Source organism: Pseudomonas fluorescens (genome assembly GCF_000968015.1).
Lineage (GTDB): Bacteria > Pseudomonadota > Gammaproteobacteria > Pseudomonadales > Pseudomonadaceae > Aquipseudomonas > Aquipseudomonas fluorescens_W.
In genome coordinates this window covers 1-57,671 of the sequence record NZ_LACH01000031.1, presented here as the reverse complement: position 1 = coordinate 57,671, position 57,671 = coordinate 1, and the positions used below count along the sequence as shown (strand labels likewise).

Annotated in this window: 44 protein-coding genes (1 of these 44 running past the window's edge); 26 read left to right on the top strand and 18 right to left on the bottom strand. The window is 59.7% G+C overall.

The window, feature by feature from the left end; genetic code table 11:
* Together VD17_RS14745 and VD17_RS14740 are read right to left on the bottom strand one after the other, a co-directional pair.
* A protein-coding gene (locus VD17_RS14745) for an alpha/beta fold hydrolase (protein WP_046054434.1) crosses the window boundary here: on the bottom strand, positions 1–314 show its 5' end (the start). It extends 499 nt beyond the left edge of the window; the window shows 314 of its 813 coding nt (coding positions 1–314); the start codon lies at positions 312–314; its stop codon lies off the left edge, out of view.
* 172 nt (positions 315–486) lie between these two features.
* A complete protein-coding gene (locus VD17_RS14740; protein WP_046054433.1) occupies positions 487–13,470 on the bottom strand; it encodes a non-ribosomal peptide synthetase in 12,984 nt (4,327 codons plus the stop codon).
* 384 nt (positions 13,471–13,854) lie between these two features.
* Between VD17_RS14740 and VD17_RS14735 the strand changes: the two genes are divergently transcribed.
* Complete coding sequence (locus VD17_RS14735; protein ID WP_008145913.1) at positions 13,855–14,403, top strand: RNA polymerase factor sigma-70; 549 nt, start codon at positions 13,855–13,857, stop codon at positions 14,401–14,403.
* Positions 14,404–14,514: 111 nt separating this feature from the next.
* Here VD17_RS14735 and VD17_RS14730 read toward each other — a convergent pair whose 3' ends face one another.
* The 3 genes from VD17_RS14730 to VD17_RS14720 all read right to left on the bottom strand — a co-directional run bounded on the left by VD17_RS14730 (position 14,515) and on the right by VD17_RS14720 (position 17,156).
* Positions 14,515–15,528 (bottom strand): GNAT family N-acetyltransferase, encoded by a 1,014-nt coding sequence (locus VD17_RS14730; RefSeq protein ID WP_046054432.1) that lies wholly within the window; start codon positions 15,526–15,528, stop codon positions 14,515–14,517.
* A gap of 100 nt (positions 15,529–15,628) precedes the next feature.
* On the bottom strand, positions 15,629–16,435 hold the full coding sequence (locus VD17_RS14725; protein WP_080932004.1) for a substrate-binding periplasmic protein: 807 nt from the start codon (positions 16,433–16,435) through the stop codon (positions 15,629–15,631).
* Between the two features lie 94 nt (positions 16,436–16,529).
* Positions 16,530–17,156 carry a TetR/AcrR family transcriptional regulator gene (locus VD17_RS14720; protein ID WP_046054430.1) on the bottom strand — a complete coding sequence of 209 codons (627 nt, stop codon included), beginning with the start codon at positions 17,154–17,156 and terminating at the stop codon, positions 16,530–16,532.
* 190 nt (positions 17,157–17,346) lie between these two features.
* Here VD17_RS14720 and VD17_RS14715 point away from each other — a divergent pair, with 190 nt between their 5' ends.
* From VD17_RS14715 to VD17_RS14680, 8 genes are all read left to right on the top strand, one after another.
* Positions 17,347–19,137, top strand: coding sequence for an acyclic terpene utilization AtuA family protein (locus VD17_RS14715; RefSeq protein ID WP_185753152.1), 1,791 nt, complete (start codon positions 17,347–17,349; stop codon positions 19,135–19,137).
* 12 nt (positions 19,138–19,149) lie between these two features.
* Positions 19,150–20,019, top strand: coding sequence for an SDR family oxidoreductase (locus tag VD17_RS14710; protein ID WP_046054428.1), 870 nt, complete (start codon positions 19,150–19,152; stop codon positions 20,017–20,019).
* A gap of 3 nt (positions 20,020–20,022) precedes the next feature.
* Positions 20,023–21,639, top strand: a complete 1,617-nt coding sequence (gene atuC, locus VD17_RS14705; protein WP_046054427.1) for a geranyl-CoA carboxylase subunit beta — start codon at positions 20,023–20,025, stop codon at positions 21,637–21,639.
* 23 nt (positions 21,640–21,662) lie between these two features.
* Positions 21,663–22,820, top strand: a complete 1,158-nt coding sequence (gene atuD, locus VD17_RS14700) for a citronellyl-CoA dehydrogenase (RefSeq protein ID WP_046054426.1) — start codon at positions 21,663–21,665, stop codon at positions 22,818–22,820.
* Positions 22,817–23,614 carry an enoyl-CoA hydratase/isomerase family protein gene (locus tag VD17_RS14695; protein ID WP_046054425.1) on the top strand — a complete coding sequence of 266 codons (798 nt, stop codon included), beginning with the start codon at positions 22,817–22,819 and terminating at the stop codon, positions 23,612–23,614. Before atuD ends, VD17_RS14695 begins: the two co-directional genes overlap by 4 nt.
* 132 nt (positions 23,615–23,746) lie before the next feature.
* A complete protein-coding gene (locus tag VD17_RS14690) occupies positions 23,747–25,708 on the top strand; it encodes an acetyl/propionyl/methylcrotonyl-CoA carboxylase subunit alpha (RefSeq protein WP_046054424.1) in 1,962 nt (653 codons plus the stop codon).
* Positions 25,709–25,779: 71 nt separating this feature from the next.
* Complete coding sequence (locus VD17_RS14685; RefSeq protein ID WP_046054423.1) at positions 25,780–26,322, top strand: exonuclease domain-containing protein; 543 nt, start codon at positions 25,780–25,782, stop codon at positions 26,320–26,322.
* Positions 26,323–26,391: 69 nt separating this feature from the next.
* Positions 26,392–26,676, top strand: coding sequence for a pyrimidine/purine nucleoside phosphorylase (locus tag VD17_RS14680; RefSeq protein WP_007940055.1), 285 nt, complete (start codon positions 26,392–26,394; stop codon positions 26,674–26,676).
* A gap of 85 nt (positions 26,677–26,761) precedes the next feature.
* On the opposite strand, the gene VD17_RS14675 is transcribed toward VD17_RS14680, so the two are convergent.
* Both VD17_RS14675 and VD17_RS14670 read right to left on the bottom strand, forming a co-directional pair.
* Positions 26,762–27,568 (bottom strand): MOSC domain-containing protein, encoded by an 807-nt coding sequence (locus VD17_RS14675; protein ID WP_046054422.1) that lies wholly within the window; start codon positions 27,566–27,568, stop codon positions 26,762–26,764.
* Positions 27,569–27,745: 177 nt separating this feature from the next.
* The gene (locus VD17_RS14670; RefSeq protein ID WP_046054421.1) at positions 27,746–28,681 is read right to left on the bottom strand and encodes a chemotaxis protein CheV; all 936 of its coding nucleotides are present in this window, start codon (positions 28,679–28,681) and stop codon (positions 27,746–27,748) included.
* A gap of 462 nt (positions 28,682–29,143) precedes the next feature.
* Between VD17_RS14670 and VD17_RS14665 the strand changes: the two genes are divergently transcribed.
* The 3 genes from VD17_RS14665 to VD17_RS14655 all read left to right on the top strand — a co-directional run bounded on the left by VD17_RS14665 (position 29,144) and on the right by VD17_RS14655 (position 31,506).
* Complete coding sequence (locus VD17_RS14665) at positions 29,144–29,614, top strand: hypothetical protein (RefSeq protein ID WP_046054420.1); 471 nt, start codon at positions 29,144–29,146, stop codon at positions 29,612–29,614.
* A gap of 342 nt (positions 29,615–29,956) precedes the next feature.
* The gene (locus tag VD17_RS14660; protein WP_046054419.1) at positions 29,957–30,850 is read left to right on the top strand and encodes a sensor histidine kinase; all 894 of its coding nucleotides are present in this window, start codon (positions 29,957–29,959) and stop codon (positions 30,848–30,850) included.
* Complete coding sequence (locus tag VD17_RS14655) at positions 30,847–31,506, top strand: response regulator (protein WP_033059158.1); 660 nt, start codon at positions 30,847–30,849, stop codon at positions 31,504–31,506. Before VD17_RS14660 ends, VD17_RS14655 begins: the two co-directional genes overlap by 4 nt.
* Here VD17_RS14655 and yegS read toward each other — a convergent pair.
* Positions 31,490–32,407: a lipid kinase YegS gene (gene yegS / locus VD17_RS14650; RefSeq protein WP_046054418.1), complete on the bottom strand. Its 918-nt coding sequence runs from the start codon at positions 32,405–32,407 to the stop codon at positions 31,490–31,492. The two genes, VD17_RS14655 and yegS, sit on opposite strands and share 17 nt — an antisense overlap.
* Before the next feature lie 228 nt (positions 32,408–32,635).
* On the opposite strand from yegS, the gene VD17_RS14645 reads away from it, so the two are divergent.
* Positions 32,636–32,950, top strand: a complete 315-nt coding sequence (locus VD17_RS14645; protein ID WP_046054417.1) for a hypothetical protein — start codon at positions 32,636–32,638, stop codon at positions 32,948–32,950.
* A gap of 60 nt (positions 32,951–33,010) precedes the next feature.
* On the opposite strand, the gene VD17_RS14640 is transcribed toward VD17_RS14645, so the two are convergent.
* Together VD17_RS14640 and moaB are read right to left on the bottom strand one after the other, a co-directional pair.
* Positions 33,011–34,237, bottom strand: coding sequence for a molybdopterin molybdotransferase MoeA (locus tag VD17_RS14640; RefSeq protein WP_046054416.1), 1,227 nt, complete (start codon positions 34,235–34,237; stop codon positions 33,011–33,013).
* Entirely contained in the window at positions 34,221–34,760 is a 540-nt protein-coding gene (gene moaB, locus VD17_RS14635) for a molybdenum cofactor biosynthesis protein B (protein WP_046049182.1), read from the bottom strand. Before moaB ends, VD17_RS14640 begins: the two co-directional genes overlap by 17 nt.
* A gap of 81 nt (positions 34,761–34,841) precedes the next feature.
* Between moaB and mobA the strand changes: the two genes are divergently transcribed.
* Both mobA and VD17_RS14625 read left to right on the top strand, forming a co-directional pair.
* On the top strand, positions 34,842–35,444 hold the full coding sequence (mobA, locus tag VD17_RS14630) for a molybdenum cofactor guanylyltransferase MobA (RefSeq protein WP_046054415.1): 603 nt from the start codon (positions 34,842–34,844) through the stop codon (positions 35,442–35,444).
* A gap of 75 nt (positions 35,445–35,519) precedes the next feature.
* A complete protein-coding gene (locus VD17_RS14625; RefSeq protein ID WP_033059146.1) occupies positions 35,520–35,741 on the top strand; it encodes a YgdI/YgdR family lipoprotein in 222 nt (73 codons plus the stop codon).
* An 88-nt stretch (positions 35,742–35,829) separates the two neighbouring features.
* Here VD17_RS14625 and VD17_RS14620 read toward each other — a convergent pair whose 3' ends face one another.
* The 3 genes from VD17_RS14620 to VD17_RS14610 all read right to left on the bottom strand — a co-directional run bounded on the left by VD17_RS14620 (position 35,830) and on the right by VD17_RS14610 (position 37,516).
* Positions 35,830–36,720, bottom strand: a complete 891-nt coding sequence (locus VD17_RS14620; RefSeq protein ID WP_046054414.1) for a pseudouridine synthase — start codon at positions 36,718–36,720, stop codon at positions 35,830–35,832.
* A 71-nt stretch (positions 36,721–36,791) separates the two neighbouring features.
* Positions 36,792–37,109, bottom strand: coding sequence for a hypothetical protein (locus tag VD17_RS14615; protein ID WP_008145883.1), 318 nt, complete (start codon positions 37,107–37,109; stop codon positions 36,792–36,794).
* 170 nt (positions 37,110–37,279) lie between these two features.
* Positions 37,280–37,516: a glutaredoxin family protein gene (locus VD17_RS14610; RefSeq protein WP_046054413.1), complete on the bottom strand. Its 237-nt coding sequence runs from the start codon at positions 37,514–37,516 to the stop codon at positions 37,280–37,282.
* Between the two features lie 207 nt (positions 37,517–37,723).
* Between VD17_RS14610 and VD17_RS14605 the strand changes: the two genes are divergently transcribed.
* Positions 37,724–39,436 (top strand): cation:proton antiporter, encoded by a 1,713-nt coding sequence (locus tag VD17_RS14605; protein WP_046054412.1) that lies wholly within the window; start codon positions 37,724–37,726, stop codon positions 39,434–39,436.
* Here the strand turns inward: VD17_RS14605 and VD17_RS14600 are convergent.
* Positions 39,433–40,641: an ammonium transporter gene (locus VD17_RS14600; protein WP_046054411.1), complete on the bottom strand. Its 1,209-nt coding sequence runs from the start codon at positions 40,639–40,641 to the stop codon at positions 39,433–39,435. The two genes, VD17_RS14605 and VD17_RS14600, sit on opposite strands and share 4 nt — an antisense overlap.
* A 306-nt stretch (positions 40,642–40,947) precedes the next feature.
* Between VD17_RS14600 and VD17_RS14595 the strand changes: the two genes are divergently transcribed.
* The 9 genes from VD17_RS14595 (at position 40,948) to VD17_RS14555 (ending at position 52,784) form a co-directional block, all read left to right on the top strand.
* A complete protein-coding gene (locus tag VD17_RS14595; protein WP_046049174.1) occupies positions 40,948–41,262 on the top strand; it encodes a DUF883 family protein in 315 nt (104 codons plus the stop codon).
* 1 nt (position 41,263) lies between these two features.
* The gene (locus VD17_RS14590) at positions 41,264–41,653 is read left to right on the top strand and encodes a phage holin family protein (RefSeq protein WP_046054410.1); all 390 of its coding nucleotides are present in this window, start codon (positions 41,264–41,266) and stop codon (positions 41,651–41,653) included.
* Positions 41,650–41,991, top strand: coding sequence for a hypothetical protein (locus VD17_RS14585; RefSeq protein ID WP_046054409.1), 342 nt, complete (start codon positions 41,650–41,652; stop codon positions 41,989–41,991). The genes VD17_RS14590 and VD17_RS14585 overlap by 4 nt, the downstream gene beginning before the upstream one ends.
* A gap of 123 nt (positions 41,992–42,114) precedes the next feature.
* Positions 42,115–43,278, top strand: coding sequence for an EAL domain-containing protein (locus VD17_RS14580; protein WP_046054408.1), 1,164 nt, complete (start codon positions 42,115–42,117; stop codon positions 43,276–43,278).
* A gap of 68 nt (positions 43,279–43,346) precedes the next feature.
* Positions 43,347–44,675: a deoxyguanosinetriphosphate triphosphohydrolase gene (locus VD17_RS14575; protein WP_046054407.1), complete on the top strand. Its 1,329-nt coding sequence runs from the start codon at positions 43,347–43,349 to the stop codon at positions 44,673–44,675.
* Between the two features lie 183 nt (positions 44,676–44,858).
* Positions 44,859–45,251 (top strand): response regulator, encoded by a 393-nt coding sequence (locus tag VD17_RS14570; protein ID WP_046054406.1) that lies wholly within the window; start codon positions 44,859–44,861, stop codon positions 45,249–45,251.
* Positions 45,252–45,506: 255 nt separating this feature from the next.
* Positions 45,507–46,133, top strand: coding sequence for a response regulator transcription factor (locus tag VD17_RS14565; protein ID WP_046049241.1), 627 nt, complete (start codon positions 45,507–45,509; stop codon positions 46,131–46,133).
* Positions 46,134–46,141: 8 nt separating this feature from the next.
* Positions 46,142–49,786, top strand: coding sequence for a transporter substrate-binding domain-containing protein (locus VD17_RS14560; RefSeq protein ID WP_046054405.1), 3,645 nt, complete (start codon positions 46,142–46,144; stop codon positions 49,784–49,786).
* 49 nt (positions 49,787–49,835) lie between these two features.
* The gene (locus VD17_RS14555) at positions 49,836–52,784 is read left to right on the top strand and encodes an HD domain-containing phosphohydrolase (protein WP_046054404.1); all 2,949 of its coding nucleotides are present in this window, start codon (positions 49,836–49,838) and stop codon (positions 52,782–52,784) included.
* Here the strand turns inward: VD17_RS14555 and VD17_RS14550 are convergent, their stop codons facing one another.
* Both VD17_RS14550 and VD17_RS14545 read right to left on the bottom strand, forming a co-directional pair.
* Entirely contained in the window at positions 52,785–53,267 is a 483-nt protein-coding gene (locus VD17_RS14550; RefSeq protein WP_046054403.1) for a GAF domain-containing protein, read from the bottom strand.
* Positions 53,264–54,154: an ATP-binding protein gene (locus VD17_RS14545; RefSeq protein WP_046054402.1), complete on the bottom strand. Its 891-nt coding sequence runs from the start codon at positions 54,152–54,154 to the stop codon at positions 53,264–53,266. Before VD17_RS14545 ends, VD17_RS14550 begins: the two co-directional genes overlap by 4 nt.
* 166 nt (positions 54,155–54,320) lie before the next feature.
* Here VD17_RS14545 and VD17_RS14540 point away from each other — a divergent pair, with 166 nt between their 5' ends.
* Entirely contained in the window at positions 54,321–56,642 is a 2,322-nt protein-coding gene (locus VD17_RS14540; protein WP_046054401.1) for a hybrid sensor histidine kinase/response regulator, read from the top strand.
* On the opposite strand, the gene VD17_RS14535 is transcribed toward VD17_RS14540, so the two are convergent.
* On the bottom strand, positions 56,626–57,087 hold the full coding sequence (locus tag VD17_RS14535; protein ID WP_046054400.1) for a MarR family winged helix-turn-helix transcriptional regulator: 462 nt from the start codon (positions 57,085–57,087) through the stop codon (positions 56,626–56,628). The two genes, VD17_RS14540 and VD17_RS14535, sit on opposite strands and share 17 nt — an antisense overlap.
* Positions 57,084–57,569, bottom strand: a complete 486-nt coding sequence (locus VD17_RS14530; RefSeq protein ID WP_046054399.1) for a glutathione peroxidase — start codon at positions 57,567–57,569, stop codon at positions 57,084–57,086. Before VD17_RS14530 ends, VD17_RS14535 begins: the two co-directional genes overlap by 4 nt.
* Positions 57,570–57,671 lie beyond the last annotated feature (102 nt).

Genomic DNA, 57,671 nt, shown 5'->3' with positions numbered 1-57,671 from the left:
AGCGCCAGACGCACGCCCCACATACCACCGACCGAAAGACCGACCAGCGTGACACGGTCGATGTCCAGATGATCGAGCAGCGCCAATGCCTGGCGCGCTACGTCATCCAGCGACTGTGTACTCTCCGGCATCCGCCCGGACTCACCGTGGCCCCAGAGGTCCAGAGCAATCACCCGGTATTGCTGCGACAGGGCGGCGATCTGCGGCGCCCACATGGCCTGGTCCCACAGATAACTGCCGGCCAGCAAAACGGCTGGGCCGGTGCCTTGATCAATGTAGTGAAGGGGTTGTCCGTCTATTGTTGCGAAGGGCATCGGTTGTCTCCTCTCCAAAAGGGCACAGGCAGACTGTGCCGCTGAAGATCCATAGTCAACTTTGTAGTTGTCTGAACTGGCCTCATCGCGAGCAAGCTCGCTCCCACAGGTGATCGCATATCCCTGTGGGAGCGAGCTTGCTCGCGATGAGGCCTTTAGCGGCGCTAGAGAATCAAAGCCCCTCCAGTTCCGCCATCAAATCATTAAGACGATCCACCTTCTCCTCGGTGATGTCGCTCGCCGCCAATCCGTCGATGTATTCGGCCAACTCCGCCACCGTGCTGCATTCGAACATTGCCCGCAGCGGTACATCACGTTGCAGGGCTTTCTGCACCCGCGAAGCGATCTGCGTCGCCAGCAATGAATGCCCGCCCAGCTCGAAGAAGTTGTCGCGAACACCGACCTTCTCGACCTTCAGCACCTCGGCCCAGATATCCGCCAGCGTCTGCTCCAGCTCATTGCGCGGCGCCTGGTAGTCCTGGCTCTGCAACTGGCCGATCTCCAGCGCCGGCAAAGCCTTGCGATCAAGCTTGCCGTTGGCGTTCAGCGGCATCCGATCCAGCCATAGCCAGTGCAGCGGCACCATGTATTCCGGCAGTTCAGCACGCAGGCGTTGCTTAATGCGTTCCAGTCGCTCGGTTGGATTGATCAAAGCATCAGCCGCGACCAAATAGCCGACCAGATGTTTGCCGTTCACGCCTTCCTGCACGCCGACTGCCGCTTCGCGCACTTGCGGTTGCTCATGCAAACGCGCTTCGATTTCACCCAGTTCGATGCGGTAACCGCGGATCTTCACTTGATGGTCGATCCGTCCGACGTATTCCAGCACACCGTCACTGCGCCGACGGGCCAGGTCGCCAGTGCGATACAGACGATCCCCCGGTTCACCAAACGGATTCGGCACAAACACTTGAGCCGTGCGCAACGGATCGCTCACATAACCGCGCCCTACCCCGGTGCCGGCGACACACAACTCGCCCACCGCACCCAACGGCACCAGTTCCAAGGCACCATCAAGCAGGTATAAGCGGTTGTTGTCGGTCGGCGTGCCGATCGGCAAGTAACTGCCACGAGTCGACGCCATGTCGACGCGGAAGAACGCCACGTCGTCCGAGCATTCCGCCGGACCATAAGCATTCACCAGCCCGATCTCCGGGTAGCGCAGCAGCCATTGGTGCGCCAGCTCCGGAGGCATTGCCTCACCGGTTGGCAGCATCCAGCGCAGACCGTCGAGGCTCATGCGTTCCTGGGCGAGCATGCCCTGAATCAACGACGGCACGCTTTCCAGCACGGTAATGCCCTGGGCCGACACATGCGCCAGCAACCCTTGCGGATCATGGGCGATGGTGTTCGGCACGATGTCCACCCGAGCGCCGAACAGCGGTGCGGCGAGGAACTGCCAGACCGAAATGTCGAAACTTTGCGAGGCGGTCTGGGCGATCACATCGGCATCGCTCAAGTTCAGGTAGGGAACCTTGCTCAACTGGTTGTTGAGCATGCCGCGCTGTTCGACCATCACGCCTTTCGGCAAACCGGTGGAGCCCGAGGTGTAGATCACGTAGGCAAGGTTGTCCGGGCCGCTGTAGATGCCCGGGTTGGCAACCGAAACATCACTCGCCTGCACCTCTTCCCAGACCAACAACGTGGGCCGGTTGGCGCAACCAAACTCATCCAGCAGCGCCACCGCTTGTTCGCGGCAGGCCTGAGTGCAGACCAGCACCGGCGTGCGGCTCAGATCGATGATCCGGCTCAGACGCTGACTCGGCAGCCCCGGGTCCAGCGGCAAATAACCCGCGCCCGCCTTGAAGCTGCCGATGATCATGCCCGGCAGATCGAGGTTACGTTCAGCCAGCAACGCCACCGGTTGATCCAGCCTTACGCCAGCGGCGATCAAGGCGTGACCGAGACGGTTACTGCGCTCATTCAGCTCAAGGTAGCTGTGCTGTTGATCCAGGCAACTGGCGGCAATGCGCTGTGGATGCTCGGCAACCTGCGCTTCAAACAATGAGACGTAACTCTGCTCCAGCGGGTAATCGTGCTCGCTCTGGTTGCAGCCGCGGATCAGGAAGTCTTGCTCATCAAAGCCCAGCAACGGTAGATCGGCCATGTCTCCGTGGAAACCTTCAACCAGTGCCAGCAGCAACCGCTTGAACTCGCCGAGCATGCACTCGACGGTCGACTCATCAAAATAACGCTGGTCGTAAGACAGGTGCAGGCCCAGGTCATCGCCCGGATAGCAGACCGCCGTCAGCGGGAAGTTGGTGTGGGTTCGGCCCGAATCCGAGGTCGCGTTGAGGCTTTGCGCACGGTCCAGCACCGAGACTTCCACCGGGGCGTTTTCGAACACGAACAGGCTGTCGAACAACGGCTGTCCCTTGGGCAGTTCGCTGTTTTCCTGAATGCTCACCAGCGGCAGGTATTCGTACTCGCGCAGTTGCATGTTGCTGTCGAGCAAACCGCTCAACCATTGACGAACACTGCAACGCTGATCGTCCTCGGGCATTTTCACCCGCAGCGCGATGCTGTTGATGAACAGCCCGACCGTGCGCTGCATCTGCGGCATGTCCACCGGACGCCCGGCTACCGTGACGCCGAACAGCACGTCGCGATCACCGCTCAAGCGGCGTAGCACCAGCGCCCACGCCGCTTGGGCAAAGGTATTGATCGTCAGTTGATGGGCCTGAGCCATTTCGCGCAGTTGCGCACCGTCACGGGCATCGAGCCGTGTGTAGCGGTCGCCGACGATCATGCCGCCGCTTTCGCCGGCATGTTCGCGCAGGAACGGCCTGTCGCTCGGGATCGGCGTGGTCCGCTCGAAGCCTTGCAGGTTGGTTTTCCACCACTGCCGCGCTTCGGCCAGGCTTTGGCGTTGCAGCCAGCCGATGTAGTCGCGATAACGCGGCGGCACGGCCAGTTGCGCGTCCCGGCCTTCGCCCAATGCGGTATAGATTTCGAAGAAATCGTTCATCAGCAGCGAACGGCACCAGGCATCGATGAGGATGTGGTGGTTGCTCATCATGAACCAGTAGCGCGCCGCGCCGACCTTGATCAGGCGCAGGTGGAACGGTGCCTGATTGAGCAGATCGAACCCGGCCTCGCGCTCGCTTTTCAGCAATGCCTGCAACTTCGGCTCCTGTTCGGCTCCGCCGATTACGCTCCAGTCCAGGTACTCGATCGGCGTGCTGCCCGGCTTGTGGATAACTTGCAGCATGTCTTCGCCGACGTTCCAGCAGAACGATGCGCGCAGGGCTTCGTGACGGGCGATCACCGCTTGCCAGGCCTGGGCGAAACGTTGCGGGTCGAGCTCGCTGTTGATGCGGTAGCGATCCTGCATGTAGTAGAGGCCGGTGCCCGGTTCCAGCAAGGTGTGCAGCAGCATGCCCTCCTGCATCGGCGTCAGCGGGTAGACGTCTTCGATGGCGGCGGCCGGGATTGGCAGCGCGTCGAGTTGCGGCTGGGTCAGTTTCGCCAATGGGAAGTCTGACGGCGTCAGGCCTCCCGCATCGTCGCGCAGGCAATGCTCGATCAGGCCCTGCAATTCGCCGAGGTAGGCGTCCGCCAGGTCGGTGATGGTCTGCGGGTCGTGGCGTTCGGCGCTGAAGGTCCAACGCAGCACCAGTTCACCGCCATAGACCTGACTGTCGACGCTCAGCTCATTGGGCAGCGGCGCGCGAGCATCATGGGCCGCACCGACCGCTTCATCGAGAGGACGGAACAAGGCGTCCGCGCCGAAGCTCTGGTCGAACTGACCGAGGTAGTTGAAGGTGATCGGCGCCACCGGCAAGGCAGCCATGGTCTGCCGGCTCGAGTCATCGGCGAGATAACGCAACACGCCATAACCCAGGCCTTTGTGCGGCACGGCGCGCAGTTGTTCCTTGATCGCTTTGATCGAAGCGCCCTGCCCATCCGCTGGCATCAGCCGCAGCGGATAAGCGCTGGTGAACCAGCCGACGGTGCGGGTCAGGTCGATCTCGTCGAACAGGGTTTCGCGGCCATGCCCTTCGAGTTGAATCAGCGCCGATGCGTGACCACTCCAACGGCACAGCACGCGGGCCAATGCGGTCAGCAGCAAGTCGTTGACCTGAGTGCGATAGGCGCTCGGTGCCTGTTGCAGCAGTTGGCGAGTGCGCTCGACATCGAGGCGCACGCTGACAGTTTGCGCATGACGATTCTGCCGGCAACCCTCTGGGCGATCACACGGCAATCCGGCGCTTTCACCGGCCAGTTGCGACTGCCACCAGCTCAGTTCTTCACGCAGGGATTCGCTGCCGGCATACGCCTGCAAGCGTGCGGCCCAGTCCTTGAAGGCACTGGTTTTCGCCAGCAGTTTTGCCGACTGCCCTGCGTTCAGTTGGCGATACACCGTTTGCAAATCGTCCAGCAACACCCGCCACGAAACCCCATCCACGACCAAGTGGTGAATGGCGATGAACAGCCGTTGTTGCCCCTCAGGACCATCGACCAGCAGCGCGCGCATCAGCGGCCCATCCTCAAGGTCGAGGCTGCGCTGGGCATCGGCGAACAGTGCCGCGCCTTGGTCCATGGACGAAACGCGCACTTGCCATAGCACCGGCGCGTCGGAAATCGCCTGGTGCTCGGCCTGCCATCGGCCTGCAATTTCAGAGAAGCGCAAACGCAAGGCGTCGTGCTGTTCGATCACTGCCAGCAGCGCTTGCTCCAGATGATGGGGCTCCAGCGCCACGGTCGGTTCCAGCAGCAACGCCTGGTTCCAGTGTTGACGCTGGGGGATGTCGGTGTCGAAGAACCAGTGCTGGATCGGCGTCAGACGCGGTTCGCCGGTCAGCAAACCTTGTTCGGCGGTGACCTGCTCGGTGCGGGTCGCCACGGCGGCCAGGGTTTGCACGGTCTGGTGCTGGAACAGATCTCGCGGGCTGAAGTGAATGCCCTGCTGCCGTGCACGGCTGACCACCTGGATCGACAGAATCGAATCGCCGCCCAGTTCGAAGAAGTTGTCGTTGAGGCCGACCTGCAGGACGTTCAGCACTTCGCACCAGATGGCGGCCAGCGTCAGTTCAAGCTCGTTGCTCGGTGCCACGTACTGCTGACGGTTCAACTCCGGGTCCGGGGCCGGCAATGCGCGGCGGTCGAGTTTGCCGTTGGCGGTCAGCGGCATGCTGGCCAGCAGGATCAAATGCGTTGGCACCATGTAATCCGGCAACTGGGATTTGAGGTGCGCCTTCAACGCCTCACGCAGTGTGTTTTGTTGCGTTTCGTCCTGCTCAGCGACCTCAGTCACCAGATAGCCGACCAGTTGTTTGCCGCTCGGGGCATCCAGCGCCAGCACCACGGCTTCACGGATCGATTCATGTTCCAGCAGACGGGTTTCGATTTCGCCCAGTTCAATGCGGAAACCACGAATCTTCACTTGATGGTCGATACGTCCGAGGTATTCCACCAGACCGTCGGCGCGCTGGCGCACCAGATCGCCGGTGCGGTACAGACGCCCGCCATTGGCCGCGAACGGATCAGCCACAAAACGTTCGGCCGTCATACCCGGACGCAGGTGATAACCCTGCGCCAGACCGGCGCCGCCGACGTACAACTCGCCCGTCGCGCCTTGCGGCACCAGCGCCAGATCAGCGTCGAGGATGTAGGCCACGCGCGCACCAATCACACTGCCGATCGGCACGCTGCCCAGCCCTTCTTCAAGCTGCTCGGGCGCCAGACTGGCCAGGGGCATGACCACGGTTTCGGTCGGGCCGTAGGCGTTGAAAAACAGGCTCGGCTTGAACGCCGCACGAATCCGCGCCAGGTGTTCGCCGGTCAGCGCTTCACCGCCGGTGATGCACATGCGCACCGGCAGGATTTCACCCTGGGTCGCCAGCCACTGCGCCAATTGGCTGCCGTAGCTCGGGGTGAAGCCGAGGATATTGATGTGATGGCGGCGAATCAGACCACAGATTTCTTCCGCGTCCCACTGACCTTGAGCGCGCAGAACGACTTGAGCACCACTCAACAACGGCACCAGCAAACGCTCGGTTGCCGCATCGAAGTTGATCGAATAGAAGTGCAGTTCGCAATCGTCCGGGCGCATGCCAAAACGTTCAATGACCGCTTGGCAATGCATGGCGATTTCACCGTGGGACACCACCACGCCTTTCGGTTTGCCGGTAGAGCCCGAAGTGTAAATCAGGTAAGCCTGATGCTGCGGCAGGCTGATAAACGGCAGCTCGGTGGCCGGGTAATGGGCCAGTTCTGCTGCGTCCTCCTCCAGGCACCAACGAGCGACCGTTGCCGGCAGTTCGCCGAGCGCATCGAACATTGCGGCATCGCTGAGCAGCAAACCGATGCCGCTGTCTTCGATCATGTAGTGCAAACGATCCAGCGGGTACTCCGGGTCCAGCGGCACGTAGGCGCCGCCCGCCTTGAGGATCGCCAGCAGGCCGACGACCATTTCCAGTGAACGCTCAAGCGCCAGACCCACCCGAACCTGCGGCCCGACGCCACGCTCGCGGAGCATCCAGGCCAGGCGATTGGCGCGGCAGTCGAGTTCGGCGTAGCTAAGGGTTTGCCCGGCGAAGGTCAGTGCCGGCGCATCTTTGCGCGCCAGGGCCTGCTCGCTGAACAGGTGATGAATGCACTGGTCGAGGCGGTGTTCGCCCGGCTCGACGCCGAGGCTGTCGAGCAGGTGTTGCTGTTCGGTGGCTTCCAGCAGCGGCAGTTCACTGAGGCGCTGTTGCGGATCGGCCAGCAGCGCTTCCAGCAGGTTGCGCCAATGCCCGGCTATCCGCGCAATGCGTGGTTCATCGAACAGATCGGTGCTGTAGGTCAGGCAGCAACCCAGGCGATGGTCGAGGTCGGTGACTTCCAGGTTGAGGTCGAACTTGGTCGCCCGCGCATCGTTGGCCAGGTATTCGACGGTCATGCCGGCGAGTGTGCGGCTCTGCTGGAATTCCCAGCGCTGCACGTTGCACATCACCTGAAACAACGGGTTGTACGCCGCGCTGCGCGGAGGCTGCAAAGCCTCCACCAAATGATCGAACGGCAAGTCCTGATGAGACTGGCCTTCGATCACGGTGTGGCGAACCTGCTCGAACAACTCACCCACGGACATCTGCCCGTCGAGCTGGCAACGCAGCACTTGGGTGTTGAGGAACGCACCGATCAGCCCTTCGCTTTCCGGACGAATCCGGTTGGCCACCGGCGCGCCGATGCGCAGGTCGGTCTGGCCGCTGTAGCGGTAAAGCAGCACTGCCAGCGCGGCGGTCATGGTCATGAACAGGGTCAGACCGTTGTGTGCATTGAAAGCACGAACGCGCGCGGCAAGCTCATCGCTCAGGTCGAAACGGAACAGTTCGCCCTGATGACTTTGTACCGGTGGACGCGGACGGTCGGCGGGCAACTCCAGCAACGGATGTTCGCGGCCCAGTTGCGCGGTCCAGTAGTCGAGTTGGCGCTGACGTTCGCCGGACTCCAGCCACTGGCGCTGCCAGACGCTGTAATCCAGGTATTGCACCGGCAGCGGTTGCAGCGGCGATTCGCGGTCATCGACAAAGGCCTCGTAAAGCGCGCTCAGTTCCCGGGCGAAGATGTCCATCGCCCAGCCTTCGGTGACGATGTGGTGCAGGGTCAGCACCAGATAATGTTCGTGCTCGGCGGTCTTGACCATACAGGCGCGCAGCAGGGGTCCGGTTTCCAGATCGAAGGGTTTATGCGCCTCGTCGTCGGCCAGTTGCTGGACGCGCTGTTCGCGGCGATCAACGTCGAGCGCGGAGAAGTCCTTCCAGTCCATGCGCATCCCGGTGTCTGGGTGAACCCGTTGCCGGGCCACGCCATTGATGCTCGGGAACGTAGTGCGCAGGGTTTCATGACGCATGATCAGGGCTTGCAGCGCGGCTTCGAAGCGCCCGACATCGAGCACCCCGCGCAGCCGTGCCATGCCACCAACGTTGTAGGCCGGGCTGTCCGGTTCCATCTGCCAGAGGAACCACATGCGCTGCTGGGAATAGGACAACGGCACCGGTTGGCTGCGGTCGACTTTCTCGATCGGCGGTTGCTGGTTGGTTTTGCCGCTGGCCTGGATCAGTTGCACCTGTTCGGCAAAGGCGCCCAGCTCACTGTTTTCGAACAGCGCGCGCAGCGGCAACTCGACGTCGCAGGCCTGACGGGTGCGGGAAATGATTTGCGTGGCCAGCAAGGAATGGCCGCCGAGGGCGAAGAAATCGTCACGCAGGCCGACTTGCGCGAGGCCCAATACTTCACGCCAGATGCCGGCGATTTGTTGCTCGAGGGCAGTGACCGGTTCAACGTGCTCGCGCACTTGCCACTGAGGCTCCGGCAAAGCGCGGCGGTCGAGTTTACCGCTTGGGCTCAGGGGAATTACGTCCAGGCGCATGAGTTGCGCTGGAACCATGTATTCCGGCAACTCGGCGGCCAGCGCAGCTTTCAGGCGTGCGGTTTGAGCATCAACATCTTCTGTGGAATCGGTTGCGGTGTAGTAACCGATCAACTGTCCGCCGGCCGCCGTTTCGCGCACCAGCACCACGGCTTGAGCGACGCAGTCCTGTGCCAGCAATCGTGCTTCGATTTCTTCCGGTTCAACGCGGAAGCCACGCAGTTTGACCTGCTGATCGAGACGGCCGAGGTATTCGATCACGCCGTCGGCGGCCCAGCGCGCACGGTCGCCGGTACGGTACAGACGCGCGCCCTGCTCACCCAATGGATCGACGACAAAACGTTCTGCGGTCAGTCCCGGACGGCCCAAATAGCCGCGCGCCAGACCGATACCGCTGATGCACAGCTCGCCCGGCACACCGGCCGGAACGGGATTGAGTGCCTCATCGAGCACGCGGCACAGCACATTGCCCAACGGACGACCAATCGGCGAGCGCTCGCCATCGGCGGTTGTGCAGTGCCAATGAGTGACGTTGATCGCGGTTTCGGTCGGGCCGTAACGGTTGTGCAATTGCACGGCCGGCAGGTGTTCCAGCACGCGGTTGCGCAGTTCGGCGGGCAAGGCTTCACCGCCGGAGAATACGCGGCGCAGGCTGGTGCATTCGGTGGTCAGCGGTTCGTCGATAAACAACGAAAGCAGCGGCGGTACAAAGTGCAGCGTGGTCACGCCGAACTGTTGAACCAATTGCGCAATACGATGCGGATCGCGGTGTTCACCGGGGCCGGCGATCAGCAAGCGTGCACCGGTAATCAGCGGCCAGAAGCACTCCCACACCGACACGTCAAAACTGATCGGCGCCTTTTGCATCAGCACGTCGGTGTCGTTCAATCGATAGGTGTTCTGCATCCATTGCAGGCGCTCGGCGAGGGCTGCGTGGGTGTTGCCGACGCCCTTCGGCTGGCCGGTGGAACCGGAGGTGTAAATCACGTACGCCAGGTTGTCGCCGTGCAAGTGCAGGCCCGGTGTATGGCTCGGCCAGCTCTCCAGATGCAAGGCATCCATGGCGATCACGCTGACGCCATCGGTGGCCGGCAAGCGCTCGAGTAATTGGGTTTGGGTCAGCAGCAATTCGACGCCGCTGTCGCTGAGCATGTAAGCCAGGCGTTCGGCCGGGTAGTCCGGGTCCAGCGGCACGTAGGCGCCGCCGGCCTTGATGATCGCCAGCAGGCCGATCAGCAACTGCGGCGAACGCTCGGCGGCAATGGCCACGCAAACATCCGGGCCGACGCCTTTGTCGCGCAGGTAATGGGCCAAGCGGTTGGCCTGGGTGTGCAGTTCGGCGAAATCCATGGCGCCACCGTCCCACATAAGAGCGGTGCGCTCCGGGGTCAGGCGAGCCTGTTCATTGAGCAATTCGGGCAGCCAAACGCTGGCCTGTGTGCACGGTGCAGCGCTCCAAGATGATTGCTGATCGTGCTCACTCGGGGTCAGTAGTGGAAGGTCGCCGATGGCAGTTTTTGGTTGTTCGCAAATGGCTCGCAGCAGGTTGGTGAAGTGCTCGGCCAAGCGCTCGATGGTCGCCACGTCGAACAGTTCGCTGGCGTAGTCGAAGGACAGGCTCAGGCGACCCTTTTGGTCTTCCTCGCTGTGCAGTTGCAGGTCGAACTTGGCTTCGCGGCTGTGCCAAGGCAGCTCTTCGGCGAGCAATCCAGGCAGGCGACGCAATGCGCTCAAGTCCCGTTGCTGGTGGTTGAACATGACCTGAAACAGACCTTGTTCGCGGGCTTGCGGGAAGGCTTCGAGCAATTGTTCGAACGGCAGGTCCTGATGTGCTTGTGCGCCCAATGCAGCCTGACGGGTTTGCGCCAGTAGATCGACGAATGGCAGCTGCGAATCCAGTTCGGCGTGTAGCACCTGGGTGTTGATGAAGAAGCCGATCAGCCCTTGGGTTTCAAGGCGCGGACGGTTGGCGTTCGGCACGCCGATGCGGATGTCGCGTTGGCCACTGTAGCGGTGCAGCAGGCACTGGAACGCGGCGAGCAACAGCATGAACGAAGTGGACTCATGGGCCTGGGCGGTCTGGCGAATCGCATCGCTCAGCGTCGCGCCCAACCGTATGGTGTGGCGCGCGGCGCTGTGAAGGTGTTGCGCCGAACGCGGATGATCAGTGGCCAGGCTCAGGGTCGGATGCTCATCGCCCAATTGCGCTTTCCAGTAAGCCAGCTGGCGCTCGCCCTCCCCTTGCGCCAGCCATTGACGCTGCCAGCTGCCGTAGTCGGCGTACTGAGTCGGCAATGCTGGCAGTGTCGCCTTTTGTCCTTGGGACGCTGCGGCATACAGGCGCGAGAACTCGTCGATCAGCACGTTCAGCGACCAGCCGTCGGCGATGATGTGGTGCATCGTCACCAACAGTTGATGGTCCTCTTCATCGAGGCGCACCAGGGTCACCCACAACAGCGGGCCTTTCTGCAGATCGAATTGAGTGCGGGCTTCGTCCTCTCGGATTTGCTGCGCACGGACTTCACGCTCGGCAACCGGCAGGTCGCTGATGTCGATCAGTTGCAGGTTGAATTCGCTCGCTGCATCGACCTGCTGCAGCGCCACACCGTCACGCTCGATGAACCGCGTGCGCAGGGATTCGTGACGCTCGATCAGCTGTTGGAAGCTGGCGCGCAAGGCGTCTTCATCCAGTTCGCCACGCAGGCGCAAGGCGCCGGGAATGTTGTAGGCGCTGCTCTGCGGGTCGAGTTGCCAGGTGATCCACAGACGGTTTTGCGCAAGCGATTGCGGCATGGCTTCGGTGCGCGACAACGAGGTGATCGCGCCTTGGGCGAGTCCGCCGTCCTGTTGTTGCTGAGCGACTGCGGCGGCAAACGCGCCAAGGGTCGGCGCTTCAAACAGCAGGCGCAGGTTCAGCTCCAGACCGAGTGCCTCGCGCAGACGTGCGACCACCTGAGTGGCGGCAATAGAGTTGCCGCCCAGCAGGAAGAAGTGATCGTCGGCGCAGATCTGTTTGACCTGCAGTTGCTCGCACCAGATCTGGCCGATCAGGGTTTGCAGTTCGGAACCTGATTCAGTCGCGGATTTACTTTCGATGTCTGCCGACGGGAACAGCGCATAGCTGTCGAGGCTGCCGTCGGCCAGGCGATTGCGGCATGCCGAGCGTTGCAGTTTGCCGCTGGAGGTCTTGGGCAACGCGCCCGGATTAAGCAGCACCACCACGCTTGGCGCCTCCTGATACGCCTCCGCCACGGCTTGACGGATGGCTTTGATCAGGGCGTCGGGCGGGAGGATTTTCTGCACGCTGCGGCTGACTTCCGCCGCAATGCCGATGCCTTCCTGCCCCTCGATGTTCACCGCAAAAGCGGCAACACGACCTTTGCGAACCACCTCCACTTCGCGCTCGATGGTTTGCTCGATGTCCTGTGGATAAAGGTTGTACCCACGCACGATCAACAGGTCCTTCAGGCGACCGGTGATGAACAGTTCACCGTTGCGCATAAAGCCCAGGTCACCGGTACGCAGCCAGGTACGGCCAGCGTGCTGAACGAAGGTTTTGGCGCTGGCCTCCGGGTTGCGCCAGTAGCCGTGGGCGATGCTTGGCCCGGCGGCCCAGACTTCGCCGACTGCATTGTCAGCCAACTCGTTGAGGGCTGTTGGATCGGCAATCAGCACTGCGTGATCCGGCTGACTGATGCCGCAACTCATAATCGGGCTGCCATCGCCTGGCTCGGCACGGTTTTGTGCCAGGGCGTGATCGTCCACGCGCAGGTTGCCAATGCCCTGACCGCGAGGGCTGCCGGCCACGAACAGTGTCGCTTCGGCCAACCCGTACGACGCCATGAAACTGTCTTGGGTGAAACCGCAGGCCGCGAACTTCTCGGCGAAGCGATCCAGGGTATCGAGGCGAATCGGTTCGGAACCGGAATACGCCACGCGCCAGCCGCTCAGGTCGAGGCGCTCCAGGGCCGATTCACTGACCCGCTCGCTGCACAACCGATAGGCAAAGTCCGGCCCGCCGCTGATGGTGCCGCCGTACTCGCTGATCGCTTCCAGCCAGCGCAACGGCCGGCCGAGGAAATACCCCGGAGACATCAACACGCATGGCACGCCGCTGAAAATCGGCTGCAACAGACCGCCGATCAGGCCCATGTCGTGGTACAGCGGCAACCAGCTGACGATCACGTCGTCAGGATTCAGATCGATGCCGAAGCCGTGGCGGATCAGCAGTTCATTCGCCACCAGGTTGCCGTGGCTGACTTGCACCCCTTTCGGCAACGCGGTGGAGCCGGAGGTGTATTGCAGGAACGCGATGTGGTCGTCTGCAAGTTCCGGCGCCACCCAACGTTCGGCCAATGCGCTGTCGAGCGTATCGACACACAGCAACGGTGGCGCGCCCTCTATTTGCTGCAACGCATCGCGCAGGCCGGCGCTGGTCAGCAGCAGACGCGGTTCGGCATCGCTAATGATCGACAACAGACGCTCCTGATGATGACGACGCGCCGACTCCGGCGGATAGGCCGGCACTGCGATCACACCGGCGTACAGGCAGCCGAAGAACGCCGCGACGTAATCCGGGCCGCTGGGAAACAGCAGCACCGCGCGATCGCCAAACACAGCCTCGGCCTGCAACGCGCCAGCAATGGTCCGCGCCCGCTGATCCAGCTCGCGATAACTGAGCACCACAGCCTGATCCTGGGTTTCGGCGAGAAAACGCAAGGCCACCCGGTCCGGCGTCAGGGCCGCTCGGCGCTGGAGGGCTTGGACCAGTGTGCTGGGGAGTTCGAACGCGTCGGTCATGAGGTTTCCTGCCTGAATTCGGCTTGCAAGTGGAATCGGTTTTCTGACGTCACGCCCCTTCGAGGCGTACAGGACGCGGTCTTCGCCGACCGCGCGAGGCTTGGGAATGCTGTTTTGGCCACAGCCGCTACCCGGAACCATTCACCAATGAGAACGGTTGACGTCTTTAAATAATTAGTCGGCAGGCCTGATCGCCAATGGAACTGCGGTGCCGCAAGCGGGCGCGTCAGCGTGTCGCAGTTCTCACCCTGCACCTTTGCAGCGCATTAGTTCTATTTCTCATTTGACAATCATTATCATTAAGAATAATTTGGCGCTCGATGTGTTGGACGGCCCAGCCCCCGCTAGCCGTCCCACGAACCTATTGGCAGCAAGGTGATTTCCATGACGGAACAAGTGTCCACAAGCAGGTGCGATTCACCGCTACTTCAGGCATTCGTCGACAATCGACTGATCCTGGTCAAGATTGCAGCCCGCATTACCGGCTGCCGGTCGCGTGCTGAAGACGTGGTGCAGGATGCGTTCTTCCGGCTGCAATCCGCGCCGCAGATCACGTCCTCGTTCAAGGCTCAGCTCAGCTACCTGTTCCAGATCGTGCGCAACCTGGCGATCGATCACTACCGCAAACAGGCGCTGGAGCAGAAGTATTCGGGCCCGGAAGAGGAAGGCCTGAACGTGGTGATTCAAGGTGCTTCGCCGGAAACCTCGCACATCAACTTCTCGACGCTGGAACACATAGCCGACGCGCTGACCGAGCTGCCCAGCCGCACCCGCTACGCCTTCGAGATGTACCGCCTGCACGGCGTGCCACAAAAGGACATCGCCAAGGAGCTAGGCGTCTCGCCGACCCTGGTGAACTTCATGATTCGCGATGCGCTGGTGCACTGCCGCAAGGTATCGGGCAGTCGCGTGGATACTTTTGCCCGCCGCTGAAACCTTGCCGGTTTCATAAAAAAGATCGCAGCCTTCGGCAGCTCCTACAGGGTGTACGCAATCCCATGTAGGAGCTGCCGAAGGCTGCGATCTTTTAGGCTTAACCCCGGATCACGCCAACGCACACCGATCAAAAAACCGCTCACGCCCCAACACCATCAGCGCCGCGCGCTTGTGCGGGAAGTCGAACGCTTTTTCGCAGTGGAAACCCTGGTTCTGCATATGCCCGATCATCTTCGCGTTGTCGGCGCGAGGCTCGGCAACCACTCGCTGAGTGCGTGGATCGTCGAGAAACAGGTAATGCGTCAACGCCGATAACCAGCTCGCCACCTTGTGCGGGCCACGGTGATTTTCCTCACCCACCAACATGTGAATACCGCGGTCGTAATCGCCGACGTCATAGAACGGCGCAATGCGATCTTCCTTGGCCCAATAGGCTTCAAAGTAGGCGAACGGCTGATCATCGAAACAACCGATCAGCGTCAAAGTATGGGGATCGGCTTCAAGTTTGCTCAGGTACTCGCGATGCTGCTCGAGGCTGCCCTCCTCCTGCCAGAAACTCGCCACGCGCGGGTTGTTCTGCCAACGATTGAAACGTGCCAGGTCCAGGTCGATGTCCACCGTGCGCAGGGAAATCCACGCACCAAGCCGCGCATCAAAACGCCGATAGACTTCACCGCGCGGTTTCACCGGGCGCAGCGGATGACGCTTGCCGCCACTGATGACCAGTTGCTGCGGATAACCCGATGTCAGTGACACGCCCAGCCAAGGCTGAGGCAACTGCCAGAACAGCGTGCGCTCGCAACGATACTGGCCGACGATTTCGGTAGGGATCAACAACCCGCAGAGCAATGCTACGGTGGGGGCTTCATCGAGATGCCAGGTCAGGCGCTGGCAGGCCGGGTCACGGGCAAACAGCCAATAACAGGCCGCCCAGACGGCACGATTGTCGGCGTGGTCGAAGCGCTCTTCTACGTGCACTTGCAGCGCGGGCTCGCGAGTCAGGCGCAATTGAATCAGCGGCTGCCCTTCAAGGCTTAGGCACAGGCGGCTTTCGGTTTCATCAGCTACAAGACGGCTTCCTGTCGGCAAGGCCAGGGCAGTCAGGTCATTCAGAGTGGACATGGGTCGGGCTCACGTTAATCGTCGACAGTTCAACGAGGTGACGTGAGCCAGTGCGGGAAATTTAAGACAAGTCGGTCAATACGCGACCTGTGGTGCGATCTCAGTTACCCGGGACCGGAACGATGGCAATCTTGTAAGGATCGAAAATCTTCAGCATCTGGCCATTGTCCCGCAACCCTTGCAGCAACTTGCCGAACGCCTCGCCACTGATCGGTGCGGCCGGACTGAGGATGGCGTAGTGGTGATAAACCTGATCGATACGTTGGGACACCAGCAGTTGATTGGCGACTTTCTCGTTGCGCAGCAGGTAATCGCTGAGGTACGAGCGCGTCACCAGGGCAACGTCGGCACGCCCGCGCAGCACCATCAGCAGGTTACTGTCATGGGAGTACGTCAGCGTGGCGTTGTAGTTTTGTGCGAGGAATTTTGGATCGGCGTTGAAGTTGGCGAATTCGTAGTGATAGCCGCTGAACAGCGCCAGACGCTTGCCGGCGAGGTCGGCAAAATAATTCTGCTGGCGAACCGGCTGGCCATCGGGCTGGCGTTGTGCGACGAAAATCTCGGCGTCTTCCAGCCCCATGTCGACTGTGGTGTGCGGGATGTCCTTCCAGCCCCAGTCCGGGTTCTCGAAAATCGCCATATCCACCCGGCCTTGCTTGAAGTCACCGAAACGCCGGGGAATGGAAGTGGGTACCAATACAAACTGATAGTCGTTCTGCAAGGCATTGAGCGCCTCGACCAGCTGCGGCAGCAAACCGGTGTCGGCACCGGATTCCGGGCGCACGGTATAGGGGGGGAAATGTGCGGCACCGACCCGCACCTGTTGTGCGGCCTGGGATGGAACCACGCATAACACCGCAAGCGTCGCCAGCAAAAGCCGCGAAACCGTCCGAATTGGCGAAGACATCAAAAAAACCCACTCCCCAAAAAAATACGCTTCAATGCATTCAAGCTAGGCGGTTTCGGCGACTTAGCCAGTTTCCTTCTGATTCAAAACAAACTTAGTGCTTTTCTTCCAGCACGAGAATCAATGCCTCATCGGCCAATTGATCGAGGCTCATGCTGCCGCCGGCGCGAAACCAGGTGGTGGTCCAGGACAACGCACCCGTCAGAAAACGGCGGGTGATGAACACATCCCCGCGAATAAAACCCGCCTCCTTGGCTTCCCCCAACACTTGCAGCCAGAGTTCTTCATAAATATCACGCAGCGCCAGCACCTGCGCCTGCCCGTCTGCGGACAGCGAGCGCCATTCATACACCAACACCGCCATGGCCTCGCCGCTGCCGCCCATGATCGACTGCAATTCACAACGAATCAGCGCCAGTACCCGCTCGCGCACACTGTTGGCTTCTGCCAGGGCTGCACGCATTAACGCGGTGTTGTAGCGGATGGTCTCCTCCATCACCGCACGCAGGATCTCGTCCTTGCTTTTGAAGTGATGAAAAATGCTGCCTGACTGAATCCCCACGGCGCCGGCCAGATCGCGCACGGTGGTGCGTTCGTAACCTTTGTTGCGGAACAGGTGAGCCGCCACTTGCAGCAGTTTGCCGCGGGCGCTGTCCGGGTCGGTCAATTGGCCGCTGTCGACCAATTCGCGCATCACCCTCAGGGCTTTTTGCTCGTCCACCCGTTCTCTCCTACAGTCGATCAATCAAATACGCCGCTCACCGCTAAAACTGCGGGGTTGCGCGGGCAATTTAAGCTGGCCGGAGCGACCAAGCAAGCGCTCGGGCAGAAGATATTTCAGCCGTTTACAAACCAAGCGCTTGCTTGGTAGTCTCGATGTACTTCTGTCGGGGGTGGTTATGGAGTTGACTGTGCCAAAAACAATCCGCATCGGTTGCGCCAGCGCCTTCTGGGGCGACACCTCGACCGCCGCCGCGCAACTGGTGGCAGGTGGGCGTCTGGACTATCTGGTCTTCGATTATCTGGCCGAAATCACGATGTCGATCATGGCCGGCGCGCGGATGAAAGATCCCCAGGCCGGTTACGCCAGCGACTTCATCGAAGTCCTCAGCCCGCTGTTGGGTCAACTCGCCGAACAGAAAATCCGCGTCATCAGCAACGCTGGCGGGGTCAACCCGCAAGCCTGCGCCGCCGCCCTGCAAGCGGCCTGCGACAAGGCCGGGGTGGTGCTGAAAATCGCCGTGCTGCTGGGCGATGACCTGCAGCCGCAACTCAAACAGCTGGGCGGCAGCGGTATCCATGAAATGTTCAGCGGCGCGCCCTTGCCGCCGATGTGCGTCTCGACCAACGCCTACCTCGGCGCACCGGGCATCGTCGAAGCCCTGCGTCTGGGTGCCGACATCGTCATCACCGGACGCGTGGTCGACAGCGCCGTGGTCAGCGCCGCGCTGGTGCATGAATTCAGCTGGTCCTGGCACGACTACGACAAACTCGCCCAGGCCGCGTTGGCCGGGCACATCATCGAATGCGGTGCCCAGTGCACCGGCGGCAACTTCACCGATTGGCGCGAGGTGCCCGACTACGAACACATCGGCTTCCCCATCGTCGAAGTCAGCGCCGACAGCCAGTTCATCGTCAGCAAACCCGAAGGCTCCGGCGGACTGGTCACGCCGCTGACGGTCGGCGAGCAGATGCTGTATGAAATCGGTAACCCGCAGGCGTATCTGCTGCCGGACGTGGTCTGCGATTTCACTGAAGTCAAACTCGTGCAACAAGGCAAAAACGCGGTTCGGGTGCACGGCGCAAAAGGCTTGCCGCCGACCGATCAGTACAAGGTCAGCGCGACGTACCCGGACGGTTTCCGCTGCACCGCCAGTTGCCTGATCGCCGGGATCGATGCGGTCGACAAGGCGCGTCGAGTCAGCGAAGCGATCATCAACAAGACGTCGGAAATCTTCAGCCAGCGCGGTTGGCCACCCTACAGCGAAGTGAACATCGAACTGCTCGGCAGCGAAGCCACTTATGGCCCCCACGGTCAGCGTCAGGACAGCCGCGAAGTGGTGATCAAACTCGCGGTGCGCCATCCGGGTAAACAGGCGTTGATTGTGTTCTCCCGTGAAATCGCCCAGGCCGCCACCGGCATGGCGCCGGGACTGACCGGGATTGTCGGTGGACGGCCAACGGTGTATCCGCTGATCCGGCTGTTCTCGTTCCTTATCGACAAAACCGCTTGCACGCTGGAAATTGATCTCAAGGGCCAGCGCCACCCCTGCGCCCTGCCCGCCGTTGATGTGCTCGACACCGCCGACCTGCCCGTGGCGTGCGCCCCACCGAAATCCGCAGACCGGGCCGATGCCAGCGTGGCCCTGGTCAAACTCGCCGTGGCGCGCTCCGGTGACAAGGGCAATCACAGCAACATCGGCGTCATGGCCCGCAAGCCGGAGTACCTGCCGTGGATTGCCGAAGCCTTGACCCCGGAAGTGATCGTCGACTGGATGAGTCACGTCCTCGACCCGATCCACGGACGTGTCGAACGCTGGTACCTGCCGGGCACCCACAGCCTTAATTTTCTGCTGGAAAACGCCCTGGGAGGCGGTGGCGTGGCCAGCCTGCGGATCGATCCGCAAGGCAAGGCCTTCGCCCAGCAACTGCTGGAAATCCAGATACCGGTGCCTCAGCGCATCGCCGACCAGGTCAACTAGAGGACTGTCGCCATGGCTTACGATTCGATTTTCAAAGCCGATTTGTTTGCAGGCAAAAACATCATCGTCACCGGTGGCGGCAGCGGCATCGGCCGTTGCACCGCTCACGAACTGGCGGCCCTCGGCGCCCATGTGCTGCTGCTCGGTCGCAAGGCCGACAAGCTGAAAAACGTCACGGCCGAGATTGCCGAGGATGGCGGCAAGGCTGACTGGATGGTCTGCGACATTCGTGAGGAAGAAGCGGTCAAGCATGTGGTCAGCGAGTTGATCCGCAAGTACGGACCGATTCACGGTCTGGTCAATAATGCCGGCGGGCAGTACCCGTCACCGCTGGCGTCGATCAATCAAAAAGGCTTCGATACGGTGTTGCGCACCAACCTGATGGGCGGCTTCTTGATGGCCCGGGAAGTGTTCAACCAGTCCATGAGCAAACATGGTGGCGCCATCGTCAATATGCTCGCCGACATGTGGGGCGGCATGCCCGGCATGGGCCACTCGGGCGCGGCGCGTTCGGGCATGGACAACCTCACCAAGACCGCCGCGTTCGAATGGGGTTATGCCGGGGTGCGGGTCAACGCCGTGGCACCGGGCTGGATCGCGTCCAGTGGCATGGACACCTACGAAGGCGCGTTCAAAGCGGTGATCCCGACGCTGCGTGAACACGTTCCACTGAAACGCATCGGCACCGAATCGGAAGTCAGCGCGGCGATCGTTTTCCTGCTCAGCCCGGCCGCGGCATTTGTCAGCGGCAGCACCTTGCGCATCGACGGCGCCGCCAGCCTGGGCGGGCGCGCCTGGCCGATACACAAGGCGCAGATCAGCGAGTCGTATAACGGCTTCCATCGCGCCTACTTGCCGGACGTCCTCAAGGATAAGGAATAAGTCATGCCGGTGATTCAGTCGCAAGTGGACTCGTTCAGCGAACAGTTCGCCCGCAATCGCGCGGCGATGCTGGTCGGCATCGAACAGGTCCGCCAACTCGAACAGAACCTGCTGAACAAGGCGGCCGAAGCCAAACCCCGGTTCGACAAGCGCGGCCAATTGTTGCCCCGGGAACGCCTCAATCTGCTGCTGGACCCCGGCGCGCCATTCCTCGAACTGGCGAGCCTGGCCGGCTACAAACTGCACGACGACAAGGACGGCAGCTCCGCAGGCGGCGGATTGATCGCCGGGATCGGTTACGTGTCCGGCGTGCGCGTGCTGGTGGTGGCGAACAACAGTGCGATCAAGGGCGGGACCATTTCCCCCAGCGGTTTGAAAAAGTCCCTGCGCCTGCAACAGATCGCCATGGAGAACAAACTGCCGGTCATTACCCTGGCCGAAAGCGGTGGCGCCAACCTCAATTACGCGGCGGAGATTTTCGTCGAAGGCGCCCGCAGCTTTGCCAATCAGGCACGGATGTCGGCCATGGGCCTGCCGCAAATCACCGTGGTCCATGGCTCGGCCACGGCGGGCGGCGCCTATCAGCCAGGGTTGTCGGATTACGTGGTGGTGGTGCGTGGCAAGGCCAAGCTGTTTCTGGCCGGCCCGCCGCTGCTCAAGGCTGCCACCGGTGAAGTCGCCACCGATGAAGCACTGGGCGGCGCCGAGATGCATGCGCAAATCGCCGGCACCGCTGAATACCTGGCCGAGAACGATGCCGATGGCGTGCGCCAGGTGCGCGAGATTGTCAGCCTGTTGCCGTGGAATGATCAGTTGCCCTGGGTACCCGAACGTCGGTGGGAAGAACCGCTCTACCCCATCGACGAGTTGCTCGGGCTGATTCCTGATGACCCCAAAAAGCCCTATGACGTGCGCGAAATCATCGCGCGGATTGCCGACGGCTCGAACTTCCTCGAATTCAAAGGCGAGTTCGATCAGCAAACCGTCTGCGGCCATTTGCAGATTCAAGGCCGCGCCTGCGGGTTCATTGGCAACAATGGGCCGATCACGCCCAAGGGTGCGAGCAAGGCGGCGCAGTTCATTCAGCTCTGTGACCAAAGCCAGACGCCGTTGCTGTTCTTCCACAACACCACCGGGTTCATGGTCGGCACCGAGTCGGAGCAGCAAGGCGTGATCAAACACGGCGCGAAAATGATTCAAGCGGTGGCCAATGCCCGCGTGCCTAAACTGACCATCGTCGTCGGTGGCTCCTACGGTGCCGGCAATTACGCGATGTGCGGCCGCGGCCTCGACCCACGCTTCATCTTCGCGTGGCCCAACAGCCGCACGGCGGTGATGGGCGGCGCCCAGGCCGGCAAAGTGCTGCGGATCGTCACCGAGGCCAAACAGGCCAAGGACGGCCTGGTGCCCGACCCCAAAATGCTCGACATGCTGGAACAGGTCACCGCGCAGAAACTCGACAGCCAGTCCACCGCACTCTATGGCAGTGCCAGCTTGTGGGACGACGGGTTGATTGATCCTCGCGATACCCGGACCTTGCTCGGGTACTTGCTGGATATCTGTCATGAGGCTGAAGTGCGGCCGCTGCAATCCAACAGTTTTGGTGTAGCCCGCTTCTAAGGACGATAAGGAGAACAATAAAAATGATCTTCACCCAGGAACACGAAGCACTGCGCCGCACCGTCCGCCAATTCGTCGATCACGAGATCAATCCTCACGTCGAGGAATGGGAAAAGGCTGGACGCTTTCCGATCCACGAGATCTTCCGCAAGGCCGGCGACCTCGGCCTGCTGGGGATTTCCAAACCGGAAAAGTTTGGCGGCATGGGGCTCGATTACAGCTATTCGATCGTCGCGGCTGAAGAGTTCGGCACCATCCACTGCGGCGGCATTCCGATGTCCATCGGCGTGCAGACCGACATGTGCACCCCGGCGCTGGCGCGTTTCGGCTCCGATGAACTGCGCGAAGAATTCCTGCGGCCGGCGATCACTGGCGAGCAGGTCGGCTGCATCGGTGTTTCCGAAGTCGGCGCCGGTTCCGACGTGGCCGGTTTGAAAACCACCGCCCGCAAGGACGGCGACGACTACGTGATCAACGGCAGCAAGATGTGGATCACCAACTCACCGAGCGCGGACTTCATCTGTCTGCTGGCCAACACCTCGGACGACAAACCGCACATCAACAAGTCGCTGATCATGGTGCCGATGAACACGCCGGGCATCAGCCTCAGCTCGCACCTGGACAAGCTCGGCATGCGCAGCTCGGAAACCGCCCAGGTGTTTTTTGACAACGTGCGCGTGCCGCAACGCAACCGCATCGGCCATGAAGGCGCGGGGTTCATGATGCAGATGCTGCAGTTCCAGGAGGAACGGCTGTTCGGCGCGGCGAACATGATCAAGGGCCTGGAGTACTGCGTCGACAGCACCATCGAGTACTGCAAGGAACGTAAAACCTTCGGCAGTGCGCTGATCGACAATCAGGTCATCCACTTCCGTCTGGCCGAACTGCAAACCGAAATTGAATGCCTGCGGGCATTGGTCTATCAGGCCACCGAGCAGTACATCAAAGGCCAGGACGTCACCCGTCTGGCGTCGATGGCCAAACTCAAGGCCGGGCGTCTGGGCCGTGAAGTCAGCGACAGCTGCCTGCAATACTGGGGCGGCATGGGTTTCATGTGGGACAACCCGGTGGCGCGCGCTTACCGAGACGTGCGGCTGGTGTCGATCGGCGGCGGTGCCGACGAAATCATGCTGGGGATCATCTGCAAACTCATGGGCATCCTGCCGGGGAAAAAGCAATGAGCACCCTGCCGGTTTGCCAGACCTTGCTGCTCGAACCGCATAACGGTGTCCTGCACATCACCCTCAACCGCCCCGAAAGCCGCAACGCCATGAGCTTGCAGATGGTCGCCGAACTGCGTGCGGTGCTGGCGGCGGTGCGTGACGACCGAGCCATTCGCGCACTGGTGATCGGTGGTGCGGGCGGGCATTTTTGCGCCGGTGGCGACATCAAGGACATGGCCAACGCACGCGCTCAAGGCCCGAGCGCCTATCGCGACTTGAATCGCGCGTTCGGTGCGTTGCTGCAAGAGGTGCAACACGCGCCGCAAGTGGTGATCACGGTGCTGCAAGGCGCGGTGCTCGGCGGTGGTTTTGGTCTGGCTTGCGTCAGCGACGTCGCCTTGGCCGATCACCAGGCGCAATTCGGTCTGCCGGAAACCAGCCTCGGCCTGCTGCCAGCGCAAATCGCGCCGTTCGTGGTGCAGCGCATCGGCCTGACTCAGACTCGCCGACTGGCGCTGACTGCAGCACGTTTCGATGGCACACATGCACGGCGCATGGGGTTGGTGCATTTTGTCGAGCATGACGCGCAAGCGTTGGCCGAGCGTCTCGATGAAATTCTGGCCCACGTGTTGTGCTGCGCGCCGCAGGCCAATGCGACGACCAAAAAGCTGTTGCTGGCGAGTGCCGGACAACCATCGAATGCGTTGCTGGACGAAGCGGCCGATTGGTTCAGCGAGGCGGTGACCGGGGCTGAAGGTATTGAGGGGACCATGGCTTTCGTGCAGAAACGCAAACCCGGGTGGGCGCCTTAACAGCATCGTCGGAACGCCGCCCGGAGCAAGCTCGCTCCCACATTGGTTCTGTGTCGTTCACAAAACCCTGTGGGAGCGAGCTTGCTCGCGATGAGGCCATCACATCCACTGCAAAACAAAAGGGAAACCCCCATGCCCGGACTCAGCAAAATCCTGATCGCCAACCGCGGTGAAATCGCCTGCCGCATCCAGCGCACTGCCCAGGCCCTGGGCTATCGCACGGTCGCAATCTTCAGCGATGCCGACGCCGATGCGTTGCACGTGCAGATGGCAGACGAAGCCGTGAACGTCGGCCCGGCCCCAGTGCAGCAGTCTTATCTGAATATCCCGGCCATTCTCGACGCCGCCCGGCGCACGGGCGCTGACGCAATCCATCCAGGCTACGGCTTCCTATCGGAAAACGCCGGCTTCGCCCGCGCCTGCCAGGATGCCGGCATCACCTTCATCGGCCCCAGCCCCGACGCCATCGAACTGATGGGCAGCAAACGCCTGTCGAAACTTGCCATGCTCGATGCCGGTGTGCCGTGCATCAAGGGTTATCAGGGCGAAGCACAGGACGACGCAACCCTCAGCCGCGAAGCCGCACGCATCGGCTATCCGCTGATGATCAAGGCCAGTGCCGGCGGTGGCGGGCGGGGCATGCGCCTGGTGCACGAGGCCAATGATTTGCTCGAACAACTGCGCACCGCCCGCTCCGAAGCGCTGCATGGGTTTGGCAGCGGCGAACTGATTCTCGAGCAAGCGCTGATCGACCCACGTCACGTCGAAGTTCAACTGTTCGGCGACCTGCACGGCAACCTGATCTACCTTGGCGAGCGCGATTGCTCGATCCAGCGTCGCCATCAAAAAGTCATCGAAGAAGCACCCTGCCCGGTGATGACCGCCGAGTTGCGTCAGGCCATGGGCGAAGCGGCGCTCAAGGCGGGTCGCGCCGTGAATTACGTCGGCGCTGGCACCGTCGAGTTCCTGCTGGACGCGTGCGGGCAGTTTTACTTTCTGGAGATGAACACCCGACTCCAGGTGGAACACCCGGTGACTGAATTGATCACTGGCCTCGATCTGGTGGCCTGGCAGTTGCACGTCGCCGAAGGACTGCCTCTGCCGTTGTGCCAGGAGCAAGTGCAGCTCAACGGACATGCCATGGAAGTCCGTTTGTACGCCGAAGATCCGGCACACGGTTTTCTCCCACAAACCGGTCGCATCACTGCCTGGGAGCCCGCGTTGCAGGGCGGCGTGCGGATCGATCATGGCCTGATCGAAGGCCAGACAGTCAGCCCGTTTTATGACCCGATGCTGGGCAAGATCATCGCCCACGGCGCCACCCGCGAAGAAGCCCGACGTAAGTTGCTGCGGGCGGTGCAGGACAGCGTGCTGCTCGGCGTGCAAAGCAATCAGCGCTTGCTCGCCAGCCTGCTCGAACACCCGCATTTCATCAGTGGCGAGTTCAGCACCGGGTTCATCCCGGCACACTTTGCCGAGCATCCCTGCCTGCATGCGCATGTGCCGAGCGCCGAAGAACTAGCCATCGCTGCTGCGCTGTTCTATCAGGCCTCGGCGCAGGTTCATCACGCGCCACTGGCCGGTTGGCGCAACAACGCCAGCGTGCCGCTGCACTATCGAATCGGCCTTGAGGATCAGGAGTGGCCGGTGGAATTGAACGCTGTGCCGGGTGAACCGTATCGGATTCAAGTCGCCACAACGCCCTTTGAATTAAAGATCATCCAGTGCGACGGACGCTGGGCCAGCCTGGAAATCAACGGCATCCGGCGACGTCATGCTTACCGTCTCGAGGCCGGGCAACTCTGGCTGTTCACCCGCCCCGGCAGTGTGCGGCTGGTGGACCGGACGCAGGCCTTGGTCGGCGCCCAGGCCAGCGTCAGCACCGGCACCCTCAAGGCTCCGATGGACGGGGCGATCGTCGACGTGCTGGTGACTGAGGGCAGCACGGTCAGTAAAGGCCAGTTGCTGGTCGTGCTGGAGGCCATGAAAATGGAGCATCCGCTCAAATCGGGTATCGACGGCGTGCTCAAACGCTTGCAGGTCAGGGTTGGCGATCAGGTGAAAAATCGTCAGATTTTGTTGGAGGTCGAATAAGCCGCTAGGCGGATCCGCCGGGTTTGGCTACGCTCAAGCCCTATCAGGACGCGGATACCAGGAACCCTGCGATGCCTCATTGGCTGGTCATTGATCTAGAAGCCACCACCGATGAGGGTGGTTGGCCAGTAACGGAAATGGAAATCATCGAAATCGGCGCCACCCTGGTGGACCGCAAGGGGCGTGAACTGGATGCTTTCCAGCGTTTCGTCCGGCCGCTGCGTCGGCCCTTGCTGACGCCGTTTTGCCGGCAACTGACCCGCATCACCCAGGCCAACATCGACGCCGCGCAGCCGCTGAATGAGGTCTGGGCGTCGTTTGAGCAGTGGCTCGGTCAGCATCACTCGCGCCTCGAAGGCTGGGCCAGCTGGGGCGATTACGATCGCAAACAGTTGGTTCAGGAGTGGGAGCGCCTGCAACTCGACAGCGCCCTGAGCCGGGTGCCGCACATGAACCTCAAACAGCGCTTTGCCAAGGCTCGCCGGCTGGAACGCCCGCTGGGGCTCAATGCCGCGCTGCAACTGGCGGGCATGCAGTTCAGTGGCCAACAACATCGGGCGCTGGAAGATGCGCGCAATACCGCACGATTAATGCCACTGGTTCTTCCGTCTTAGAGAGGTGACGCCGGCATGGGCCTTGTGCATACTGGCCGGCCCTTTTTAGCCCTTTTCGAGGAATCGCCCATGTTTAAAGTCAACGAGTACTTCGACGGCACCGTCAAGTCGATCGCCTTTGGCACCGCTGAAGGTCCTGCGACCATCGGCGTCATGGCACCGGGCGAATACGAATTCGGCACCAGCCAGCGTGAAATCATGCACGTGGTGTCCGGCGCCCTGACCGTCAAACTTCCGGACAGCAGCGACTGGGAAACCTTCGCCGCCGGCAGCCAGTTCAACGTACCCGCCAACAGCAAGTTCCAGCTGAAAGTGGCCGTCGACACCGCTTACCTGTGCGAATACCGCGGCTAAACCCCTGGGTTTCACAGCGACAAAAAAAATGCCCGAGTCCAAGGACTCGGGCATTTTTTGTTCAAGGGCAGTAATTCAAATTGTCTTATTCCAGAACCGTCACCGGCATACCGACTTCAAGTTGGCCATTGCTGTCGTTGACCAGGTTCTGTCCGAACATCGCACCATCGGCCTCGGCACGGTATTTCTGCAACGTGGCCAGTGGTTCGCGATCTTCGCTACGCTCGCCGGTTTGCGGGTCAATGGTGGTCAGAATGCAACGTGAACACGACTTGACCACGCGGAACTCGACATCGCCGATGCGGATACGCTTCCAGCCATCTTCGGCATACGCCTCGCTGCCCTCGATCACCAGATTCGGCCGAAAACGCAGCATTTCCAGCGGGCGGCCGACTTTTTGCGACAAGTCCTCCAGTGAAGCCTGCCCGATCAGCAACAACGGAAAGCCATCGGCGAAGGCCACCTGATCGTCATCCTTGCCGTAGCCGGCCTGTGTGGTCCGTGCGCGATCAAGAGGGACTTGCACCAGGCGAGTCGGTTTGCCAATGAATTCGCTGACCCACGCGCCCGCCTCATCACCGGCATCCGGCACACGCAACGTATCGCGCCAGATGGTCACGCCACGCAGTTGCGCGTCGCTGGCAGGCAAGGCGATATCGATCGGTGAGCGGCCCGGCGCACTGAGGGTCAAGCCACCGTCGGCATTCCACAACGCCGACAGCTGACTCATCTGCGCCACCGCACGTTGGGTCAGAAAGCGCCCGCTGGCCTCGTCCACCAGCATCCAGCGTCGATCACCGTCCAGGCCCAGCTTGTCGAGGCTGACCTGCTGCAAGGTCTCGCCCTTGCCGGATTTCAACGGATAACGATACAGCGCGCTCAGACGCAACATGGCCAGCTCCCTGGTGGGCAAAAACGCCACCCTATACGAGCTTGATCGCCGAATCAAAGGCTCTGTGGCGGGGGCTTACCCGCTTTTCGTAGGAGCCAGCGGTGCGGCGATCCGACTTGCCGGCGAAGGCGCTCTTGAGGACGCCTACGCCGGCAAGCCTGGCTCCTCATGCCCATTTCAGGCCGGAACTGCGTCCAGCATCAAGCGCTGGCGCACCACGTCGACGAGTTTGTCCGGCTGGAATTTGGAGAGGAAGTTGTCGCAGCCGACCTTCTTCACCATCGAGTCGTTGAAGCTGCCGGACAACGAGGTATGCAGAACCACATAAAGGCCACGCAGACGCGGGTCGTTGCGGATTTCCGTGGTCAGGCGATAGCCGTCCATTTCCGGCATTTCTGCGTCGGTGAAGACCATCAGCAGTTTGTCGGTCATGTTCACACCGGTATCGGCCCAGGCCTTGAGCATGTTCAGTGCCTTCAAGCCATCGCTGGCGATGTGCATCTTCACGCCCAACTGACCCAGGGTGTCACGCAATTGCGACAGCGCCACGTTCGAGTCGTCCACCAGCAGCACTTCACGGCCACGGGCACGTTCCAGAACCGGATCGTCGAGTTTGTCGCGCGAGACCTTGGCGTTGTACGGGACGATTTCCGCCAGGACTTTTTCGACGTCGATGATTTCCACCAATTGATCGTCGACCTTGCTGATGGCCGTCAGGTAATGCTGACGACCGGCGCTGGTCGGCGGCGGCAGAATGGCTTCCCAGTTCATGTTGACGATACGGTCCACACCACCGACCAGGAACGCCTGCACCGAACGGTTGTACTCGGTAACGATGATTGTACTGGTCGGGCTTGGCACCAGCGGGCGCATGCCGATGGCCTGGGACAGGTCGATCACCGGCAGGGTCTGGCCACGCAGATTAACCACGCCGCAGACAAATGGATGACGCTGGGGCATCAGGGTCAGCTTCGGCAGTTGCAGCACTTCCTGCACTTTGAACACGTTGATCGCGAACAATTGCCGTCCGGCCAACCGGAACATGAGAATTTCCAGGCGATTCTCACCCACCAGTTGCGTGCGTTGGTCTACCGTGTCGAGAATGCCGGCCATCAATGACTCCTGGGCTTGTTCTGATGAATTCACTAAAGGGGGTTATCGGCTGTTTTCGCCGGACCTTGACCCCCCTGTAAAATGCCACGACCAAACATTGATGTCATATTAACATCATGCTTTACTGGCCAGGCGATTTCATCTGCCCCACCACCTGCCGCGAGACCTTGTTTCGTTCGGTTGGTTCCCCCGTGTAAGGGATTCCCCTAGTAGCAATCAGGCCCAACCTGATATTCGCAATATCCAATAGCCATTAATGTGACGCCATTCTCATTGCATGAACGGAGTCAGGCTTTTGTGTGCGATCGCAGGTAAGTGGCCATCCACCCTATCGAATTCCCCAGCCTGCAGCCAGACAGGCCGGCGCGCGATCTCACGACGGCATGGCAATGCGGGGACTCTGATCGTCCCCGTCGACACACACGACATTCCCGCATTTGTCATGACGTTGTGGAGATAAGCATGCCGAACGATCGTAAAGAATGGGCTCACCGGCTCCCGCAGTTTCTCGTCGAAGCTGAGACACTCCTGGTTAAAACCGAGGAATGCCTGAGTCATTTGCAACTGATCAGTAATGACAAAGATGCCATCGACTGCATGCTTAGCACCCTGCTCAAACTGGCCAACAAGGCTGATGCCCTCGCTCTGGCAGCCGTTTCGGAGTTTTCGTTGCACATCCATGGCTTGCTGAGCCATGCCCAGAATCACATGGATTTACACGACCAGGCCCTGAGCGCGCTGAAAGACTGCCTGACGTTGATCGCCTGGCAACTTGAGCTTATCGATCAGAAGACCGGCCAACTCAGCCTTGATGACAGCGAACAGACATCCCTGATCGAAGCCTTCGCCTTTCAGGTCGGACAAAGTCAGTTTCAGTTACCCGCTAATTCCAAACCGTTCACACTCGTTTCCTTTGCAGGTCGGCAAGCCTGAAATATCGGGCCCCTATGCTGTGCTGCGAATATTTATTGCCATGGTTGCCTCTCTAACTTTAGCGGGCGCATGTCGCAATTGAATATCTCATACCTGCTTACGACAACTTGAAACAAATAAACCACTCTTGCCAGCCAACTTTTTCCAGTATTGAACTGCTGTCCATAAACGCTTATTCCCTGACTCGGCAGACCTATATACCAAACGCGACCAACGGTATCTTAAGTGGTACTATGGCGCCCATTAGTTGACGTCAAATACTGGCAGAGTGACTCCAGACAGAGACCCGTCATCCACGATGCCCGGTCTTCCCGCAGCGAACATCCATTGGCTCCATCCGCTATGTACGCCAGCCTCAAGTCGATCACCCTGAAGCCACCCTCCCGAAAAAACGCGCGCCTGGTCACGCTTGTGTTGTGTACCTGCTCGGCGCTTGGCTGTCTGCTGATTTATAACCTGTCAACGCCCCTGCCACTGAGTCTGCTGGTACTCAATATTGCGGCATTGGCCTGCGTCGGGGTGCAGGACTGTCTTTCGCGCAAGTCGATAAAGTTTGAACCCCAGGAGTTGGCTGACCGGTTGTTGGAGGTTCAGGAGAACGAACGGCGCCGGCTCAGTCGGGAACTGCATGACGACATCGGCCAATTGCTGACCGCGGCAAAACTTCAAAGCGACTGGCTTAAGCGCCGAATGCCCGAAGAACTTCAGGGCCAGTGTTCGGTACTCTGCGATACGCTGGAAGAAACCCTGGCCAAAGTGCGAGACGTATCGGCCATTCTCAATCCGAGGCAGCTGACCAGTCTCGGGCTGGAAGCCAGTCTGCGGGCGCATTTACTCAAGACGCTGGCCAACACGCCGGTGCACTGGAGCCTGGAATGCCATCAGCGTCTGGCAGGTATACCGGAGGAAATGACGCTGGCCGCCTTTCGAATCACTCAGGAAGCGGTGACCAATATATTGCGCCATGCCGAAGCGAAAAACCTGTTGGTCCGCCTGCAACGTCAGCCGCAGGGCCTGACACTGTTGATCAGCGACGATGGCCTGGGATTCGCGCCAGCGACCGATCCAGGTCGTGAGGGGCAACGTGGAATGGCCGGGATGTCGGAACGGATCAATCAGCTGGGAGGCACTCTGAGCGTGACCAGCGAGCCGGGCAAAGGCACTCAAATCGAAGCACTCTTCCCCTGGGCGCCTCGCGCGCTTGAACGGGCCAGTACGAATAAGGTTATGCGTTGACTTGTAACTTACTTCTGGTGGATGACCACTCGCTTATCAGGGCAGGCGTGCGCGCTCTGGTGCTGGATATTCCCGGCTACGCGGTAATCGGTGAGGCCAATGACGGCTCACAGTTGCTCGAGATGGTCGAGCAGCTGTCCCCGGACATCGTCCTGCTGGATATTTCCATGAAGGAAACCAGTGGCCTTGACGCCTTGCAGCGACTCAAGCGAGTACGCCCGCAGAGCAAGGTGCTGATCCTGTCGATGCACACTGATCCAGCACTCATCATGCAGGCACTGGAGTCCGGTGCACATGGCTACCTGCTCAAGGACACCACGGCTACCGAGCTCGAACATGCCCTGGATGCCTTGCGTAACAACGAACGCTACCTGAGCCCGGCCATCGCCCACACCGTCATCAACCAGGCGCTGACCCGAACTCAGAAAAACCAGCCGGAACCTGCAGACTCGCACAACCTGACAGCGCGTCAGCTGGAAATCCTTCGGCTGATCGTTCGCGGAAAATCCACCCGGGAAATTGCCAATGGCCTGGGCCTCAGCATCAAGACCGTTGAAACCCACCGCTCTCAGATCATGAAGCGCTTGCAGATCTACGATGTGGCGGGCCTGGTGCTGTTCGCCGTTCGCGAGCAAATCATCAGTCTGGATGATTGATCAATTGCGATGCCCCCAGCAGCGGCGAGTTTTCCGGTAAATGCACGCGCAGTGCCGCTGGACGTGTCGAGAAACGCAAATTGTCACCTTCCAGAGGTTCGCCATCGAGGTTGATGTAGAGGCCTTCCGAGACCTTGATTTCGACCCATGGCAACCGGACTCGCACAAACATGTTGTCGATGCCGAAGCCATCGGCGAGCAGGGTTTTCAAGGTGCCGACGACTTCCTGCGGCGCAGGCAGAATACTGATGTCCAGCAGACCGTCGTCAGCCAGCGCTTCTGGACACAACACATGTCCACCGCCGGCCTGCCGGCCATTGCCGATGCCCAATGCCAACAAGTCGCCACTCCACTGGAAATCAGGCCCCTGCAGCTCGCCATAGGCTGCATGCAACTCACTGAAGCGCGATAAACCGGTGAACAGGTAAGCCGCGCCCCCGAGGACTTTTTTCAAGTCCTCCGAGGTGTTTGCCGTGACCTGACTGCCAAAACCGCCCGTGGCCATATTCAGGAACACCTGCCCGCCGACCTCCCCCAGATCAATGGCGCTCGGCGCAACGTCGAGAAGTTCCAGCGCCTGCGCGGGTTCCAGAGGCACGCCAGCGGCACGCGCAAAATCATTGGCGGTGCCCAACGGCATCAGTACCAGACTGGCCTGAGTCGAATGCGCCGCCATGGCTTCGGCAATATCGCGCAAGGTACCGTCACCACCACCGGCAATTATCTGCGTGTAGCCTGCCGCCAGCGCTTCATCCACCAGCCGCTGCGCATCGCCCGCTTCCCAGGTCACTCGAACGGCCAGCTCCCAACCCTGTTTGCGCTTGTCCGCAACGGCAGAACGAACCGCCTCGTTGAGCGCTTGCTTGCCATGCAGAATCAACAGCGCCTTGCGTTCGCTCATTAGTTGTCACTCCCATGATTGAATTCCGTATGGGAGATGTTGACCTCATCTCGCCCCATAAAAGTCGCAAGAATTTGAATTATTTGAAGTCGAGCCGTATGGCGTCCTACAAGGTGGGACTTTTCTTACAAGATGTAAGGAATCGGCTCAATTGACCGACCCATGCGATTGGTACACCTTGGCGCCTGCAGTTATCAAACATCAGCAGGAACTACACAGGGACGTGCCATGCAAAGCCAAGAGATCAGGTCACCGGTCATTCCGGTCGTACCGCTCGCAGAAAAACGCGCCAATCATCAAGCTGAATTCAAAAACAGCGCAAAGCCCATTGGAGAAGCTGCTTTGGAATCTCGCGTCGTTGAATTGGAGACACACCTCAAATACATCCGACGAGACATGGATGAAGTCCGTAGTGACGTCAAATCCATAAAACACAGGCTTGCCTATTCGGCTATCGGAACAGCCGTGGTCATCGGGGTTCTGGCCTGGATCGCCAATAGCCGTTTCGACCAGGTCGTGACACTCCTGGCTCACCAAGGGTAAGCCACGAACGCAAAACCCGGTTCGATTAACCGGGTTTGCGCAGTAAGCCAGCAGCAGGAGTCAGCTCAGGACTTCGCTCAGCGGGATGAAGCTCACGCTGTCACCTTCGATCAGCGTGCGATCCTCCAGCACCTCAACCAGACCATCAGCCCAGGCAGCGCTACGCAGTACACCCGAACTCTGATTCCTGTAGATAATTGCCCGGCCATTCTCCAGACGTCCGCGCAAGTACTCGCGCCGATTGCCTGCTTTGGGCCATGCAAACCCTGCAGGCACCTGAAACTTCAGGGGCTCAACCTCTTTTACACCCTGTCGGCGCAAGAGATAGGGCCGAGCCAACAAAGCAAAGGTCACCAGCGTTGAAGCCGGATTGCCAGGCAAACCAATCACAGGTACGCCGCGAAAATGCCCGAATGTCAGCGGTTTGCCGGGTTTGATGGCGAGTTTCCACAACGTCAACTCACCCTCTTCACGCAGGGCAATGCCCAGAAAGTCAGCTTCTCCGACCGAGACACCACCGGTGGAAAGGATCAGATCGACATCCTTCAATTCACCCAGTTGAGTGCGGGTGGTCGCTAAATCATCCGGAAGAATTCCGGCATCGATCACCTCACAGCCCAGCCGCTGCAACCAACTGCACAGCAACACTCGATTGCTGTTGTAGATCTGTCCCGGCCCCAGAGCCTGACCCGGTTCAATCAGTTCATCGCCGGTGGACAGAACAGCAACGCGAACCTTGCGAATCACGTCCAGCTCTGCGCATCCCAGCGATGCAGCCAACCCCTGTTCGATCGGCCCGAGGCGCGTGCCGGCTGGCAGAATCAATTCACCAACAGTGGCTTCCTGGCCTTGAGGACGAATGTTTTGTCCCGGGGTCATGGTTTCGGTGAAACGTACTCGCTCATCCGCCTGAACCTCGGTGTTTTCCTGCATCTCGACGCAATCTGCACCGGCGGGAACTGGCGCACCGGTGAAGATTCGTGCGCAGGTGCCAGGTTTCAAGGGCTCCGGAGCCTGACCGGCAAAAATCTTCTGGCTGACCACCAGTGGCTCTCCAGTCCAGTCGGCCACGCGCAAGGCATAGCCGTCCATGGCACTGTTGGGCCAAGGTGGCAAATCAAGCGTCGAGACCAGATCATCGGCCAGCACCCGGCCCTGAACCTGCGCCAATGGCAAGCGTTCACGCTCACGAATCGGTGAAGCTTCGGCCATTGCCAACAGGCGTGCCAGTGCCACTTCGACAGCCATCAGACTGCCGGTCTTGCCTGGCTTACCCACGGGATTCACAGGGTGCCGCCTGTTTGAGATGGGCCACGAAATTGCACGGCCGGTGCCGCGAATCCAGCTGCTCGGCAAGAATGCCATCCCAACCGGTGCGCACGGCATTGGTCGAACCGGGCAAGCAGCAGACCAGCGTGCCATTAGCCAGGCCGGCCAAGGCACGGGACTGAACAGTAGAGGTGCCAATATCAGCCACCGATATCTGCCTGAACAGCTCACCAAAACCGTCGACTTGTTTGTCCAGCAGGCAACTCACCGCTTCCGGAGTGCTGTCACGTCCGGTAAAACCGGTGCCGCCAGTGATCAGCACCACCTGCACGACATCGTCGGCAATCCAGTTGGCGACTTGCGCGCGAATTTTGTAGAGATCATCTTTGAGCAGAACCCGGGCCGCCAGGTTATGGCCGGCAGCGCTCAAACCGTCGACGAAGACCTGGCCTGAGGTATCGGTTTCCAGGGTACGGGTATCGCTGACCGTCAGCACCGCGATGTTGAGCGGTGCGAAAGGTACATCAGCCTTGGCTTTCATAGGCTCATCCAGTTGTAGGAGAAACAGCCCGGTGTTATATCACAGCGCCTCATTTTTTCGCCGCCCCCATGGAGACCTGCCATGACCTCGAATACACATTTGCCGCCCTGCTCCATTCTGCTCCTGGCCGGTGGTCGTGGCCAACGCATGGGCGGTCAGGACAAAGGGCTGCTGGAATGGCACGGCGAGCCATTGATTGCCCACTTGCACCGCAAGACCCGTTCACTGAGCGATGACCTGATCATCTCCTGCAACAGAAACCTGGAAAAGTACGCGCCCTACGCCGACCAACTGGTTCACGACGATGAAGGCGACTTTCCAGGCCCCCTGGCCGGTATTCGCGCAGGCCTGAAGGCCGCCCGCCATGCGCATTTGCTGGTGCTGCCTTGTGACGTGCCGCGTATCGATGCCGCGCTGCTCAATAGCATGCGCGAAGCCGCCAGCCAGCACCCGGACCAACCGCTGATGCTGCGCCATGATGAACACTGGGAACCCTTGTTGTGCATTATCCCCGTGGCACTCTTGGCAGATTTCGACAGCGCCTGGAACGACGGCGAACGCAGCCCGGGTCGCCTCATGCGCAAACTGGGCGCTACCGCCCTGCAATGCCCCGACAATGATCCTCGCCTGGCCAACCTCAACACACCTGAACTGTTAAGTGCTCACAACTCTGTGTCAGACTGACCGGAGAAGGAACTTGCACGCGCTATACTCGTCTCAAGCTCAGCAACCAAAAGAATTCATATTCGGAGACACACCATGACTCAACGGACCCTCGCCACTTTCATGCTCGCACTGGGCCTCGCTACCCTCGCCGGTTGCGCATCGCCTACAGTGATCACCTTGAATGACGGTCGAGAAATCCAGGCTGTCGACGCGCCGAAGTTCGATAAGGATTCGGGTTTCTACGAATTCGAACAACTGGATGGCAAGCAGACCCGCATCAACAAGGATCAGGTTCGTACCGTCAAAGAGCTGTAATTTTTACGGTGACAACCGGATATGAAAAAGCCCGCTTTATGCGGGCTTTTTCGTGGCTGAAGATCAGCAGACTCGCTGAACTTCGTGATCACCACTGCAGGGTGATGGTGCTTTCGAATGCTCTTTCCTGGCCGGTGACCGGGTCCACAAACCGTAATCCCTGAGCGAGCAGTTTCAAAGGATTGGCATAGTCATCCTCAACATCCTTGAGTACCTGCGGATAAAACGGGTCATTGCAGATGCTGGCGCCCAACGCTGTCATGTGCACCCGCAATTGATGCTTCTTGCCCGTCACCGGGTACAGCGCATAACGCCAGAGATCACCGTTCTTCTCCCTGACTTCGACAGTCGTCTCGGTATTGCTGACGCCCGGACCTTCCTGCATGCGGAAGAAAGGCTCGCCATCGATGAGCCGACTCTTATGGACCAATGGAAAAGAGCGTTCAGGCAACGCTCGCGCTATTGCCTCGTAGCGCTTTTCGATCTGCCGTGTAGGAAACAACGACTGATAGGCAGATCGGCTCTGAGGGTTGGCGGAAAACAACACCAGCCCTGCGGTGTGCCGATCAATGCGATGCAAAGGCACCAGATGCGGGTTATCGAGTCGACGGATCAGCCGTCGCAACAGGGTCTGTTCCACGTATTCACCCGCCGGAGTCACTGGCAGAAAATGCGGCTTGTCCGCCACGACCAGATGCTCATCCGCGTACAGGATCGACTCAACCACCGGGATCGGCTTTTCGTCCGGCACCTCACGGAAATAATGAATCCGCAAGCCTTCCTTGTAAGGCAGATCAAGGGCGATCGGCATGCCGTGACCGTCGAGGACACGACCGCGAGCGATTCTGTCCAGCCATTGTTCACGACCGATGGCGCTGAAGTGTTCGCACAGACAATCGAGTACGGTCTGCCACGGACCAGGTGGCAAGTAGAGCGTGCTGGCCTGGTTGTGTGCAGCAGAAAAAGTTGAAGTGGACATACGAAAGTTCTAACCCTCAATACAGGGCGGCATTATCCAACAGCGGCCGGAACGAACCTAGAAGAGAATCCTCAAGCCGGTATCTGCGTGCGCGCTGCCGCTTCTGTGAACTCCTTGAGCCAGCGCAGCACATCGACTGCCTCCCAGCGACCAGGGTCATAAAGCGCATACAACAAGCCCTGATAGCCCACGACATCCAGCTGCCGGTGATAACCCGCGCGCTGGAACAACGCTTCGATTTCGGCGAAACAGGTATTGAAATGCAGTTTATTGAAGGGAGTTTTTCCTTCTGTCACCAGACCATCCAGACGCAATTCGAGGACAGCCTCGCGCACCACGTCCGCCGACATCCGGTTCACGCTGTTCTTCAATTGTTCGACATTGACCACGATTCATCCCTCTCACACCCGGACTGCCTGGCCAAACCCGAGAACCAGGGACGACAAGGCAGGCATCACGAATAACTGTATGCGCATACAGTATCCGATCAGTACCGGTAAAGCCAAGGGGATCCATCGCAAAGTTCGACAGGCGGGAACACCACCACCGCAACCAGCGCTTAGCGCAGGAACGTCACTACCTGATCGGCACTGAACGGCCACCCCAGCTCAGCGCCAGTATCGACCCGCCGTAATACCGGAATACGCAGACTGTAAGCTTCGAACCATGTTTCGTCGTCCGCGATGTCCACCAGTTCCACCAGCAGACCGCGCTCGACAAATTCCATCAGCATGGCTTCTGCCACTTCACAGAGATGACACCCCAGGGTGCCGAACAGCTGACATTCAGGAAGCATGAGCGCTCAACCGAAAAAATTAAGTCATCATTCTAGGCCTGCCCCGAAAAGCCGTCGAGCCATTGAATGCTCTACCTTTGGGCCATAACGGCAACGGATCGCGGCAATACGCTGACGCACATCAGTCGCCTTCAATACCCATTGCGCGATGCTCACGGATTATTTGCCTCTACGCTTGAATGGCCAGCGTCCATCACCGGAGTTTTTGTGTTTGCCAATCTGTTGATCATCTTCGCCGCCTCCCTGGTGGTGATTGCGCTGTTCCAGCACCTGCGATTGCCGCCGGTGCTGGGCTACTTGTGCGTGGGGCTGATCGTCGGGCCAACGGCATTCAACTGGGTGAATGAAAGCGAAGAACTGCCGGACCTCGCTGAGTTGGGCGTGGTGTTTCTGCTGTTCTCCCTTGGGCTGGAGTTTTCCCTGTCGAAAATGCTCGCACTACGCCGAGTGGTGTTTGGGCTGGGCAGTCTGCAAGTGCTGTGTTCAGGGATGCTGCTGGGTGGTTTGCTGATGCTGCTCGGAATGCCGATCACGCCTGCGCTGTTACTCGGCGCCGGCTTGTCGCTGTCTTCCACGGCCATTGTCAGTAAAGAGCTGAGCAGTCTCGGCGAGATTTTCAGCAGCCACGGCCAGAATGCCATTGCCGTGTTGCTGTTCCAGGACGTCGTGGCGGTATTGCTGCTGACCCTGGTGCCGGTGTTCGCTGGCAGCAGCGACCAGGCCTGGTATTGGGCGCTGCCACTGACGCTGGGTAAAACCGTCGTGCTGTTTGTCGGCCTGTTGCTGGCCAGTCGCTGGTTGCTGCCGCGGCTATTCCATGAAGTGGCGGCTGCCCGCTCCCCGGAACTGTTCGTGCTACTGGCGCTGGTGATTGTTCTGCTGACGGCGTGGCTGACGCACCTGCTCGGTCTCTCCCCTGCCCTGGGTGCGTTTCTCGCCGGCATGCTGCTGGGGGAAAGCCACTACCGGCATCAGATCGAGGCCGACATCCGCCCGTTCCGCGACATTCTGCTCGGGTTGTTCTTCGTCAGTATCGGCATGCTGATCGACTTGCAGTTGTTCGCCAGCCACGGCCTGCTGATTCTCGGCCTGACCCTGGGGTTGTTGGTGCTCAAGGGCAGCGTCGTTGCGCTGCTGGTCAAATGGCGTGGCAGCGATGGCGAAACCGCCTGGCGCAGCGGCCTGGCATTGGCCCAGGGCGGCGAGTTCTGCTTTGCGCTGATGGCACTGATGCAGCAGAACAAATTGATGCCCGCGGATTTGGGCGGCCTGCTGCTGGCGGCGACCTTCTGTTCGATGCTCGTCACGCCGTTGCTGCTGCGCGCCGCGCCCCACATCGCCACACGCCTGCACCGCAAACCCAACGAAGAAGCGAAACTCGAGGAAATCAGCGCGCTCAATGCCGGGTTACACAACCATGTCGTTATATGTGGCTACGGTCGTGTAGGTCAGTCAATCGGACGCGCACTACGCAACGCGCAGCAACCCTACATCGCACTGGATTCTGATCCGGTGCGTGTCCACGAAGCCGCCCTTGGTGAAACCTGTGTGCATTATGGCGACTCACGTCGCGGTGAACTGCTGGTCGCGGTAGGGCTGGAGCGCGCCAGGCTGTTGGTGATCGCCGTGGATCAGACCGACATCGCGTTGCTGATCCTCAAGGAAGCTAGGCAGCTCAATGCGACCGTGCCGATTCTGGTGCGCACACGCGACGACAGCCAACTGGCCGAGTTGAAGGCCGCCGGCGCCAGCGAAGTCGTGCCTGAACTGCTGGAGTCGAGCCTGATGCTCGCCTCCCACGCGCTGATCATGCTGGGATTACCCGCGCATCAGGTACAGGAGCGGGCCGATCAGATTCGGCACGACCGCTATCGTCTGCTGCACGGTTTCTATCCAGGCGCTGACGACGAAGAGACCTAGTCCTGGCTCACAGCGCCAATCTTGTGCACGGACAAGTCAGCGCCGTAATACTCTTCTTCCTGACTCAGGCGCAAACCATGGAACGCCTTGATCGCGCCATACACGGCAAAGCCACCGGCCAGCGCCACGACCACCCCCAGCGCAGTGCCGATCAACTGACTGATCAGGCTCACGCCGCCCAGCCCACCCAACGCGCTTTGGCCGAAAATGCCGCAGGCGATTCCGCCCCAGACGCCACACAAACCATGCAACGGCCAAACCCCCAGCACATCGTCGATGCGCCATTTGACTTGAGCTGCAGTGAAGCACCAGACAAACAATGCGCCGGCGATGACGCCAGTGATCAGCGCGCCCACCGGGTGCATCAGATCGGAACCGGCACAGATCGCCACCAGTCCGGCCAGCGGGCCGTTATGCAGAAAGCCCGGGTCATTGCGCCCGACGATCAGCGCCGCCATGGTGCCGCCGACCATGGCCATCAGCGAGTTCACCGCCACCAGTCCGCTGACACCTTGCAGGGTTTGCGCGCTCATCACGTTGAAACCGAACCAGCCAACGATCAGGATCCACGACCCCAGCGCCAAAAAGGGAATGCTCGAGGGCGCGAACGCCACCAGTCGCCCTTCGCGATAACGACCATTGCGCGGCCCGAGCAACAACACCGCCGCCAGAGCCAGCCAGCCACCCATGGCATGGACCACCACCGAGCCGGCGAAATCATGGAAGCTGGCGCCAAAGTGCTCCAGCAACCAGGCTTGCAGGCCAAAGTTGCCGTTCCAGATCATGCCCTCGAAGAACGGATAGATGAACGCCACGATCAGTGCCGTCGCGCACAATTGCGGGACAAACCGGGCACGCTCGGCGATGCCGCCGGAAATGATCGCCGGAATCGCCGCAGCAAACGTCAGCAGAAAGAAAAACTTCACCAAGCCATAGCCATGATCAGCATTGATCACCGCCGCCGGCTGCATGAAGGTCACCCCATAGGAAATCCAATAGCCTATAAAGAAGTAGGCCAGGGTCGAAATGGCGAAGTCGCTGAGGATCTTCGACAAGGCATTGACCTGGTTCTTTTGCCGAACCGTGCCGACTTCAAGAAAGGCGAAACCGGCGTGCATCGCCAGCACCATGACCGCGCCGATCAGAATGAACAACGTATTGGAGCTATGGACCAGACTGTCCACAGCGCTTTGCAGATTTTCCATGGGGTTGGCAGACCTGAAGGCTAAAAAAGCACCAAAGCAGTTCGCGCAGACAATTCATGCACCAAGTTGCGACTTGCCGGGATCAACAGATTGATCCCGATGAGCCACTTTGGCGCACAAGGTTGGAACCTTTGCGCGAGTTTTCATTATTTGAGATAAGGTTTTGCTCGAATCCTGCCCGGCAACAGCGCAACGACGCAGGCAGACGCACCACGACGTAGCAAAAGTTGTACCAGTCATTTGTACTGAACCTTCGCGCAAGGCTCATACTCGAACGCTTCAGAAGCCACTTACGGAGATCCACCAATGGCCAGCATCAAGGCAAAGACTGCTCAAGAAATCCTGATGAATGATTTTCAGACTCTGGTCAGCGACACCGAACGCTTGCTGGAACACACCGCAACGTTGGCCGGCGATCAGGCTGATGAGTTGCGCGAGCAAATCCACGACAGTCTGCTGCGTGCGCGCGAAACCTTGAAATTGACCGAAGACTCCCTGCGCGAACGCAGCAAGGCTGCCGTTACCGCCACCGAAGACTATGTCCAGGCCAACCCATGGCAATCAGTCGGGATCGCGGCCGGCGTGGGTTTCCTGCTTGGCTTGCTGGCCACTCGGCGCTGATATGGCGATCGGCGAATCCGGCTCGTCCGCGACGGGCCCAAGCTCCTCACCGCGGCGCCTGGGTGCCGCTTTTCTTGGACTGTTGCACAGCCATGTCGAACTGTTCGGCATCGAATTGCAGGAACAAAAAGCCCGCACGGTAAGCCTGTTGCTGTTCGCAGGCCTGGCGCTGGTTTTTGCCTTGCTGTTGCTGGTGGGGCTGTCGACGCTGGTGTTGATCCTGTTTTGGGACACCTATCGCCTGGCGGCCATCATCGGGCTCTGTGTGTTCTACACACTGGCGGCCATTTTCTGTGCGATGCGCTTGAAAGCGGCGATTTTCGATGAATCCTCGCCCTTCCACGGCACTCTGGAAGAGTTGGCCAACGATCGGGAGCGTCTGCTGCCATGAGCCTGCCTGAACTGCCTCACAACAGCTCGCGCACTGAAATGCGCAAGGCGCTGATCCGCCTGCGCATGGAAATGCATCGTCAGGAAATCCGCCACGAATCCGCGCAACTGCTGCAACCCTTGCAGCGCGTGCGCGGGATGACGCAAAACCTGCAAGATGGCTTCGGCATCAAGCACGCCCCACTCTGGGGCGTGGCAGCCGTCACCTTACTGGGTTTTCTGACAGGTAAGGGCGCCAAGAGCGGTGGCGTCAGCAGCCTCACTCGACTGGTTCGTCTGGGCGCCACGCTGGGGCCATTGATCAAGCTGGTCATGCAAGGCTCTTCGCGTAACCACTAAAGCCGTTATCTGGCTGCATTCTTGCAACATCGGGATTGAACCTCTTTATCGAGGGGTTCAATCCTGCGTGCCTACCCGGTGAACAGGTTTAATCCAATAACAAGACCTGACCAAGGAGGCCTCGTGATCGACGGGCAACCGCTCGCCTGTTTTCAGCCGTTCATCGATACCGCCACCGGCCGTATCGCGGGTGTCGAGGCACTGGGAAGATTGCGCCAGGCCGACGGTCAACTGACCTCGGTGGGGCCGCTGTTCGCCGACCCGCGAACGCCCGCCATCGCCCTGCGTCGTCTGGATCGCCAGATCCGCGATAACGCGCTAAGCCGCCTGCATGAAGCGCCCTCGGACTGGTTTCTGAGCCTGAATATATCGCCACGCTGGATCAACCGCTTGCGGCAGGACCAGGCTCTACCGAGCCTCAAGCAATTGAGCAGGCACAATGTCGATCCGCAACGCATTGTCTTCGAGATCACCGAACTGGGGGGCGATATTCAGCGTCTGACCGAAGTTGTGGCACGCTACCGACAAGCCGGCGCGAGGATCGCCATCGATGATTTCGGTGCCGGATACTCTCAGCTTGATCGCGTACTTGCGCTGCAACCGGACATTCTCAAACTCGACATGCGCTTGTTCCAGGCCGCTGCGTTAGGTGGACCGAGCAGCGACGTGGTCAAGGCTCTGGCGCAAATGGCGGAGAAAACCGGTTGCTGGATCATCGCCGAAGGGGTGGAAACCGAGGCTCAACTGAGTTTTGCCCTGGAGTGTGGTTCACGCTACGTTCAGGGTTTTCTGTTCGCCCGGGCACAAGCCGGTTTCTTTGCCACGGACGCCTTTGTCGAGCGCTTCGCGCAACTGCGTCAGCGCTATGTTCAGCAGAAGCTGGCTGAGCGCGGTCGCCTGATGATCATGCGCCAGCAACTCAGCGAGCTGATGACCATCCTGCAAGCATGGGCTCAGGCCCGCGCGCCGCTCAGCGCCTTGCCACAACTGGATGCATTTCCCTGGCTGCTGCGCTTCTACCAATGCGACCGCCACGGCACGCAACTGACGCCTAACCTTGAATGGCGCAACAACGGTTGGGAGGCCGACAATCGCTACCTGGGCCACAACTGGTCATGGCGCCCCTACTTCTATCACCTGCTGGCAGAGGGTTGGGATGAGCGAAGACTGACGCTCTCCAATACTTACCGCGACGCCACCAGCAACCAGTATTGCCTCACCGCCGGGCAATTTTTCGACCACGGCGAGCGACTGCTGCTCATCGATATCGACGCCGCCGGGCTGTAGTTCCGCTTGCAGGCACATGCGCGAAACGGGAAGCTAGGGGATCAGTCACCTGACGGAGAGAACCAGCCTTGGATTGGCAAACCCTGCTTACCCGCGAACGCCTCGGAAAGCCTCTGCACAGCCCGGAAGAACTCGGCCGCAGTCCTTTCCACAAAGACCACGACCGGATCATTTTTTCGGGCGCGTTTCGCCGCCTCGGGCGTAAGACCCAGGTCCATCCGGTCACCAGCAACGATCATATCCACACGCGCCTGACCCACTCGCTGGAAGTCAGCTGCGTCGGCCGTTCGCTGGGCATGCGCGTCGGCGAAACCATCCGCAACGCCCTGCCTGACTGGTGCGAGCCCAGCGACCTGGGCATGGTGGTGCAATCGGCTTGCCTGGCCCATGACATCGGCAATCCGCCCTTCGGCCACTCCGGTGAAGACGCGATTCGCCACTGGTTCCAGCAAGCCGCCGGCCGTGGCTGGCTGGATGCAATGAGCGAAGTCGAACGCAATGATTTCCTCAATTTCGAAGGCAATGCCCAAGGCTTCCGGGTACTCACCCAGCTGGAATATCACCAGTTCGACGGCGGCACCCGGCTGACCTACGCCACGCTGGGTACTTATCTGAAGTATCCATGGACGGCAAAACACGCGGATTCACTGGGCTACAAGAAACACAAGTTCGGCTGCTATCAGAGCGAATTGCCGCTTCTGGAACAAATCGCCCATAAACTCGGCCTGCCGCAACTCGAGGAACAGCGTTGGGCGCGCCATCCGCTGGTGTATCTGATGGAGGCTGCCGATGACATCTGTTACGCGCTGATCGATCTGGAAGACGGTCTGGAAATGGAGTTGTTGGAGTACGCCGAAGTCGAATCCCTGTTGCTGGACCTTGTGGGTGACGATTTACCGGAAACCTATCGCCAGCTTGGGCCACTGGATTCGCGTCGGCGCAAACTGGCGATCCTGCGAGGCAAAGCCATTGAGCACCTGACCAACGCCGCAGCACGGGCCTTTGTCGAGCAACAGGACGCGTTGCTGGCCGGCACGCTGCCCGGTGATCTGGTGGAACACATGCACGGCCCTGCCAAGCGATGCGTACTGAATGCCAAGGACATGGCACGGAAGAAAATCTTCCAGGACAAGCGCAAGACCCTGCATGAAATCGGCGCCTACACCACGCTGGAAATCCTGCTCAACGCCTTCTGCGGCGCGGCACTGGAACAGCATAACGGTCGAACGCCGTCCTTCAAGAGTCGCCGAGTCCTCGACCTGTTGGGTAACAATGCGCCCGATCCTCACGGCCCATTGCACGCCTCGTTTCTACGGATGATTGACTTCATCGCCGGCATGACCGACAGCTATGCCAGTGAAATGGCGCTGGAGATGACCGGTCGTTCGAGCCACTGATGAGACCTGGGTGATCAGCCATTACGCCGCCTGTAATGGTTGATTTGCCTCTCAAACCTCAAGTGCACTCAACGTTCTCCGAATTCCCCTACAACCTGCGCTGAGCTAACTGATCGATTATTCGGTAACCTCGCGAAATAATCTCGCCTCCTTCAGCTCGACAGAAGAAGCGTGAATACTCCTATGTCCAAAGACGATCTGCGCATCTTGCTGGTGGAAGATCATCCCTTCCAACTCCGGGCAACTCAATACCTGCTTGAGAGTTACGGTTTCACCCAACTGACCACTACCGACAGTGCCGATGGCGCCTTGCAACAAATGCTCAAGGCGGTGCAACCATTTGATATTCTTTTGTGCGATCAATGTCTGCCCGACCTCTGCGGGCTTGATCTGGTCGAATTCGCCAGCCACCGGGGGATGATCAGACAGGCCATACTGTTAAGTAGCCTGACATCCGCCGAACTGGATGAACTTGAAAAAAAGGCCAACGAACACGGACTGCCATTACTGGGGTACTTGATCAAACCGCTGAAACAATCCGAATTTAGAAACTTGCTGACCTTGGCCTCACTGTAAAAAATCGCATACCAAACGCACTAAAAACTTAGCCAAAACACAACTCAAAACTTACAAACAAATACTTCCAACCTCTCGACTAACCATCAACAACCTTCACCCTTCTTCATAAAAAACCTAGTTGATACGTAGTCCCATTCTTCTTCAGCTGTAGGATTGTTCCTATATTGCCGCTGCAGGTCCGTCAGCTCATGCGACGCCTCAACTATCTGAGCTAAGGTGCGCGCTTTATTTGAGCTCGTATGGGATTTGATTATGAACTCCGTTTTTATTGTCGACGATCACCCGGTTATCCGCCTTGCCGTCAGAATGTTGCTTGAACATGAAGGTTACAAAGTCGTCGGCGAAACTGATAATGGGGTCGACGCCATGCAGATGGTTCGCGAATGCATGCCTGATCTGGTCATTCTCGACATCAGCATTCCCAAACTGGATGGGCTGGAAGTTCTCGCCCGTTTCAACGCAATGAGTACCCGCCTGAAAACATTGGTGTTAACAGCACAGTGCCCGACACTTTTCGGTATTCGCTGCATGCAATCCGGCGCATCGGGATATGTGTGTAAACAGGAAGATCTGAGTGAACTGGTCAGCGCTATAAAGGCCGTATTGTCAGGTTACAACTATTTCCCAAGTCAGGCCTTGAATCCTGTTCGCTGTGATGACGCGCGATTCGCCGACCTGGAACTGTTCAAGTCAGTCAATGACCGGGAACTGATGGTATTGCAACTCTTTGCCCAAGGCCGCACCAACAAGGAAATTGCCAAAGGCATGTTTCTGAGCAACAAGACTGTCAGCACTTATAAAAAACGCCTCATGCAGAAACTCAAAGCCAAATCCCTGGTTGAACTCATCGATATGGCAAAACGTAACGCGTTAGTGTGAGAAACAGGATGCCCAGTCGTATAAAGGATTATCTGACACTCATGGCCGCAGGATTATGCCTGACCGCCTCAGTGGCCGCTGCGCAGACCGTCAGCGAGAACTACACCCTGATGAGTCGCTCAATGGCCGGACACCAGGAAGTCCAACTGGATAACGCACAACGACAATGGATTGAGAATAAACAGGAACTGATCCTGGGCACGTCAGCCCCGGACTACCCCCCTTTCGACCTGACCATCAGTGGTCACGACTACGAAGGTTTTACCGCCGATTACGCGGGCATCCTCGGCAAAACAACCGGTTTGCCAATCAAGGTTCTGAGATTTTCGTCCCGGGAGGCCGCTATAGAGGCACTCGAAAACGGCGAGATCGATTTGCTGGGGACCGCCAATGGATTCGAAGCTCGCAACGCTGACATCGTACTTTCCACCCCCTATGCGGTGGACCAGCCGGTTCTGGTGACACGCGAAGGTGAAACCCGATCCTTGACCGATGGCCTGGCCGGTCTGCGCCTGAGCATGGTGTATCACTATTTGCCGCAGGAGGAGGTGAAGGCACTGTATCCGAGGGCGATCATCACGTCCTTCCCGTCCTACCAGAATGCGATCAATGCCGTTGCCTTCGACCAGGCTGACGTTTTTCTGGGTGACACCATTTCCACCCATTACATGATCAACAAGGGGTATCTGAACAACATCCGCATGGCCAATTTCGGCAAACACGAAGCCCACGGTTTCAGCTTTGCCGTGCACAAGGACAACCCGCCACTGCTCGGGATCATCAACGCAATACTCATGGCCATCCCCACCAACGAACGGGACAACATCGCCAAACGCTGGAGTGCCGGCAGTGACATGCTTCTCACCGATCAAAAACTGCAGCTCACCCACAATGAGGAACGCTGGCTGGCGCAACACCCGGTCGTGCGTGTGGTGGTCAATGAGGCTTTTGCACCGCTGACGTTTTTCGACAGTGATGGCAACTTTCGTGGGGTTAGCGCCGACTTGCTAGAACTGATCAGATTGCGCACCGGTTTGCGCTTCGACGTCCGTCGCAGCCGCAGTGATGACGAGATGATCGGGCAGATCAGGGACAATAAGGCCGACTTGATCGCCGCCCTGCTCCCCAGCGCCCAACGTGAATCGACGCTGAACTTCACCCGCCCCTATCTGCAAAACTCTTTTGTCCTGTTGACTCGCAAAGCCGCCGACAGTCCGACAAGCCTTACGCAGTTACAGGACAAACGCCTGGCAATCGCCCAAGGCAATCCCCTGGTGGATTACCTGCGCAGCGAGTTCCCGCGGATCAGGCTGATTGAAACCCCGGACACGTTTAGCGCCGTGGAGTTGCTGGCCGAGGGCAAGGCAGAAGGTGCGGTGAATTCACTGGTGATTGCCAACTACTTCATCTCATCGCAGCTCTTCGAGCACACCCTTCAAATCAGTACCACCATCGGCACCCGGCAGGCCGCGTTCTCCCTGGCCACCGGCCGAGATGCCAAAGAACTGAACGCCATCCTCAACAAGGCACTGCTGAGTATTGCTCCGGAAGAACTGGGCATCATCAACAGCCGTTGGCGCGGCTATTCGGCGTCCTCGCAAAGTACCTGGCGCAACTATCACCGACTGTTCTACCAAATCGTTATCGGTGCCGGGGTGCTACTGCTGATTTCCGCTGCCTGGAACGCTTACATGCGTCGCCAGATAAAGCAGCGTCAGGCAGCCGAGCGAGCGTTGAACGATCAATTCGAATTCATGCGATCACTGGTCAACGGGACGCCTCATCCCCTCTACGTCCGCGATCGTCAGGGACTGCTGCAAAGCTGCAACGACAGTTACCTGGAAGCCTTCTGTGCGAGACGTGAAGACGTCATCGGCAAAGGCGTCATACAAGGCAACATGAGCAATGCGTTCGAAGCCCGGGAGTACCAGGCCGATTACCAGCGCGTCGTGGTCGAGGGCATACCGCTGATTCTCGATCGCGCGCTGCATATCGGCGGCCGCAGACTGACGATTTACCACTGGATTCTTCCCTACCGTGATTCGAGCGGTGAAGTGCAAGGCATCATCGGCGGCTGGATCGACATCAGCGAACGGCGGCAACTGTTCGATGATCTGCGTTATGCCAAAGAGCGCGCCGATGAAGCCAACCGTGCCAAAACCACCTTTCTGGCGACCATGAGCCATGAGATCCGCACCCCGATGAATGCGGTCATCGGCATGCTCGAACTCACGCTGAAACGCATCGATCATGAGCACCCGGATCGCCCGGCCATCGATGTGGCGTACAACTCGGCGAAGGACCTCTTGGAGCTGATCGGGGACATTCTCGACATTGCACGGATTGAGTCTGGACAGCTAAGCCTGAGCCCTGAACGGGTCAATCCAAGTGAAATCGTGGCCTCTGTAGTGCGGGTCTTCGATGGACTGGCACGCCAGAAAAACCTCCGGCTGCTGGTGGAGTTCCGCCCTGCCAAGCCGGAGTTTGATGTCCTGCTGGACCCGATGCGCTTCAAGCAGGTCTTGTCCAATCTGGTCAGCAATGCCATCAAGTTCACGGAGCGCGGCCAAATCAGGATCATCGTCGACCTGCACCCAACCGCCGAACCTGAGCGGGTCTGGATGCTGTTGCAGGTTCACGACAGCGGCATAGGGATCAGTGAACAGGATCAGCGGCGGTTGTTCGAACCTTTCGCTCAGGCCGATCACTCCGGGCAGTCAGCCAGAGGTGGGGCGGGGCTTGGGCTGGTGATCAGCCGCAGCCTGTGCGAAATGATGGGCGGCAGCCTGCAATTGAGCAGCCAGCCGGGTGTCGGCACTCACGTCGAGGTGTCGTTGCACCTGGCGACACTGCCACTCGTAGAGATGCCGGAGACTGCTGAAGCGCAAATCCGCACCACGACGACCCCGTTGAATGTTCTGGTGGTCGACGATCACCCCGCCAATCGCTTGCTCATGTGCCAGCAACTGGCGTTTCTTGGCCACCGATTCAGCGTCGCACCGGATGGCCAGGCGGGACTTCAGGCATGGGCAGCCGAGCCGTTCGATCTGGTAATTGTCGATTGCAACATGCCGATCATGAACGGATACGAACTGGCCCGCGCCATTCGCCAACACGAACAAAAAACGCACCGCCCGCCCTGTACCGTGCTGGGTTTTACCGCCAACGCACAACCGGAAGAAATACAACGCTGCAAACAAGCCGGGATGGACGACTGCCTGTTCAAGCCCCTTACCCTGACAGCCTTGAGTCAGTGGTTTGAAGGCATCGGGCCAACCGTTCGCGATCCCGCATTCAGCCTGCAAGGACTGCGTCTTTTGACCGGCGGAGATCCGGTATTGGACCAGCGACTGTTGACCGAACTGTTGAACAGCAACCGTCTGGACCGACAAGAACTGCTGGCGCTGTCCCCCTCCAAAGAACCTCAGCCCTTTCTCGACGTCGCCCACAAAATCAAGGGCGCCGCCCGAATCGTCCAGGCCTCCCGGGTGATCGACAGCTGCGAGGCGCTGGAAAAGGCCTGCCATGAAGTGTTTCGTCACGAAGAAGTGGCCGATTGCAGCAAGGCTATAGAGCGCGCCATGCTCGAATTGGAGCAAGCATTGCAGCAACAGATCGGCCAAAACGGCAAAAGCAGAATGACAGAGCCTTAACTATGCTTGGACGCTGAGCAGTGTGTTAACCATCATGGAGAGACCTGCAATGCACAGCCCACTGCGCCCGGATCAACGGCGGTTTCCCCTGCACGTCCATATCAGCGTGATGTTCACTTTCCTGCTGTTGCTGACTGGCGTGGTGCTGGGCCTTTTCAACTACCAGCAAACCACGCAGATCATTCTTTCCAGCAGTGAAAAGCTCTTCAACCGCATCGAGCAGGACGTCCGTCTCGACCTGCACGCCACTTATGAACCGATTCGCCATCTGCTGTCCCTGCTGGCGGAATACCCGGCGACCCAGGCACCTGACCTGGAGCAACGCCTGGCGCTACTCAAACCCTTCAGCCAGTCACTCAAGGACAACCCCGACCTGGCCTCGTTGTATCTGGGCTATGGCAACGGTGATTTCTTCATGGTTCGGCCCTTGCGAACCCCCGACCTGAAAACGCTCCTCAAGGCACCGGATACCGCGGCTTATCAGGTGTGGAGCATTGAACGAACAGGCAACAGCGGTCAGGTCCGCTCCCAATCATTGTTTTTCGATCAGGATCTGGCCCTCATCAGCCGCCAGGACACCCCCGACGAAACCTACGATCCGCGAACCCGCGCCTGGTATGCCAACGCCCGCGGCGACAGCGATCAGATCACCACCGAACCCTACATCTTTTTCTCCACCCACAATGTCGGCACTACCCTGGCCCGGCGCAGTGGCAAACAGGCTGTCATGGGTGCCGACCTGACCCTGGCGGAACTCTCCGCAACCCTGGCCAAACATGTCGTGACGCCCAGTACCGAAATCGTGCTGTTCGATGCCGAAGGGAATGCCATCGCGTATCCCGACAGCAGCAAACTGATCATCGACGATCAGACTGCCCGCCTGATCAAAGCCGCTGACCTCAGCCCCAGCCTCGGCGCATTGCTCAACAATTCCGCCGCAGGTAATCGCCTGGATGTCGCCGGTCGTCAATGGATCGTTGCCCGCAGCCGCATGCAGGAAGGCGGCCCCCAGGGGCTGCAACTGGCGCTGCTGGTGCCGGAAGATGAGTTACTCGTCGATGCCTACCGCATGCGCTGGCAAGGCGCGCTGATTACCCTGGCCACGTTGTTGCTGTGCCTGCCGCTGGGCTGGCTGACCTCGCGGATTCTGGTCAAGCCCCTGCGCGCGCTGGTACGGGAGGCCGATGCGGTTCGCAGTTTTGATTTCAACTTTCCGGCCTCACGTCGCTCTCCCGTCCTCGAAGTCGACCAACTGAGGGTGTCGATGACGCGCATGAAAGACACCCTGGCGAGTTTTTTCCAGATCACCGACAGCCTGAGCGCCGAGACCCGCTTCGCCCCCTTGCTCGAACGGGTGTTGTTTGAAACCGTGAAAATCGGCCAGGCCCAGGCCGGTCTGATCTACCTGCGCGAAAGTGATGGCGATCGCATGGAGCCCCATGGTCTGGTCGTCAACGGCACCTCACAGGCATTGCCGTCATTTGATCTTCGAGGACACGAACTCCAGGCGCCGCAAAGCCCTGCTTGGCTACAACAGCTGTCGAATGCCGACAACGTCGTCACCACGCTGGGTTTTGAACAGGCCGGGGATTTGCAGAAGGTGTTGCTTGCGCTGGAGTGTCCCCGCGTTCACCTGATCGGCATTCGGCTGCACAATCGTCATAACGAAACCGTGGGCCTGCTGATCCTGCTGTTGGCCGATACCGGCAACCAGAGCGATCTGGAAAAACTTCGTCCGGACCGCATCGCGTTTCTCCAGGCCGTGTCCGGCGCGGCCGCCGTGAGTATTGAAAGCCAGCGTCTGCAAGATAAACAAAAACAACTGCTGGATTCCTTCATTCGACTGCTGGCGGGTGCGATTGACGCCAAAAGCCCCTACACCGGCGGTCACTGCCAGCGAGTGCCCGCGCTGACCCTGATGCTAGCCCAAGCTGCCGCGGCCAGCCAGGACCCGGCCTTCAGTGGCTATCAACCCACCGACGATGAATGGGAAGCGCTGCACATCGCCGCCTGGCTGCACGACTGCGGCAAGGTCACCACTCCGGAATATGTGGTCGATAAAGCCACGAAGCTGGAAACGCTTAACGACCGTATCCACGAAATCCGCACCCGCTTCGAAGTGCTGAAGCGCGATGCCTGGATCAGCTATTGGCAAGCCATGGCCCTGGGCAGTGACGAACAGCAACTGGCCGAACTGCGCAACGCCACGTTGGCGGGACTGGACGATGATTTCGCGTTCGTTGCCCGCTGCAACCTGGGTGGCGAGGCGATGGCCGAGTCCGACCTGCAACGCCTGCGCAGCATCGCCCAACGCACCTGGACCCGAACGCTGGATGACCGGCTGGGCGTTTCCTGGGAAGAGAACCGGCGTCAGGCGCAAACCCCGGCACCGACACTACCAGTCAGCGAGCCATTGCTGGCGGACAAACCCGAGCACCTGTTCGAACGGCCCGAAGCCGAACTGATTCCGGAGGATAATCCGTGGGGGTTCAAGCTCGATGTACCGCCCCACAAGTACAACCGGGGCGAGCTCTACAACCTGAGTGTTGCCCGAGGCACCCTGACCCGCGAGGAGCGATACATCATCAATCACCACATGGTGCAGACGATTCTGATGCTCAGCCACCTGCCCTTCCCCGGCCACCTCGGCAACGTCGCGGAAATCGCCGGCGGCCACCACGAGAAAATGGACGGCACCGGGTATCCCAAGCAGTTGAAGCGCGAAGAAATGAGCCTGCCGGCGCGGATGATGGCGATTGCCGATATTTTCGAAGCACTGACCGCCGCCGATCGCCCCTACAAGAAAGCCAAGTCTTTGAGCGAAGCGCTGGGCATCATGGCCACGATGTGCCGGGATGCCCACATCGATCCTGAGTTGTTCGGGCTGTTCATCAACGCGCAAATCTACGTGCAGTACGCCGATCGATTCCTCGATCCCCAACAGATCGATGCGGTTGATCCGACAAGCCTGCTGGTCAAGGCAGGCTTGAGGGCATGATCAGCAGTCGGTCAGGCGCAGGAAAATCGCCGCCAACTGCTCGATACCGGCCTGATCTTCAGCGGTAAAACGCGCCAGTTTCGGGCTATCGAGGTCCAGCACGCCGATCAGACGACCGTCTTTGACCAGTGGCACGACCAGCTCGCTGTTCGACGCGCTGTCGCAAGCGATGTGTCCGGGGAACGCGTGCACGTCCTCGACCAACTGGGTCTGCAAGGTGGCCGCCGCCGCTCCGCATACACCCCGGCCGAACGGAATCCGCACGCAGGCGATCTGCCCTTGAAACGGGCCAAGCACCAATTCTTCGTTGCGATTGAGGTAGAACCCGGCCCAGTTCAGGTCATCGAGCTGGTTGTACAGAAACGCCGAGAACTGCGCGGCGTTGGCAATGAAATCCCGCTCGTCCGCCAGCAATGACTCCAATTGCGCCCACAACATGCCATAGCCTTCGAGACCCTGGCCGCTCTTTTGTAAATCAATCATGCCTTGTGCTCCAACAGCTTCAGCCCGACCCAATAGCGGGCAAATTGATACGCGCAACGTCCGTTGCGATTACCCCGGCCCGTGGCCCAGCGCACCGCGAGGATGTCCAGTGCTTCGTCTCGCTGCCACTTAAGGCCCGCCTTGTCGGCCAGTTGACCGATCCAGTGTTCGACGACGTTGAGAAAGTGTTCCTGGGTAAACGGATAGAACGACAGCCACAATCCAAAACGGTCCGACAGTGCAATCTTGTCTTCAACCGCCTCGCTGGGATGGAGTTCGCCGTCAACGCGTTTCCAGTTTTCGTTATCGCTTTCCTTTTCCGGTACCAGATGGCGACGGTTGGACGTGGCGTACAACAAAACGTTATCCGGGGCCTGTTCGAGAGAGCCGTCGAGCACGCTCTTGAGCACCCGGTAATCACCCTCGCCCGACTCGAACGACAGGTCATCGCAGAACAGCACGAAACGCTGGGGCAGCTTGGCGATCTGTTCGACCACGCGCGGCAAGTCCGCCAGGTGATCGCGTTCGATCTCGATCAGCCGCAGACCGGCCTTTGCGTGTTCGGCCAGCAAGGCGCGCACCAGCGACGATTTACCGGTGCCGCGCGCCCCCCAGAGCAATGCGTGGTTGGCCGGCATGCCATCGAGGAACTGTTGGGTATTTCGCCCCAGTTGCTCCAGTTGCCGGTCGACACCGATCAGGTCGGACAAACGCATGTCGAGGCTGACTTCCAGCGGCAACAGAAACCCGCTGCGCCCCTCGCGCTGCCAGCGCGCGGCAAGGCAATGATTCCAGTCGATAGCTTGCCGAGGCGCAGGCAGCAGCGGTTCGATACGGGCCAAAACGGCATCGGCGCGTTCAAGAAAAGCATTTAATCGGGAATCCACGTCTTCTCCTCGGGCTCGTTCACAGTAATGATGGCGATACAGCGACTAAACACAGCGTTCGGTGTCAGGCTCATCCCTTTGCCCAAGGGCTCGCGAGAACATCGGTATCCATGCATGATCGACTATGCTTGAGCAGCGAAGGGAAACGGAAGTGGTTCGACACCCCATGGATATCAAGTTCACCAACCGGCTGTCCTACAAGCAAGCCAGGCTTACTGTGCTGGTCGGTTTCATTCTGGGCACGCTGCTCAGTCTGCTGCAAATTGGCATCGATTATGCCAGTGAAGACGCCTCCATCAACCGCGAAATCCTGTCTTTGCTGGAAATCAGCCACAACCCCGCGTCCCGCATTGCCTACAACATCGACGCCGAACTCGCTCAGGAACTGACCCAGGGCCTGTTGCGCTCGCCCGCGATCATCGGCGCGCAGTTGATCGATAACAACGGTACCGTGCTCGCCAGCGTCAAACGCCCGGGCTTGCAAAGCGGTTATCGGGTGATCAGCGACTTCCTGTTCGGCGCCAACCGGCAGTTCGAAGACCGTCTCTACCTGGATCACTTGCCGACCGAATCCCTCGGCACCCTGAGCCTGGACGTCGACACCTATTCATTCGGCAACCGGTTCCTGCGTCGGGCCGAGGTGACCCTGCTCAATGGCTTCGCTCGCAGCCTGCTGCTGACCGGCATCCTGCTGGCGCTGTTTTATGTGATGCTGACCAAGCCATTGGTACGGGTCATCCGTGAACTCAGCGGCCGCGACCCGCGAGGCGTGGAGCCGACGTCACTGGAATGTCCGACGGGCCATGAAAACGATGAAATTGGAGTATTGGTCAAGGTTGCCAATCAACAATTCGAAAACATCGCCACCGAAATCCAGCAGCGACGCAACGCCGAAAACCGCCTCACCGACTACCTTGGGCAGCTGGAGAACATCGTCTCGGCCCGCACGGCGGAACTCAAGGCGATCAACTCGCGGCTCAGCCAATCCAATCAGGAGCTGGAAGTCGCCCGCAGCACCGCTTTGGACATGGCCGAAGCGCGCTCGGTGTTCCTGGCCAACATGAGCCACGAGATCCGCACGCCGCTCAATGGCCTGCTGGGGATGATCGCGCTTTCCCTGGACGGCCCGCTCAATGCCGAACAACAGCAACAGCTGTCCATCGCCCATGACTCGGGCAAAGTACTGGTGGAACTGCTCAACGATATTCTCGATCTGTCGAAGTTCGATGCTGGTCAACTCGAGCTCGAACATATTCCGTTCGACCTTGGCTCGCTGATCGAGGACACCGCCAACCTGCTATCGCAAAACGCCGCGCCGAGTGTCGAGCTGAGCTGCCTGATCGACCCGCACTTTCCGGCCCTGGTGCTTGGGGATCCGACCCGGGTGCGACAAATCGTCAGCAACTTGCTGTCCAACGCCCTCAAGTTCACCCGTTTCGGTCGGGTCGATGTGCGCCTGTCGACGTTCGGGGACGGCGTCAGAATCGAAGTCTGCGACACCGGCATCGGTATCGCCCAGGACGCCCAGGTCAAGATCTTCCAGCCCTTCACGCAAGCGGGTGCCGGCATTACCCGGCAATTCGGCGGGACCGGGTTGGGCCTGGCACTGACCTACAACCTTTGCGAAGCCATGCAAGGGCGCCTCACCATCAGCTCGGAAGCAGGCTTCGGCAGCCTGTTCTGTGCGGATCTGCCGCTGCCCAGCCACACCCGCGCCCTTCCCCCGGCCTCATTACAGGGCAAGGTCATCGCCATCACCAGCGCCAGCAGCGGTCTGGCAGAACTGTTGAGCAGTGTGTTGCCCGGCTGGGGGCTCGACTATGAGCAGCGCTCGATCGATGACTCGTTGCGGGGTCTGAACCCGGATGTACTGATTACCGATTGCCCCGAATGCCTGTTTGGCCTGCGCCCTTCGTGTAAAGCGCCCATTCTGCTGGTCACCGCTTACGGCAGTTTCATGCCCAGCGAAGAAGCCCTCGCCCTCGCCCCCTTACATCAACAGGCGCGGCCTCTGGCACGCAACGCGCTGTACCAGACGCTGCGGCGAGTCCTGCAGCCGGAACTCAGCACGATCAATGGTGCCCGACTCGACACCCTCTCCCCACAACGGCGCGGACGCGTGCTGCTGGTGGAGGACAATCCGGTCAACCAATTGGTGGCCAAGGGGATGCTCGGAAAACTCGGTTGCGAGGTGATTGTCGCCGGTCACGGTGGCGAGGCGCTGGATCAGTTGGAGCAGAGCGAATTCGATCTGGTGCTGATGGACTGCAACATGCCGGTGATGGACGGCTACGAGGCCAGTCGGCAAATCCGTCGCAGCGGACGCTGGCCACAGCTGCCCATCGTCGCCCTGACCGCCAACGCCATGTCCGAAGAGCGCGAACGCTGTCGTGCGGCAGGCATGAGCGATTACCTGGCAAAACCCTTCCGCCGGGAAGAGTTGGCGGCCCTGCTGGACTTGTGGGTCCCTACTACGACAGTGCTTTGATTTGCCCCAAAAGGTGATCAAGACCCTCGCGCAGGTCATTCAGGCGATCCAGATCCACACCGCTGTCGCATAACAGGCGGGCCTTGAGCGGCCCGACCTGATCACGCAAAGCCTTGCCGCTTGGCGACAGGCTCAAGTGCACTTCACGCTCGTCCCGCACCGAGCGCTGACGCTGAACCAGTTGCAGTTGCTCAAGACGCTTGAGCAACGGCGTCAGCGTGCCGGAATCCAGCGCCAGGCGTTCGCCCAACGCCTTGACCGTCGGCTGCTCGGGGGCTGCCTCCTGCCATTCCCACAACACCAGCATCGCCAGGTATTGCGGGTAGGTCAGGCCGAGCTGATCGAGCATCGGCTTGTAGGCGCGGATCACCGCCCGGGAAGCGGCGTACAGCTTGAAGCACAGTTGACTGTCAAGCTTCAGGGAATCGACTGACAAGGTGTTCATTTGAGCAGGGCTTCGATCTCGCGGGTCAGGTCCTGCGGCTTGGTCGCGGGGGCGAAGCGCTTGACCAACTTGCCATCCTTGCCGATCAGAAACTTGGTGAAGTTCCACTTGATGCCCTGGGAACCCAGCACACCCGGCGCGCGTTTTTTCAGTTGAACGAACAGCGGGTGGGCGCCAGCGCCATTGACTTCAATCTTTTTGAACAGCGGAAAACTGACGCCGAAGTTCAACTCGCAGAACTCGGAAATCGCCCCTTCGTTGCCCGGCTCTTGCTTGCCGAACTGGTTACACGGAAAGCCCAGCACCACCAGGCCTTGATCCTTGTAGGTCTGCCACAACTCTTCAAGGCCTTTGTACTGCGGGGTGAAGCCGCATTTGCTCGCGGTATTGACCACCAACACGGCCTTGCCGGCGTAATCCGCCAGGGTCTTTTGCTCACCCTTGATGGTGGTGCAAGGGATGCTCAGCAGGTTGTCGCTCATGGTTCGGACTCTGAATGAGGGAAGATGAGACAAACATAGCGAGCAATTGAATTGTGTGCAATTTAAATTGTTAAACACTGATCCCCTGTAGGAGCTGCCGAA

Excerpts from the sequence above, each read along its gene's own strand:
- VD17_RS14740 (WP_046054433.1), bottom strand. The coding sequence starts at position 13,470 with ATGACCGACGCGTTCGAACTCCCCAGCACACTGGTCCAAGCCCTCCAG.
- VD17_RS14735 (WP_008145913.1), top strand. The coding sequence starts at position 13,855 with ATGACGGAACAAGTGTCCACAAGCAGGTGCGATTCACCGCTACTTCAG.
- VD17_RS14730 (WP_046054432.1), bottom strand. The coding sequence starts at position 15,528 with ATGTCCACTCTGAATGACCTGACTGCCCTGGCCTTGCCGACAGGAAGC.
- VD17_RS14725 (WP_080932004.1), bottom strand. The coding sequence starts at position 16,435 with ATGTCTTCGCCAATTCGGACGGTTTCGCGGCTTTTGCTGGCGACGCTT.
- VD17_RS14710 (WP_046054428.1), top strand. The coding sequence starts at position 19,150 with ATGGCTTACGATTCGATTTTCAAAGCCGATTTGTTTGCAGGCAAAAAC.
- atuC (WP_046054427.1), top strand. The coding sequence starts at position 20,023 with ATGCCGGTGATTCAGTCGCAAGTGGACTCGTTCAGCGAACAGTTCGCC.
- atuD (WP_046054426.1), top strand. The coding sequence starts at position 21,663 with ATGATCTTCACCCAGGAACACGAAGCACTGCGCCGCACCGTCCGCCAA.
- VD17_RS14695 (WP_046054425.1), top strand. The coding sequence starts at position 22,817 with ATGAGCACCCTGCCGGTTTGCCAGACCTTGCTGCTCGAACCGCATAAC.
- VD17_RS14690 (WP_046054424.1), top strand. The coding sequence starts at position 23,747 with ATGCCCGGACTCAGCAAAATCCTGATCGCCAACCGCGGTGAAATCGCC.
- VD17_RS14685 (WP_046054423.1), top strand. The coding sequence starts at position 25,780 with ATGCCTCATTGGCTGGTCATTGATCTAGAAGCCACCACCGATGAGGGT.
- VD17_RS14680 (WP_007940055.1), top strand. The coding sequence starts at position 26,392 with ATGTTTAAAGTCAACGAGTACTTCGACGGCACCGTCAAGTCGATCGCC.
- VD17_RS14675 (WP_046054422.1), bottom strand. The coding sequence starts at position 27,568 with ATGTTGCGTCTGAGCGCGCTGTATCGTTATCCGTTGAAATCCGGCAAG.
- VD17_RS14670 (WP_046054421.1), bottom strand. The coding sequence starts at position 28,681 with ATGGCCGGCATTCTCGACACGGTAGACCAACGCACGCAACTGGTGGGT.
- VD17_RS14665 (WP_046054420.1), top strand. The coding sequence starts at position 29,144 with ATGCCGAACGATCGTAAAGAATGGGCTCACCGGCTCCCGCAGTTTCTC.
- VD17_RS14660 (WP_046054419.1), top strand. The coding sequence starts at position 29,957 with ATGTACGCCAGCCTCAAGTCGATCACCCTGAAGCCACCCTCCCGAAAA.
- yegS (WP_046054418.1), bottom strand. The coding sequence starts at position 32,407 with ATGAGCGAACGCAAGGCGCTGTTGATTCTGCATGGCAAGCAAGCGCTC.
- VD17_RS14645 (WP_046054417.1), top strand. The coding sequence starts at position 32,636 with ATGCAAAGCCAAGAGATCAGGTCACCGGTCATTCCGGTCGTACCGCTC.
- moaB (WP_046049182.1), bottom strand. The coding sequence starts at position 34,760 with ATGAAAGCCAAGGCTGATGTACCTTTCGCACCGCTCAACATCGCGGTG.
- mobA (WP_046054415.1), top strand. The coding sequence starts at position 34,842 with ATGACCTCGAATACACATTTGCCGCCCTGCTCCATTCTGCTCCTGGCC.
- VD17_RS14625 (WP_033059146.1), top strand. The coding sequence starts at position 35,520 with ATGACTCAACGGACCCTCGCCACTTTCATGCTCGCACTGGGCCTCGCT.
- VD17_RS14620 (WP_046054414.1), bottom strand. The coding sequence starts at position 36,720 with ATGTCCACTTCAACTTTTTCTGCTGCACACAACCAGGCCAGCACGCTC.
- VD17_RS14610 (WP_046054413.1), bottom strand. The coding sequence starts at position 37,516 with ATGCTTCCTGAATGTCAGCTGTTCGGCACCCTGGGGTGTCATCTCTGT.
- VD17_RS14600 (WP_046054411.1), bottom strand. The coding sequence starts at position 40,641 with ATGGAAAATCTGCAAAGCGCTGTGGACAGTCTGGTCCATAGCTCCAAT.
- VD17_RS14595 (WP_046049174.1), top strand. The coding sequence starts at position 40,948 with ATGGCCAGCATCAAGGCAAAGACTGCTCAAGAAATCCTGATGAATGAT.
- VD17_RS14590 (WP_046054410.1), top strand. The coding sequence starts at position 41,264 with ATGGCGATCGGCGAATCCGGCTCGTCCGCGACGGGCCCAAGCTCCTCA.
- VD17_RS14585 (WP_046054409.1), top strand. The coding sequence starts at position 41,650 with ATGAGCCTGCCTGAACTGCCTCACAACAGCTCGCGCACTGAAATGCGC.
- VD17_RS14570 (WP_046054406.1), top strand. The coding sequence starts at position 44,859 with ATGTCCAAAGACGATCTGCGCATCTTGCTGGTGGAAGATCATCCCTTC.
- VD17_RS14565 (WP_046049241.1), top strand. The coding sequence starts at position 45,507 with ATGAACTCCGTTTTTATTGTCGACGATCACCCGGTTATCCGCCTTGCC.
- VD17_RS14560 (WP_046054405.1), top strand. The coding sequence starts at position 46,142 with ATGCCCAGTCGTATAAAGGATTATCTGACACTCATGGCCGCAGGATTA.
- VD17_RS14555 (WP_046054404.1), top strand. The coding sequence starts at position 49,836 with ATGCACAGCCCACTGCGCCCGGATCAACGGCGGTTTCCCCTGCACGTC.
- VD17_RS14550 (WP_046054403.1), bottom strand. The coding sequence starts at position 53,267 with ATGATTGATTTACAAAAGAGCGGCCAGGGTCTCGAAGGCTATGGCATG.
- VD17_RS14540 (WP_046054401.1), top strand. The coding sequence starts at position 54,321 with ATGGATATCAAGTTCACCAACCGGCTGTCCTACAAGCAAGCCAGGCTT.
- VD17_RS14535 (WP_046054400.1), bottom strand. The coding sequence starts at position 57,087 with ATGAACACCTTGTCAGTCGATTCCCTGAAGCTTGACAGTCAACTGTGC.
- VD17_RS14530 (WP_046054399.1), bottom strand. The coding sequence starts at position 57,569 with ATGAGCGACAACCTGCTGAGCATCCCTTGCACCACCATCAAGGGTGAG.